Source organism: Dyella silvae (genome assembly GCF_026421305.1).
Classification (GTDB): Bacteria; Pseudomonadota; Gammaproteobacteria; order Xanthomonadales; family Rhodanobacteraceae; genus Dyella; species Dyella silvae.
The window spans coordinates 1-57671 of record NZ_JAPJBQ010000005.1 but is presented as its reverse complement, the minus strand read 5'-3'; the positions used below and the strand labels follow the sequence as shown (position 1 = coordinate 57671).

Genomic DNA, 57671 nt, shown 5'->3' with positions numbered 1-57671 from the left:
CCGCAAACCTGTTCGGTGGCGCATGCCGAGATGATGGCGTACATGAGCGCGCAGCAGCGCCTTGCATCGTTCCGTCTCAATGCCGATGGCGGTCACTACACGCTCGCCACCAGCGCGCAGCCGTGCTGCCAGTGCTATGGCGCAACGGTATGGGCGGGCGTGGATGCGCTGCTGATCGGCGCGCGTGCCGAGGATGTGGAAGAACTCACCGAGTTCGACGAAGGCCCCCTGCCCAGCGACTGGGCAGGCGAACTTGAACGCCGTGGCATCACCGTGCGTCGCGATATTCTGCGCGAGCAGGCACGCAGCGTACTGACGACCTACGGCCAGAGCGGGCAGCACTATTGAGCCGCCTGCGCGCCGCCCTCCCACTGATCCTGCTGGTGCTGGCCGGCATCATCCTGTTCAGTTCAGGCGCGCTTGACCGCCTGCATCCCGAGCAGCTGGTGCGGCACCAGGCCCAACTGCATGAGCAGATCAACGATGCGCCGTGGCTGAGCCGGCTCGCCTTCATTGGCCTGCTCACCCTCGCCATGTCCACGGGTATTCCGGGCACGGTGGTCATCATCATGGCCGGCGGTTTCGCCTTCGGTGCGCTGGAAGGCAGCATCTATTCGTCCATCGGGCTCACGCTGGGTACGCTGATTCTGTTCCTGGCCAGCCGCTATGCCTTTGGCGACGGCAGCAAGCACCCGCCGCCGATCGTGGACAAGCTGCACCACGGCTTCGAGCGTCACCCGGTGGCGTACACCATGTTTCTGCGCTTTGTGCCGGTGGCGCCCTTTGGGCTGATTACCGTGGGGCTGGCGTGGTTGCGTTGCCCGCTGTGGCTCTTCCTGGGCGCGAGCTGGCTGGGCGGCACGGTATCGCTGATTTTCGAGACATCGATCGGGGCTGGCCTGGGCGAGGCCCTGGCCCAGAGCAACGGTCACTTCGGCGTAGGACTGCTGATGCAACGGTCGGTGTGGTTGCCGCTCAGCGCCATCGCCGCGCTGGCCCTGCTGCCGCTGCTGGTCGAGCGCCTGACCCGCCGGCGGCGGCAGGCCGCGGCGCTCAAGCCGAGTCAGCCTGACCTCTAGGGAAGCTCGTCGTTCCCGCGCGGCGCACTGCAGGGGCTGAAGGCGGGTCAGACGCGGGTGACACGCAAACGTGCAGTTATGCGGTTTCCTTCATGACCTAACCAAAGGACTAGCTGCCCTGTTGGGCAAATCGCGCTAGGCTCCTTCGTGCGGCGCTGGGAGCGTCGAAAGGGGCGAGGCCAATGGTGGGTGCAGGGGCGAACTCCCGCACAGTGCGGTGGTGGCGGCGCACGTCGCTGATGCAGCGACTGGCCATGGTCGCTATCGTGCCTACGCTGGTGACCGCCACGTTACTGGTCGTCATCCTCACCCAGCATCAATTGACCAGCCTGCGCGACATGGCGCAGAACACGGCCGACGCCATCGCCACTCAGGCTGCGTCGGTGTCCACGGTGCCACTGCGCGACATGCAGCGGCGCGAACTGGTGCGCATCGCCGAATCCATCGGGGAGCTTCCGCATGTCGCCCGTGTGCAGATCCGCGCCGCCGACGGCGAAATTCTCGCGGACAACCTCGGCCGCAGCGGCGCCACCGGCAATGAAACACTCACAGTAGTTCGCGACGTGGTGGATCCCGACCTGCCCGGACATCCGCTGCTCGGCTCGGTGATGGTGGACGTGAGTCTCAACGACGCCATCAACGCGCAACACGCCAGCCTGCGTAACGCACTGGCGGCGCTGGCCATGAGCCTGCTGGTGGCCGCCATTATCGGCTGGCAGTCCGCGCGCTGGATCAGCGCACCGCTGCGACGACTGGTAGCCGCCGTGCATCAGCTGGGCCGCGGCGATCGCCATGTCGAGGTGGAGGTCACCGATCAGACCGAAATCGGTGAACTGCAACGCGGCTTCAACAGCGCCGCCATGGCGCTGTTCGACGTACAACGCAGCATGGAAAAGGAGATCGAGCAGGCTACCGTGGAGCTGGCCCGCAAGAATGCCGCGCTGGAAGCGGCCAGCGTCGCCAAGGCGCGCTTTCTGGCTGCCGCCTCACACGATCTGCGGCAACCACTGTACGCGCTGACGCTCTTCTCCTCCTCGCTGGCCGAGGACGAACGCGACCCGGTACGACTGGATCGCATTGCGCATATTCAGGAATGCGTGGAAGCGCTCGATCACCTGTTCAGCGAACTGCTCGACCTGTCGCGCCTGGAAACCGGCGCCATGCAGATTGAGATCACCGAGTTCCCGCTCGACCAGATCTTCCAGGAAGTCAGCCGCAACTTCCGCATGATCGCCGAGCAGCACGGGCTGCGCCTGATCATGCGTGCCACCCATCTATGGGTGCGCAGTGACCGCACCATGCTGGCACGCATCCTCAACAACCTCGTCAGCAACGCACTGCGCTACACCCATCGCGGCGGCGTACTGGTGGTGGCACGACACCGCACTGACGGTACCGTGCGCGTGGACGTGTGGGATACCGGCACCGGCATCGCCCCCGAGCATCAGGCGCGCGTCTTCGACGAGTTCTATCGCGTGGAATGCCACGGCACGAACGAGCACGACACCGGCCGGCGCCGGGGGCTCGGCCTGGGATTGGCCACGGTGCAGCGACTGGCCGAGTTGCTCGATACGCAGGTGCAACTGAAGTCCACCCCCGGACGTGGCAGCGTGTTCAGCTTCTACCTGCCCGAAGTGCCGCCGCAACCGGTGTTCAACGCATCGGCCGACGAGGTATCTCCCGACGTATCGGGTATGCGCGTGCTGGTGATCGACGACGAACCGGCGATTCTCTCGGGGATCCGCTACCTGCTGCGCAGCTGGGGCTGCGAGGTGGCCGTGGCGGAAGACCGCGCGCAAGCGCTGCAGGCTGCCGAAGAATGGGCGACGCCACCCGATATCGTGATTTCCGACCTGCGGCTGCGTGACGGCGAAAGCGGCCTGGACGTGCTGGCTGCGCTGGATCTTCACTACCAGAACGACGGCAGCGCCCCCTTCCCTCGCCTGCTCATCACTGGCGAAACACGCAGCGACCGCCTCCGCGAAATCATGGCCGCGCGTATCCCTGTGCTCTACAAGCCGGTATCACCGGAGCAACTGCGCGAAGCGATGATGGCCGCGTGGAGCACGACGCGCACCACGCTGGTTTGAGCTAGGGCCTGTTCACACTATCCGTGTGGCCCGCGCCGGGAGCTTTTTGCCCGCCAGACAAGGAAGAGTGAGGAAGTGTATGTCGATACACGCCCGAGCGATGACGCAGGATGGCGGGCAAAAAGACCCGGCCCTACGGGTTGCTTGTGCGTGGCCATCATGCGGCAGCGCGCGGCTTGACCTGGCAGCCAGCCAGGCCTGCGCCACGCACTACCACCTGACGGCCACGCACAAGCAACGCGGGCTACACGGATAGCGTGAACAGGCCCTAGTTATTCCTCCGGCGCAATACGCCGCGCCAGCCAGCGATCAGCAGGCAGGAAGCGATTGAACAGGTCGTCAACAAAATCGCCGCCCGGTGCTTCCGGGCGCGAGCCGCCCGTCACGTACATCCCGCACCAGCGAAGCCGGCGTCCACCGCCATTCTCATTGGCCAATAACCGGTAGAGAAACGCCTGCATGCCACGCTGCAGATCGGGCAGCGACTGCACAAATGCAAACAACTCGCGGCGGCCGCGCGGGTCGCGCTGCATGGCCAATGCCGCCATGCCTGCTGCTTGCAGCCGACTGGATACGGCATCGCTTCGGACGTCCAGACGTCCACGCAGATGCTGGTTGTTCCCCGACAACATCGACCGGCGCCAGCCCAATACGCGACGGAACACAGCCGGCGGCAGCGTTGCACGGAATGCGCCATGCCCGGGCATGACCTCTATCCCGGTCACCACGATGTACAGCGGCAATTGCAGCTCTAGGCGGCGCGCGGCATCGTCAGCCAATCGGTAAAGCCGATCGGCGTGGGCCATGATGGCGGCGTCTGAACCTCGCAGGCTTTGCGCGGAAATGCAGAGGGCGACGCCATCCAAGGGCAGTTTGCGGCGCTCCCGTGCCAGCAGCGACAGGGCCTGCGACCAGGATGACTCCACACCGCCAGCCGTGGCATCGGGATGAATGAGGCGTGCTCCCGGCTCAACGGCTACCAGCGAGCGGAACACCCACCAGTGCCAGGGCCGCGAGTTATCGCTGCTCACCTGCTCGCGCGCATGCGGGGCATGTGCCGCGGCCTGCAGCAGACTACGCACATCAGCGGCGCTGTCGCCCAGAAACAGTAACCAGGGATGTCGTGAAAGACGCCGCCATTCACCGCGGCGACGGAACGGATGCAGCACGGCGCCGCGCACGCGGCGGGCCGCATCGGTAATGGCAGACCACAGATTACCCACGCCGTAGGCGGCCTCCGTGCTGTCAACCACACGGGTATGCGCGCGCATCACTACCAGCGTCTGCCAGGCCATCGTCAGCGACCATCCGAGCAAACCCGCCAGGGCGACCACGATGCCAGCAACGAACCAGGCTTGTTCAGGTACCGCGCGGCTGTAAACGGGTGCCACGAACGACACCAGCACCAGCACCACCAGCGTCGCCGCGACCCACTGCATGGTGCGCCGTCCGGTGGTGGGCCCCGGTAATCGCAGCACTGGCGAACCCTGGGTGTGATAAGGCTGCGGCGTAATCCCATCGCGTTGCAGCGACTGCAGCAACGACGGCGCACCCGCCCAGGCATGGCTGTATAGCGCCTTGATCCGCCCCAGCTCTCCGCTGTCGCCGTGCTCGTAGTAATACTGCCCGGTGAAGCCAAGCAGCAGTGCCATGCCGAAAACCTCGCGCACTTCCTCCGCGTCACTGGACAAGCCGCCCAGGTGGTCGAAGAACTCGCTGGCCGCGTTGCCGGTATGGAATAGCAGCAGTTGCAGCGGGCTGCCCTGGTTCCGCCAGCCGCCATGGCGGGCCACCACTTCGTCGAACCAGGCGACCACCGCGAAACCCGCCAGTTCCACTTCGGCCAGGGGGCGCCCTTCGGCCAGCGCGGTCATGCGTGCTTGCTCAACCAGGGCGCGGGCGCGCGACTGCACAGCCCCCAGTTCGCCGTCAGGGATGCCCTGCTTGCCTGCGTGCTCGTCGAGCTGCAAGCCGTACGCGAACAATGGCGCGAAACATTCCAGCAACCGCATGGGATTCAGGGTCGCACAGAACGAGTGAAACGGCGCAATGCGCTCATGGTGTCCCCCGGGCGGCCTGGGTGCAGGATCACTAACGGATCCATGAGTCGCACTCGCCATGCTGCCGCCCCTTGTGAAGCGCGATGCCCATGAACGACTCCCCTGTGGTGTCGCGATTGTCCGGGGCACACGCCGGGGCAGCCATATCACCTAGTGACTATGCCGTTCGGACGCGCCTTACGGTTGCCGTAAGCACAGGCAGGGGCTATGTTGCGCAAGCGGATGTACGGCGATGGGAGAGCCGTAGGCGCCTTGGGGAACGACATGCGCATACTGATTGCGGACGACCATCGGCTGATCGTCGAGGGTGTCAAGCTCAAGCTGGGTGAGCTTGGGCCCGGTACCGAGTTTGTCATAGCCATGGATGTGGCTGAACTGCGCGAGGCGATCCATTCGCCGGAGGCGTCGTCTCTGTCGCTCGCGCTGATCGATCTGGCGATGCCCGGCGTGCGCGGCAACGAACACCTCACGGAGGTGATCGAACACCTGCCTCACGTACCTGTGATCGTGCTTTCCGGCTCGGAAGATCCCGCGCTGATGAAAAGCCTGCTGGCCATGGGCATCCAGGGCTTCATTCCCAAGGCGTATTCGCCCGACGTGATGCTGTCGGCGGTACGTCTGGTGTTATCCGGCGGCGTTTACGTACCGCCACTGCTGCTGCAGGAGCGCCCCGACGGTGCGGCGTCTGCCACGCTGACCACCAACGCCACGCAGCCCGCGCAGGCGTCGTCCGATTCGCTGGAAGAACGCCTGCGCAAGTTGCTCACCGAACGCCAGATCGACGTGCTGCGCCTGCTGTCGCAAGGCAAACCCAACAAGCTGATTGCCCGTGATCTCGGCATCAGCGAGGGCACCGTGAAGATCCACCTTGCCGCCATTTTCCGTGCACTCAATGTGCGCAACCGGGTCGAGGCCGTGGTGGCTTCGCGCCGTATCAGCGGGCTATAGGAAATCCGGCCCGCACGACAACGAGGCCCAACCTATGCAGCGAGTACCGGGTGACCAGGATCCGGCTCTTGCGTCCAAGCATGTCAGGCAGTCTCCACCAGTCACCCGTCGTGAGGGCTACGCGCTTCGCTGCAAGCGCTCATTGACCGTCACCGTCGTGGCCTGCGTGCTGCTGACTGGCTTACTTGGGGCGAATCTGCTGAATGCTCAGCACGCGCACGCCGCCACGCCCGCGCGAAGCGGCGCTCACATCAACGCGCTTACCTTTGGCATTCTGCCCATTGGCGGCCCATCAGAATCCTTGGCGGCATGGCGGCCCATGCTGGCCGACCTCAGCCGCACCCTGCATCTGCCCATACGAAGTCTTTCGGTGAGTACCTACGAAGGTCTGGCCCAGGCCATGGCCGAGGAACGCGTCGACTTCGCTTTCGTCTCGGGCCGGCTGGCGCTGGATGCTGTCACGCGCGATCGTATGCAGGTGATTGCCCAGCTCACCCGTACCAATGGCGCGCGCGGTTATTACTCAGTGCTGCTGGTCGCCAAAGATTCGCCGCTGCACAGCCTTGACGACATGTTCCGCCGCCCCGGACGCCTGCGATATGCGCGTGGCGAGGTGCTTTCCGTATCGGGTTACCTGGTGCCGGAGACTCAGGTATTCGCCAATCGCCGGCTGGACTCGGACACCTTCTTCGCCAGCGTCAGCGTGGACAACCACCAGAACAACGCACTGGCCGTCGCCAATAACGAAGTCGATGTAGCGACCAACAACACGGCGGATCTGGAGCGTTTCGCCGAGCGTTTCCCCGACCAATATGCGCGGTTGCGCGTGCTTTGGCAGTCAAGCCTGATCCCGCATGCGGTCGTGGTCATCCGCACCGATCTGCCGTCGGAGCTTCGCGAGCGGGTCACCGCGGCCCTGACCGCCTACGGCAAGGGCAAGAACGGGCCAGCCGAACTGGCCAAACTGCAGTTCATCCACGATATCAATGGGTTCACGCCCGCCGGCAACGAGGCGCTGGTGCCGTTTGCCGATATCGAGTTCAACCTTGATCGACGCCGCGCCTACAGCGCCCAGTGGGTGAGCGATGCCGCCATGCAAGCGCGCCTGCGCAAGATCGACGTCGAACACGAGACGCTGGTGCGCCAGTTGATGGCGCCCAGCCGTCCACCGTAAAGCGCACTCAGTGCTGGGGAAGGTCCTTGAGGTTCATGGTCTGCCCGTTCGGCATCACCATGTCACCCGGCTTCTGACCTGCCGGGCACTCACCCAGCCAGCGGCCTGAGCTGGTCATGGCCATCTCGCTACGCCCCATCACGGCCGGCTGATACTTCATGGTGCCCTTGGTGCTGTACGAGGTGTCGCCACTGAACGTGGTTTCGCTGTGGCTGGTCATCGTGACCGCGCCACTGGGCATATCCAGCTTGCACTCTGCATCGGACACCACGGTGCTGCCCTGCACGCCGATGTTGAACTTGCTGCACATATGGCCGCTCATCTGCGTGCCCATCTTGTACATCGCCTTGTCGGTATCGGCATCGAGGCAAAGCTTCATCGTCTGCGACTGCCCACCCATGCCCGCGGATTGCATCTCCCACAGGCCCGGCTTGCGCTTGGGCATGTTGGCGGGGAGATCCTGCGCAAGCGCTGCGCCAGTGAGGCCAAGCAGGGAGACAGCAAGCAACAGACGGCAACGTGCGGACATGGAGCTCTCCAATCGACCGAGGGTGGGTATGAGGATGTGCAAGGTAGCGCCAAACGGTTGCGGCGTCATGCGCCCCCATTCAGGGAATACGGCGCCTGCGATTTCTGCGTCGCAGCATGGCCGTGCCGCCTGAACACGGTTTAGATAGACCGTTAGCACTATGGCGCGTCGCGCTAGGTCGAAGTGCGTATCGAAGGAACATGTCCGATTCTTTAAAGTGACACATGGGGCGTAGCGGGTCAGCCGCACGCCTGCCAGGGCCGCATTCATCGCTTACCTGCCGCGGGTTCACCACCATGCAGCCGACTGTTGTCACGCTCTGCCCAAGGATACACAGGCGACTCGACGGCGTGCCGGGTTCGCACGGCGGAATCAGGGAGGTCTGACGCATGGAGCCGCGTCCGCATCTGCTCACCCGTTTGTTCATCGATGTGGTCCTGCCCAGCACCATCGCCGCACTGGCACTGATCCTGGCCCTGTGCGTGCAGCAGGCGCACAACCTCGGCGAACGGGTCGACAGCGCCATCGCACTACGCATGGCGCACCTTGCCGGCGAACTGACCGGTGACGAAGGCGGCTCGCCGCAGGCAGCCCTCGACCGGGCCCTGCTGCTGGACAAGGAGGCCCCCGTGCTTAAGGTGGAACTCCATCGCCCCGATGGCAGCCTGTGGAGCAGCGGTGCCGCACCGGCCCAGGCGGGCACTACTTATCGCAGCGAACTCGGTGGCCATGGCGGCTCATCGTGGCTGAGCATGCAGATCGATACCCGTCCTCTGCGCCATGCTCAGGGCATGGTCTGGTTGCTGGGCACCCTGTGTGCAGCCGGCATCCTGGTGCTGGCGTGGCTGGCGCGAGTGTCGCTGCGCCACCGCGTGCTGGAACCCCTGTCCCATGTGCAGCACGCTGTGCACGAGTTGGTGAACGCACGCCCGCCGCAGATCGACGTGTCGCCGGTGAGTGCGGAATTCGAAGATATCCAGCAAGCGCTGCAACGATTGTCCGAGCTGCAGGAGGCGCAGCGGAGAGACTGGAGCGCGATGCAGCACGACAACGCCGTCGAAGCACTGGATCGCCTGCGGCAGAGCCAGGCAGCGACGCGCAGCAAATCACAATTCATTGCCCTGGTCAGCCACCACTTCCGCCAACCGCTGCAGGCGCTGGAACTGTTTGCGGCAGGCCTCGACCAGGGCGTCACCGACGAACAGCAGTCGTTGTTCCAACAGATGCGCACCAGCATCGGCGCCATGACGCGCCTGCTCGATGCGCTATTGGAAATATCGCGGCTCGACGCCGGCGTCATCGCCGTGAAGCCCGTGGGTTTCACCGCCGCCGAATTGTTCATGCGTGATCGCACGTCACTCAATCATGAAGCCGCGCGGCATCAGGTGACGCTGCTTTGGCGCGGCAGTCATCACCAGCTGCACGGTGATGCCGATGTCGCAGCCAGCCTGTTGTACCAGCTGGCCAGCAACGCCATTGCCAACGCACCACAAGGGCGCGTCCTTATCGCAGCGCGGCGTCGCGGCCAGTGCGTACGCATTGAAGTACGCGACAACGGCCCAGGCATCGCCGTGATCCATCAGCAGCGGATCTTCGAAGAATTTGTGCAGTTGCAGACCAGTGAGAGCGATCGCCGCGGTGGCTACGGTCTTGGCCTCGCTATTGCCGAACGGCTGGCCCGGTTGCTTGGGACGCGTATCGGGCTTCGCTCGGAACCCGGGCGCGGCAGCACGTTCTGGTTTGACCTGCCGCGCATGCCGGTCATGGAGCGCCACACCAATCCGCACAAACACCCCGCGCCCGCGTGGCGGCAGGCGGGCTGAGAGCGGGCACGCTTCGGCCACAAAAAAAGACCTGCGTTTCCGCAGGCCTTTGAGTGCTTTGGTGGGTCGTCCGGGACTCGAACCCGGGACCAATAGATTAAAAGTCTACTGCTCTACCAACTGAGCTAACGACCCATGCCACGAAAGCAAGCCCGACATTTTATGGGCTAGACGCCCAAGGCACAAGCCAAGGCGTTCAGACGTAGCGCGTCGGATCGGGCAGCCCGGCGGCGATAAACCCTTGAGCGCGCAGACGGCAGGCGTCGCAATGGCCACAGGCGCGCCCCTGCGCGTCAGCCTGATAACAGCTGACCGTTTCAGAGAAATCCACGCTGAGACGCTGCCCTTCACGGGCGATATCGGCCTTGCTCATGCGCATCAGGGGCGCATGAATGCGGATGCCCGCACCCTCCACGCCCGCCTTGGTCGCCACGTTGGCCAGCTGCTCGAAGGCCTCGATGAACGCCGGACGGCAATCAGGATAACCCGAGTAATCCACCGCGTTGACGCCGCACCAGATATCGGTTGAACCGAGCACTTCGGCCCAGCCAAGGGCGATGGACAGCATGATCGTGTTGCGCGCCGGCACGTAGGTCACCGGGATGCCCTGCTCGCCCGTCTGGTCCAGTGGCACATCGATGTCGGCGGTGAGTGCCGAACCACCGATCGTGCGCAGATCCACGTGAACGGTCTTGTGCTCGACGGCGCCAAGGATGCGCGACACGCGCTCGGAGGCTTCAAGCTCGGCGCTGTGACGCTGCCCGTAGGCAACGCTCAGCGCATGCACCTGATAGCCCTGCTCACGGGCGATGGCAATGGTGACGGCCGAATCCATGCCGCCAGAGACGAGCACAACAGCCTTGCGTGGGATAGGTTGTGACATGAGTTGCATCCACTCCTGGGTTCAGGCCGGTGATCCGGCCGATAAGCGCCACCGGCAACACAGGCCGACGCGCGAAAGGCGAGAAGTGAGTGAAGAGGAGTGAGAAGTGAGAGTGGCGCATCGCGGCTCTTCTCTCATTGCCCCCTTCTCGTCTCTCACTCCCGATATCCATGTCCTTAAACGAGAGGTGAGTGAAGAGGAGCGAGAAGTGAGAGTGCCGCATCGCGGCTCTTCTCTGATTTCTCACTCCTCTTCACTCACTCCTGTCTTAATGTCCTGGTTCGTCGTTCCACAGCAGCTTGTGCAGCTGCAGCTGGAAGCGCACGTCCAGCTTGTCGGCGATGATCCACTCGGCCAGCTCGCGCGGCTGGATCGCGCCATGCACCGGCGAGAACAGCACCATGCATCGCGTGTTGAGCGCGTGTTCGACCACCACCTCGCGCGCCCATTCGTAGTCAGCGCGGCTGGCAATGACGATCTTCACCTGATCGTGCGGCAACAAATGTTCGAGGTTCGACCACAGGTTTCGCTTGGATTCGCCGGAGTCCGGCGCCTTCAGATCCATCACCTTGCGCACGCGCGGATCCACCAGCGACACATCGAGCGCACCCGATGTCTCCAGCGACACGTCGTGACCGGCATCGCATAGTCGCTTCAGCAAAATCAGGCAGCGCTTCTGCGCCAGCGGCTCGCCGCCCGTCACGCAGACGTGCTTTGCGCCATGGGAGGCCACCTCGGCCACGATGTCGTCAATGGCGCGCCAGTCACCGCCGTAGAACGAATATTCGGTATCGCACCACACGCAGCGCAACGGGCAGCCCGTCAAACGCACGAACACGGTGCGCCAGCCGATAGCATCGGCCTCGCCCTGAATCGAGTGGAAGATCTCGGTGATGCGCAGGCGCTCGGCCGGGATCTGGGCTCGCGTGGTGGGTTCCACGCTAGCGTTACTACCGTTCACAACTGCAACCTCAATTGGCCGGCTGCGATTGCAGACGGCGCAAGCGCTCCTGGGCCAGGCTGGCAGCCTTGGAACCCGGATACTTGGTGGAAACTGTCTTCAGGGTCGCCTTGCCGGCGTCGACCTGCTTGAGCTCGATCTGGCTGTAACCCAGCTTGAGCATGGCGTCTGGCGCCTTTTCACTCTGCGGGAACTGGCTGAGCAGGATCTGGAACGTCTGCAGCGCCACCGGATAATTCATGGTGACGTAGTACGACTCGCCCAGCCAGTAGTACGCATTGGGAAGCAGCGGACTGTCCGGGTACTGCTGGATGAAACCGCGAAAACCGCGCGAAGCCTGCACGTAGTCGCCGCCGCGCAGCGACTTGAAGGCTTCGTCGTAGGCAGCCTGCGCACCGGCGGCATTGGCTGGCGCCGCAGCGCCCTTGCCCGCCGCGGGCTTGGCGCCCTTGCCTGCCTCAGCTGCAGGCGCGGGTGCCGCCGCCGGTGCAGGATTGGCGGCGGGTGCCGTATTGGGTGCGTTGCCTGCGGATGCGTTGCCTGCATTAGCTGCAGCTGCGCCAGCTCCGCCTTCAAGGCGGCCCAGGCGCGAATCGAAATCGGTCGCCTGTGCTTTGTTCTTGTCGTTGGCTTCCTGCAGCTGGTGCTGCAGTTCCTCGATCTGGCCCTGCATCTGCTGCACTTGCGATTGCAGCGCCTGCACCTGATTGACCAGCGTGGTGCCACCCTGATTCTGGTTCTGCGCCTGCTGCTCGAGTCGCGATACGCGGTCTGCGAGGCTCAGACGAGAATCCTGTGCGAATGCCGGAACAACAAAAAGCATGGCGGACGCAATTGCGCCCGCCATGCCCATCCTGGCTGTGAAGCTGTTAGCCAGTCGCTTCTTCATTACTTCGCCGTGTAGACGATCTCGACGCGACGGTTCTTGCTCCAGCAGTCTTCGTTGTGCTCACGGCACACCGGCTTTTCCTTGCCATACGAGATCACGTTGATCTGGCTGGCCGAGCCGCCGTTCGACTGCAGGGCGCTGGACACGGCGTTGCCGCGGCGCTCGCCGAGGCCGAGGTTGTACTCGCGGGTGCCGCGCTCGTCAGCGTTGCCTTCCAGGCGGATCTGCGCCATCGGGCGATCCTGCAGGTACTTGGCGTGGCAAGCCATGATCTGCTGGAACTCCGGCTTGATTTCGTCCTTGTCGAAATCAAAGTACACGACGCGCTGACGCAGGCAAGCGTCGGTGTCGAGGTCAGCCGGGGTGTACTTGGCCGGGCCGGTGGCCGGAGCCGTCACAGGAGCCTGCTCCGGGGCCGGCTGGGGCTTGACTTCCTGCTTCTTCGAGCATGCGGCCGCGCCAACGCAGAGCAGGGCGACCAGGGCGACGCGAACGGTCTTATTCATGGTGGACGTTCCTTCAAACAGGTTTGAGTTCCGACAGTCAGTAACGATTGCGGTTTCGGGACAGTTTTCGCCGGTGAACCGGCTGTTATTTTGACATTTTGCTGCCGGCAGTGCGCTGTCTCGCAGCCGCCTGGCCCGCCAACCGCGGCGTATTGCCGCGACCGACAAGCTGATTGATCCGGGGTGTCGTTTGCGACTTCACACCCGGATCACATGGCCATGACGCTTACGCGTCACGACATGAACTGATTAACGCTGACGATAAGGACCCCATGCCGGTTCGCGGACGTCGCCATCTGCGAGCACGAGGCGCTGCCGGACCAGACCATCGGCGGACACGGCATAAAGAACACCGCGCCGACCTTCGGAGGCGGCATACAGCAGCATGCTTGCATTGGGCGCGAAACTCGGAGTTTCATCGATCGGACCCGGCGAGATGAAGCGCACCTGCCCACCCAGACTGCGATCCATAATAGCAATACGATACACGTTCCCGTTGCCCTGCACCATGGCGATCTGCTTGCCGTCGTAGCTGATCGAGGCGTTGGCGTTGAACTGGCCCTGGAAGGTGATGCGCTCAGCACCGCCACCACCGGCCGACATCTGGTAGAGCTGCGGCTTACCGCCACGGTCCGAGGTGAAGATGATGCTCTGGCCATCCGCCGTCCAACGCGGCTCGGTATCGATGGCCAGATTGTTGGTCAGACGGGTCTCGGAGCGCGAACCCAGATCCATGACGTAGATCTCGGGGTTGCCCTGATAGGACAGGGCCAGCGCCAGCCTGGAGCCATCCGGCGAGAATGACGGAGCACCGTTGATGCCCTTCGCGCGGGCGGAAATCAGCTGACGCGAACCGGTAGTGATGTCCTGCACGTAGATGGCCGAGTTGCCGCTCTCGAACGACACGTAGGCAATCTTGCGGCCGTCCGGCGACCACGACGGCGACAGCAGCGACTCGCGCGAACGCGCAACAACCTGCGGGTTATAGCCATCCGAATCGGCCACGATCAGCGAGTAGGTCGTGTTGTTACCCAGGCCCACGGCCGTGATGTAGGCGATGCGGGTCCAGAACGCGCCACGCACGCCGGTGATCTTTTCATAGATGGCGTCGGCGATCTGGTGAGCCACACCGCGCAGGTCACCCGCCGGGGCGGTGTACGCCTGGGCAAGCAGGCTTTGCTGACGATTGACGTCCCACAGCTCGTATTCGACGCGCAGCATGCCGCCGCCCGCATCGCTGATGCGGCCAACGGTGATGTAGTCCTGCTTGAGCAGACGCCACGTGGCGAAGTTGATGTCCGAACCCTTCGACGGCGTTTCCACGATTTCGCTCTTGGCGAGCGAACGGAATTTGCCGGAACGGTTGAAGTCGTTGCGCATGACATCGGCGATGTCGGTGGGCAACGGGGCACCGCCCGCCTGCGCAAACGGCACGACCACGATCGGCGTAGCCGATTTGGTCACACCCTCTACCGTGCCGGTGAGCGTGGAGGTCTGCGCGGAGGCCAGGCCCGCGAAAAGCAGGCCAAGGATTCCAAGCAATAGGACCAGATAGCGGGAAGTCTTTTTCATCAGGTCATCACCTATGGCTTGAAGTACATGTCAACATTGCGGCTAAAGACACTTTCAAATCCTTTGAAGGGTAGCTGGTTGGCCCTCATGGCCGCGTCTTCGACGGACTTCCGGCCTGCGTCATCGAACGGGCACGTCGAGTCGACCTTGGCACTGACGACCTGACCACCCGGCAACTGGACGATGTGCAGCAGGCACTGCTGGTTGGCCGGCATGTTATCCGGCCCGACCCAGTTCTGTTTGAGCGTATTCTGAATCGCCGCCAGGTACTGGGCCCGCAAACCGGCATCCGGGCCGTTGGCGCCGGTCTGCTTTTCCTTCGCGTACGGCACATTCTCGACGCCGTTTTCCTGGGCGTTCTTCAGGTCTTCCATCTGTTGCTGGGCCTGCTTGACCTTGCTCTGCGCCACCTTGGTCGATTTGTCGGCCGCGTCCATCTTGGCAAACAGCTCATCGATCTTCTTCTGCTGCTCTTCCTTGTGCTTGGCCGCCTGGGCGTCCAATTCGGCGGCACGCTGGCGCTGCTTCTCTTCCTGTTCCTTCTTGGCGTCCTCAGCCTTTTGCAGACCCTCGGCCGCCACCTTTTCCTGATCCACGGTATCGGGATGCTCAGGCGGGGGCGGCAGGGTTTTGATCTTCGGTGTTTCTTCCGAAGGCGGCGGCGGCACGCTGGGCGGCGGCGGCACCGTGTTGGGTATCGGCTTGGCCTGCGTATGCTTCGGCGGCGGCGCACCGGTGATGCCTACCAGTTCCGCTTCGATGATCTCGCCTTGCAGGGACACCGGCTTGGTACAGGTAATCGGGTTCCAGTCCGCCGGCAGGTGGAGCGTTTCGAACAATTGCTCGTAGAACGAGCACGGCACCACCGCGAGGGCCAGGAAGCCCACGATGCCTAGATGGAGAATGGCGGAAAGGACAACCGCCTTGGACGTGCCCTTGGGGGAGTCGGCCCTCATTTCTTGTTGCCCGACTCCGGCGCGCTCATCAGACCGACCTTGGCCACACCGGCCTGCTGCAACTGGGCCAGCACCTGATACACGCCGTCGTACTTGCCATCACGGTCGCCAGCCACAAGCACGCTGACCTCCGGATTCACTTTCACGAACGCACCGACCTTGGCCTGCATGGTGGCAACGTCGACGGGCTGACGCTTATCGGTACCCAGCGTCAGGTAGAGCTTGCCGTCCTGATCGACCACGACGATCACCGGCTCCTTCTTGTCCTGCATCGACTTGGCATTAGCCTGCGGCAGGTTCACGTCGACGTTTTTGTTGATCATCGGTGCCGTGACCATAAAGATGATCAGCAACACCAGCATCACGTCGATGTAGGGAACGACGTTGATTTCCGATTTCAGCTTGAGGCGCTTGTGGCGCGCAGAGCTACGCATGGCTGAAGCTCCTCCGCTCAGGCCGCTTCGTCAGTCTGGATCTGACGCTGCAGCACCGAAGAGAACTCCTCCTGGAACACTTCGTAGCGGGAGGCGACGCGCTCGACCTTGTTGGCGAAGCGGTTGTACGCCCACACCGCCGGAATCGCAGCGAACAGACCCATCGCCGTGGCAATCAAGGCTTCGGAGATGTGCGGGGCGACCACCGCAATGGTCACATCCTTCATTTCGCCCAGGCCCTGGAACGCGCCCATGATGCCGATGACGGTGCCGAACAGGCCGACGTAAGGACTGATCGAGCCGACGTTCGCGAGGAATTCCAGGTTGCGCTCCAGACGGCCGATTTCACGGGTGCCTGCCACGCGCATGGCGCGCTCGGAACCTTCGATGACGACACGCATGTCATGCACGCGGCGCTGGCGCTGACGCACAAACTCGCGGAAGCCGGACTCGAACACGTTCTCCATGCCGCCATTCCCGGCGCCGCGGTTACTCACTTCGCGGAACAGCTGGGCGAGGTCGGCGCCGGACCAGAAGCGCTCCTCGAAGTTCTCGGCCTCTTCCATCGCCGCCTTCAACTGCCCGACCTTGCGGATGATGATGACCCACGAGAGGAAGGAGAGCACCAGCAGCGCCAGCATGACGAACTGGACCAGGATGCTCGCTTCCGCGACCAGTTTGAAAATATTGACTCCACCGTTCATTGCTCGAAGGTCCTCCAGCACACGTACTTTTATTAAGGGGAAAGGCCGGGAATGAAATCGGCCGGAATCTGCACCGGACGCATGCGCTGGACATCAACACATGCCACTCGCACTTTGGCGCGGATCAGTTCCGTGCCATCCGCCCGGCGGATTGTCTGGGCGAAAAGGATACTGGCTGCGCGCCGTTCTTTGACTTCGACGCTCACCGACAGTTCATCATCCAGCAGGGCCGCCCGGAGAAAGTCGATCTGCATCTCACGGACCAGAAAGGCCAGGCCGGTCGTTTCTTTGTAGGTGGACTGGCTGATACCCATGGCACGCAACCACTCGCTGCGGGCGCGCTCCATGAAGCGCAGATAGCTGGCGTGGTAAACCACCCCGCCGGCATCGGTATCTTCCCAGTAGACCCGGATGGGCCAGGTGAATGGGGGGGCGGTGGTCGTCACGGGGGGCCTAGGGAGCGATGGGAGCAGGAGTGAGTGCAGAGGAGTGAAAAGTGAGAGGGGACTGGCTCAGAGGTCGGAAGCGTCTGAGGGGGCCCCTCTCGCTTCTCACTCTTCTGCGCCCGCTTCTTAAACATCGCCACTGCCCGTGAACAGGTCCGCGGCTACCTGCTGGCGCGGTGGCGGGGTCAGTCCCAGGTGGCGCCAGGCCTTGGCACTGGCCATGCGGCCGCGCGCGGTGCGCACCAGAAAGCCCTGCTGGATCAGATAAGGTTCGACCACGTCCTCGAGCGTGCCACGGTCTTCGCTGAGCGCAGCGGCCAGCGACTCGACGCCCACCGGGCCGCCATCAAAGCTGTTGATGATGATGGACAGCAGGCGACGATCCAGCTCATCAAAGCCTTCGGCATCCACCTTGAGCATGTCAGTGGCCGCGCGTGCCGCGGCGAGTGTGATCTCTCCGCCAGCGCGTACTTCGGCGTAGTCACGCACTCGCCGCAGCAGACGATTGGCTATGCGCGGCGTGCCACGCGAACGCCGCGCGATTTCCTGCGCACCTTCCAGTTCGCAGGGAATGCCCATGATGCGCGCCGAGCGGCGCACGATCGCCGTCAACTCGTCGGGCGTATAGAACTCCAAACGCTGCACGATGCCGAAGCGGTCACGCAGCGGCGCGGTAAGCAGGCCGGCACGCGTGGTGGCTCCAATCAGCGTAAACGGCGGCAGATCCAGCTTGATCGAGCGAGCGGCCGGGCCTTCGCCGATCATGATGTCGATCTGGAAATCTTCCATCGCCGGGTACAGCACTTCCTCCACGACGGGAGAGAGACGATGGATCTCGTCCACGAACAGCACGTCGTGCGGTTCCAGATTGGTAAGCAAGGCGGCCAGGTCGCCTGCCCGCTCCAGCACCGGGCCGGAGGTGGAGCGCACATGGACCCCCAGCTCGTTGGCGATGACATGGCTCAGCGTGGTCTTGCCCAGGCCCGGGGGTCCGAAGATCAGCACGTGATCCAGCGCACCGCCGCGCTTCTTGGCCGCTTCGATATAGATCGAGAGCTGCTCGCGCACCGCTTGCTGGCCCAGATATTCGGACAGCCGCTTCGGGCGGATGGAGGCTTCCAGGGCCTCATCATCCATTTGGGCGGCGGCGGTAACGATGCGGTGTTCGGTCATGGGGCGAAATTATGGCAGAGCAGGATGACGCAGGCTTGAAAAAAAGCCTGCCAAGTCATGCCCTACAAAGAAAAAGGGCGCCCCGAGGCGCCCTTTTCATCAGATTTCGACCTGGGCACCCAGTTCGATCAGGCGGTTACCCGGAATCTGGAAGAAGGCCGTGGCCGGCAACGCGTTGCGTGCCATGAAGGCAAACAGCTTGTCGCGCCAGAGCGCCATGCCCGGCCGCTTGGCGTCGGCGATGATGGTTTCGCGCGACAGGAAGAACGTGGTGTCCATCATGTCGAATGGCAGACCGACCTTGGAACACTTGGACAAGGTCAGTGGAATGTTCGGGTCCTCGGCGAAACCGAAACGCAGCGCCAGCCCATAGAAATTGCCGCCCAGTTCGGTGATCGCGATGCGCTCTTCCCGCTCGGCCGTGGGCGTTTCCAGCATTTCCACCGTCAAAAGCACGTTGCGCTCGTGCAGCACCTTGTTGTGCTTGAGGTTATGCAGCAGCGCATGGGGTACGGCGTGCTGATTGGCGGTGAGGAACACGGCCGTCCCCGGAACACGCAGCGGCGGGTGCTCGGCAATGTTCTCGATGAACGGCTGCAGGGCCAGGCCTGATTGCTTGATCTCGCGCACCACCAGTTCGCGGCCGCGGCGCCAGGTGGTCATCACGATGAACACACCCACGCCAAGCACCAGCGGGAACCAGCCGCCGTACTCGATCTTGATGAGGTTAGCGCCCAGGAACGAGACATCGATGGCCAGCAGAAAGATGCCTGCCACGATCACGGTGAACAGGTTCCACTTCCACTGACGGTGCGCAACGATCAGCGCGAGGATGGTGGTGATGGTCATGGTACCCGTCACCGCAATACCGTAGGCCGCGCTGAGGTTGTCCGAACTGCGGAAGCCGAGCACGGCGAGCAGCACCATGATCAGCAGGAAGTTGTTCACCCACGGCACGAAGATCTGGCCAGACATTTCGCGCGAGGTGTGGACCACCGGCATGCGCATGGAGTAGCCCAGCGACATCGCTTCGCGCGTCATCGAGAACGCGCCGGAGATCACCGCCTGCGAGGCAATCACCGTCGCAATAGTGGCCAGGCCGATCATCGGATACAGCAGCGGCGCAGGCGTCAGCTTGAAGAACGGACTGTCGATGGCTTCCGGATGACTGAGCAGCAGCGCGCCCTGGCCAAAATAATTGAGTACCAGCGCCGGCAGCACAAAGCTGAACCAGGCGAGGCGAATGGGACGCTTGCCGAAGTGCCCCATGTCCGCATACAGCGCCTCGGCACCCGTAAGCGCGAGCACCACGCCACCCAGCGCGATGAACGCCTGCAAGCCGTGGGTAAAGAAGAACTTCACGCCATAGTAGGGATTCACCGCCCACAGCACGTGCGGGTTGGTCAGAATCATGTTGGCGCCAAGCAACGCGATAACGATGAACCACACCACCATGACCGGGCCGAACAGCTTGCCCACACGTTCCGTACCGTGACGCTGCAGCGCGAACAAAAAGAACAGGATGACTGCCGTGACCGGCACCACCCAGCGTTCCAGACTTGGCGCCGCGACCTTGACGCCTTCCACCGCGGACAACACCGAAATGGCTGGCGTGATGACGCCGTCGCCATAGAACAGCGAGGCGCCGAAGATACCGATGATGGCCAACAGCCAACGCTGCCTCGGCTGGCTACCGACGCTGCGCAGAGCCAACGCCAGCAACGCCATGATGCCGCCCTCGCCCTTGTTGTCGGCACGCATGATGAACACGACGTACTTGAGCGACACCACGAGGATCTGCGCCCAGAAGATGAGCGACAGCACGCCGTAAATGCTCTCCGGCGTGGGCTTCATACCGTCATGGCTGAGCGTGGTCTGCAGCGTGTACAGCGGGCTCGTTCCGATGTCGCCGTACACCACACCGATGGCGCCCAGCGCGAGGGCGGCAAGGCGTCGTTTGGCGTCGGCTTCCGACAGGCCGTGGCTGGAATCCGGGGTCACGTATCAGTTTCCTAGTGCGGCGCGCAGCGCCTTGCGGATGATCGATTCGGCAGTGTCGCCCTCTGCGGCAACCTTCTGCACCAGGCGGGTCACTTCAGCGGGCTTGTAGCCGAGTTGCTGCAAAGCCACGGTGGCTTCGCCGGCGGGGTCGAGCGGCGCACCATGCGCCTGTGCGCCCGTACCGGGCAACGTGACGGCCAGGCCGTCCACCCGGTCGCGCAGTTCGACGACGATGCGTTCGGCCGTCTTTTTGCCGATACCGGGGATTTTGGTCAGCGCTACCACATCACCCGCCTGCACCAGGCGTGCGAAATCGCTGGTTGAAACGCCAGACAGCACGGCCAGCGAAATCTTCGCGCCGATGCCGCTGACCTTCTGCAAATTGCGGAACAACGCGCGCTCGGCTTCCTGCAGAAAACCGTACAGCGCCACGCTGTCTTCCTTCACCGCGTAATGGGTGAGCAGGGTGACTTCCTTGCCGGTGGCCGGCAGGTCGTAGATGGTGGACATGGGAGCTTCCAGCTCATAGCCCACGCCGCCTACTTCCACCATCAGCCACGGGGGCTGCTTGGAAACCAGGATGCCGCGCAAACGACCAATCATCAGCGACGCCTCCAGGCGGTGCGCGGAATACCCACGCGCGCCAGACTGGCGCGGGTGTGCGCATGCGTCACCGCAATGGCGAGCGCGTCCGCAGCATCGGCCTGCAACGGCCCTTTCAGTCCGAGCAGGACGCCAATCATGTGTTGCACCTGGGTCTTATCGCCACGGCCGGTACCTACCACGGCCTGCTTTACTTCTGTCGCTGCGTACTCGTGCACCGCGATCCCCTGACTGACGACCGCGCAGATCGCGGCTCCCCTCGCCTGCCCCAGCTTCAGCGCCGAGTCCGCGTTGCGCGCCATGAACACGCGCTCCACACCGCACTCGTCAGGCCGATGCGCGGCGATGATGACACACAGCTCGTCAAAGATGCGTTTCAGGCGCAGCGGAAAAGTGGCCTCGCCAGCCACTGCCAGCGCGCCATGAAAAACGTGGGACAGCTTGCCGCTGGCGTCGACATCGATGACGCCTACACCGGTACGCTGGCTGCCCGGGTCGATGCCGATGATGCGGGTCATGGGCGAAGTTTCACCGGGCCTGGACGGCTCGGCGAATTAACCGGCAGCCTCTGCCGGAAGCAATGCGTTGTGCGAGACATCGCTGACGTCGTCGAGCGCGTCGAGCTTTTCCAGCAGATCGAGCAGCGGCTCCAGCGCTTCTTCCGGCACCGGCACGCGGTTACTCGGACGCATGCCCACGCCAGCGTGCTGCGCATTCAGGCCGGCCGCGGCCAACGCCTGTTGCACCGACTCGAAGTTTTCCGGCGCACACAGCACGGTGCTCTCGCCGTTTTCGTTCACCACGTCGTCGGCGCCCGCGTCGAGCGCGGCTTCCAGCACCTTCTCTTCGGCCGCTTCGTCGCCGCCGGTGGCGAACACCAGCTCACCCACGCGAGAGAACTGGAACGCCACCGAACCGGAGGTACCCAGGTTGCCGCCGTGCTTGGTCAGCGCGTGACGCACGTCCGCCACGGTACGCGTCGGGTTATCGGTGAAGCAGTCGATGATCAGCGCGATACCGCCCGGGCCGTAACCCTCGTAGCGCAATTCTTCCATCGCCGCGCCACCATCGGCACCCGAGCCGCGCTTGATGGCGCGCTCAATGGTGTCCTTGGGCATATTGGCCGACAGTGCCTTGTCCACTGCCGAACGCAGGCGCGGATTGAGCGACGGGTCGGGCACACCGGCACGTGTCGCGACGGTGATTTCGCGGATCAGCTTGGTGAACACCTTGGCGCGCTTGGCGTCTTCGGCGTTCTTGCGACCCTCGATGGACGGACCTCTACCCATGGCACTACCTGCAGATCTGGTGGACGGACAAGCGGCGAATTCTATCGCTTCGGCACGGCGCGCAGGCAAGCGGCCAGATCAAACACCCTTGCGATACGGTCGCATCAGGCGCCCGGGGAGTGGTCGAAACGGCCCTGATGCAGGAATTGAGTGACCTGTCGCGCCGCCTCCTGCGAAAACAGCAGGCCCGTATGGTTGGTTTCGATCACGCAATGATCGGCGATGCCCGGCAAACAGGTTTCGTCGACCGCCACGGTCCCGTCGTTATCGCCCCCGAACTGGCCCAACACCGCCCCCAGCCCCAAAGGCAGGCGCCCGGCGACCACACCCACCTCCCGCGGGCCGCCCCAGCGCTCGAAACCGTACTCGAGCAGTTCGCGATTGTGCCCAAGCAACACTTCGCCCCCGCGCCCCATCCCGGCGAAACGGCGGGCGGCGGCACTGCCCTTCAGGGGTGAGCCGAGGCAGACGACACGGCCAGCCGGCAGCCCGAGATCATCGGCGCATGCCTGCAGCGCCAGCAGGCCGCCCAGACTATGGCCAACGAGATGCACCTTGTCGGCTTCCTGCGCGAGTTCGTGAACGCGTGTCTCCAGCCGCCCCAGGATGCGTTCCTGCGTGGCGGCCACACTCATGTAATCGAAGCGATGGACTCGAAACCCCGCCTCCATCATGCGCCTATGCAGCATCAGCAGCGCGAATCCGCGCATCCACAGGCCGTGCAGCAAGATGACATGATCAGTCATTCGGAAGCCGAGCAGGAAAATCGAAAGCCGGAGATAACGAAAGCAGCCTCGTTACCCCCTGGCTCGCCACGATAGGCGGGTTCGCCTGAGCGAAGCAAACCCACCCATCACAGATTCGCCGATCCATCCCTGGCTCGAAAATCTCAGTAATGCTGCTTGTCGGCCGCAGCGATTCGCACATGCAGCTCCTTGAGCTGCGGTTCCGACACCATCGACGGCGCATCGGTCATCAGATCCTGCGCGCTGGTGGTCTTGGGGAAGGCAATCACGTCGCGGATCGACTCGGTGCCCGCCATCAGCGCGGCAATACGATCGATGCCGAATGCCAGGCCACCGTGCGGCGGCGCGCCGAACTTCAGTGCCTTGAGCAAGAAGCCGAACTTCAGCTCGGCCTCTTCCGGGCTGATGCCCAGCAGGTCGAACACCGTGCTCTGCATCTCGGGGCGATGAATACGAATCGAGCCGCCACCGATCTCGGCGCCGTTGAGCACCATGTCGTAGCCGCGGCTCACCGCGTTGGCGGCGTTGGCGCGCAGGTCGGCGATGTCGTCCACCTTGGGCGCGGTGAATGGGTGATGCAGGGCGACGAAGCGTTTTTCTTCCTCGTCGTATTCGAACATCGGGAAGTCGGTGACCCACAGCGGCTTCCAGGTGTTTTCCACCATGCCGCGATCCTTGCCAACCTTCAGGCGCAACGCGCCCATGAAGTCGGTAACCGCCTTCCAGCTGCCCGCGCCAAAGAACACCATGTCGCCGCTCTCGGCGCCGGTGCGCTTGAGCACGCCTTCCAGCGCTGCGTCGTCGAGGAACTTCGCCACCGGCGAGTTGATGCCGTCGCGGCCCTTGGAGAGATCATCCACGCGCAGCCACGCCAGACCCTTCGCACCGTATTTGGCGACGTATTCGGTGAGCTGGTCGATTTCCTTGCGGGTGAAGGTGGCGCCACCGGGCACGCGCAACGCGGCCACACGGCCATTGGCGTCATTGGCCGGTTCGGCGAACACCTTGAATTCCACGTGCTTTACCGCGTCAGCGATGTCCACCAGTTCCAGCGGAATGCGCAGATCCGGCTTGTCCGAGCCAAAGCGGCGCATGGCTTCGGCCCAGGTCATGCGCGGGAAGGTGGCGTCGAGTTCCACGCACTGCACTTCCTTGAACACGTGGCGGATCAGTTCCTCCACGAAGTCCTGCACATCCTTCTCTTCGACGAAGGCGAACTCGAGGTCGAGCTGAGTGAATTCCGGCTGGCGGTCGGCACGCAGGTCTTCGTCGCGGAAGCAGCGGGCGATCTGATAGTAACGGTCGAAACCGGCCATCATCAGGATCTGCTTGAACAGCTGCGGCGACTGCGGCAGCGCGTAGAACTGACCCGGATGCACACGGCTGGGCACCAGATAGTCGCGTGCGCCTTCCGGCGTGGCCTTGGTGAGAATGGGCGTTTCGATGTCCTGGAAGCCGCGCGCATCGAGGTAGCGGCGCAGTGCCTGCACCAGCTTGATGCGGGTGCGCATCATGCGCTGCATCTCGGGACGGCGCAGGTCGAGGTAGCGGTAGGTCATCCGCATGTCCTCGTTGGGGTTCTCGTGCAGCGCGAACGGCAGATCCTTCGCGGCATTGAGAATCTCGACCTTGTCGGCCAGCAGCTCCACCGTGCCGGTGCGCAGCTTGTCGTTCACCGACAGGCGCTTGCGGATGGTGCCGGTGACGCGCAGGCAGTATTCATTGCCGACTTCGCCGGCCACGGCGAACGCGCCGGCGTTCTCGCGCTCCACCACCACCTGGGCGAGGCCCTCATGGTCGCGCAGGTCGACGAAAGCCACATGGCTCTGCAGGCGAATGGTGTTGACCCAGCCACACAGGGTGACGGTCTGGCCGACCAGTGCCTCGTCGATGAGGCCGCAATAGTGCGTGCGCATGCGCTTGGAACTCCGGGCCGCGAGGCGGCGTGATGCGTGGAAAAGACCGCGAATGTTAACACCGGCGCGCGCCATGGCGGACGATGGCTACTTCCATAGCCATCGCCGGCGCGCGCCGCTCACCAGCGTCGATCCACCGAGAAGAGGCCACGGCAGCCCCGGGATACCCATACGCCGGCCCGGTTCCAACCCCAGCTGTAACCCTCCTCGCAGGCGCTGCCGGACAATTGGCGCACCAGCCGGGCGCGCCCGCGATTGCCGACGTCGACCATGCAGAACTGATAGCGCCGGTCGTTGCTCTCGCATTGCAGGCGGATCTCGCGGTCCCAGTCCGGACCCGGGCGCCAGCCGCCACCGCCTTGCCAGCGGTCGTCTTGCCGGTCGTCATCGCCCCGCCAACCGCCGCCATCACGCCAGCCGCCGCCCCGCCCCATTTCGACGAACTGCCCGCGGCAGCCCCGGTCGACCCACAGACCGTAGCGATCCATGCCCCAGGTATCGCCGCGGGTGCAGGGACTATTCGATTCCTGCCGGATGATTTCGGCGTCGCGCCAGGGCACCCCGCAGCGGGCAAAGCGGCCGTCCGTGCTGCCGCAGCGGATTACATCGCGGCCTTGCGCCTGGGCAACAGGGGTGGCTACCGACAAAAAGCCGGCCAAAAGGCCGGCAAACATTCCCATCAAACCCGCTTGCGTGCGAAACACCGGCGCCCACTCCTTCTTATGACGTGGGCGTCACGCTAGCGGGCGCTGGCTCAACCGAGATTGAATATCTTGCGATGAACTCGCAAAAAACTACGAGCCAGCCATGCGGCGTTCACACGCCGCGAGGCCTTAGCTGTCGCTGCTGGAACTGGGGGCCGGAGCCGGGGCCGGAGCCGCCGCAGGCGCGCTGCTGTCGCCAGCGAGGTTGCGCTTCTTGTCGCCGTCTTTCTTGAAGTCGGTTTCGTACCAGCCGCTGCCAGCCAGACGGAAGCCCGGTGCGCTCAGGCGGCGCTTCACTTCAGCGACGTCACAGGCCGGGCAGACCGACGGATCGGGGTCGGACATCTTTTGCAGGCGGTCGAAACGATGACCGCAACTGGCGCATTCGAATTCATAAATAGGCATGGAAACTCCGGATATCAGCTACCGCTCGATCGGCCCCTTGGCCGACAAGCTTCTAGTGGCAGCTCTCCATTATCGAGCCGAACGGGGCGAATTCAACGATCTGGCGCGACCGGAGCCGGCTTTCACGCATCCAGCGCCAGTGCAACCAGCACAGCCGCTTCCATCAGCTCGGTCAGTGCGCCACAGGTATCGCCGGTCATACCGCCGAGGCGGCGCATGCCGATCCATCGCCAGCCTGCAAACATCACCAGACCCACCATCAGCGCGAGCAGGCCATGCCAACCGGCGGCCACCGTCACGACCAGGGCGAACAACAGCCCGGCGACGCAGGCCGCTGGCGGCGCCGTCACCAGCGCACTGCCCATGCCACCGCTTCGTACATACGGCGTGGTCATAAAGGCCCCGGTCAACGCGGCACGTCCCAGCAGGGGCGCCAGCCACAGCGCGGCATTCGGATGGGGCAGGCTGGCCAGCGCGGCAAACTTCAACAGCAACACCAGCACGACCGCAGCGACACCCATAGGGCCGCTGCGCGGATCTTTCATGATGGCCAGTGTGCGCTCGCGATCACCCAGACCGCCCACCCAGGCGTCTGCGCTATCGGCCAGGCCATCCAGATGCAGGCCGCCGGTCAACGCCACCCAGCCGACCAGCAGCAGAGCAGAACCAAGCACCGGCGTTACGCCGTGCAACAGCCACGCCAGCACCCACAGCAGGCCACCGATCAGCAGCCCCACCACCGGGTACCAGGCAAGCTGCGCCGAACGCGTATCCGTACCCTCGAACACGCTCGCCGGCAACGGCAGACGGGTGAGAAAACCGATGGCGGCGAGCAGCGCTCGCATTACGCGCTGACCTGCCCCGCCGTCGGCGGCGCCCAGTCAAGCGCATGCAGCGAGGCATGCGGCACCTCGATGTTGGCCATCTCGCCAAAGTCGCGCCCTTCCGCTTCGCAACGCAGGAGGCGAATGACGCCGCCGTGTGTCACCACGAGTACGCGCTGGGATGCTGCCTCGACGGCCACATCGTTCAACGCGGCGCACAGCCGATCACGGAACCCCGCAAAGGTCTCCGCACCCGGCGGCGGGTTCGCCACCGGATCGGCCCAGAAGCGGGTCAGCGCATCGCCCTGCTCCTGCGCCAGTGTTTCGATAGGCACGCCCTGCCAGTCGCCAAAGTGATACTCGGCCAGCCGCTCGTCCACGCGCACTGGCGCGCGCCGCGCCGTCGCCAGATCGTGCGCGAACTCCGCGCAGCGACGCAGCGGCGAAGTCACGATGGCGTCCCAGCTGCGGCCAAAAATGGCCGCGCGCAATTGCGTCCAGCCCAGTGAACTGAGGCTGTCATCCAATTGACCGCGATAACTGCGCTGACCGGTGTCCCCATGACGCAACAAATCGATACCGACGCGCCTTCCCGTCATGTGCCGCTCACCCCAGCCTGAGCAAAGGTGGCCATACGCGAATGCAATTCGCAGGCGAACCGCATCAACGGCACCGCAGTCGCCGCACCACTGCCCTCGCCGAGGCGCAAGCCGAGATCGATCAGCGGATCGGCCTGCAAGGCGGCGAGCAGTTGCGCGTGACCGCGTTCGCGCGAGCGATGCGCGAAGAACATCCAATCGCGGCATCCCGGATTGATGCGCACGGCGGCCAGCGCCGCTGCCGTGGTGATAAAGCCATCGATCAACACCGGAATGCCACGCTGCGCGGCAGCGATATAGGCACCGGTGAGCGCAGCGATTTCGAAGCCGCCCACGCGGCCAAGCCATGCCAGTGCATCGTTATCGGCGGGATACAACGCCAGGCCACGCTCGATCACCGCCGCCTTGCGCTGAATACCGGCCGTGTCCAGGCCGGTGCCAGCGCCCGCCAGCGCTTCCGGCGATTCACGCAGCAACGCACACGCGAGCGCAGCGGCAGCGGTGGTGTTGGCGATACCCATTTCGCCGCCGATAAACACGTGAGCGCCCGCCACATGGGCGGCAGCTGCACTGTCGGCGCCGGCACGCAATGCCAATTCCAGCTGCACGGCGCTCATGGCCGGGCGCTCGCAGAAATTATGGGTTTGCGGGGCGATGATCGCGCGCCGCACATTAGGCAATTCTCCGGGATCGTTGACCGTGCCCAGATTCACCACTTCCAGCAGGGCGCCGAGTGAGCGCGCCAGCACACTGATGGCAGCGCCACCATGCGCGAAGTTGCGCACCATTTCGCCGGTCACCGCCTGCGGGAAGGCCGATACGCCTTCCGCCGCCACGCCGTGGTCGCCCGCAAAAATGCTGATCCACACGCGTTGCGCCGACGGCATCACGGTGTGCTGCAAACCGGCCAGACGCACGGCCATCGCTTCCAGCGTGCCTAGCGAGCCGGGCGGCTTGGTCAATTGCGCCTGATGCTCCAGCGCGCTCTGTCTGCTTTCCTCGTCAATGGTGAAACAGGGTTCTGCTAGCCAGTCATGGCTCATGCAAGGCTTCCTTTGAGTACCAGCGGCATGCCCGCGGCGACAAACAACACACGTTCACAATGGGCGGCGAGCGCCTGATGCAAGCGACCCGCCTCGTCGACGAAGCGACGCGTCAGCTCGCCCATAGGCACCACTCCAAGCCCTACTTCATTGCTCACCAGCAGTATCTGGCCGGGAAGCGATGGCAACAGATCGAGCAGCGCAGCGCGTTCGCGCGCCAGCCGTTCCGCATCGTCTGCTCCAAGCAAATTGCTGAGCCACAGCGTGAGGCAATCCACCAATACGCAGCGCCCGGGACGGGCGTTGGCCTTCAGCGCATCGGCGAGCGCCAGCGGCTCTTCCACACTCACCCATTGCTCCGGACGGTTGGCGCGATGGTGCGCAATCCGTGCCGCCATCTCCGCATCGTGCGCCTGCCCGGTGGCGATATAGGCCACACCGTGCCCAGACTCCACCGCCAGACGCTCGGCCAGCGCGCTTTTGCCGGAACGTGCGCCGCCGAGGATCAGGGTGCGCATGCCATGTCTCCGGCATCGCCCTGCAACAGGCGCCGCAACGCGTGGGTATCCAGGTGACGCTCGATCGCATCGGCCAGCCGTTCGATGCTGGCTTCGCGCAACGCTGCCATGTCGATCGAGGACGCGTCGCGGAGGCCCGCCCAGGCAAGCAACGCCGACAGCGCCTGCGGTTCGTCGAACAAACCGTGCACGTAGCTGCCCATCACCTGCCCATCCGGCGACAGCGCACCGTCAGGTACGCCGCCATCGAGCAGGCTCGACGGCTGATTCAAGGCAGCACCGCGACTGACGCCGCAGTGGATTTCATAGCCGCTCACCCTCGCTTCTCCCAGGACCAGTTTCCCACCCACGCGACGCAATTGCTTGCGCCTTTCCAGCGTGGTCTCCATCTCCAACCAACCCAGTCCTTCGCTCGAGCCCGGCTCACCCTCGACTCCTTGCGGATCATGCACGAAGCACCCCAGCATCTGGAAGCCACCGCATATCCCCATAACTTTGCCGCCGTAACGTAGATGCCGCGTGATGGACTGCGTCCAGCCATGCTCGCGCAACCACGCCAGATCGGCCCGCGTGGACTTGGTACCCGGCAACACGATGAGATCGCACGCAGGAGGCGCTTCGTCAGGGCCTACGAAGCGCAAGTCGACCTGCGGATGCGCGCGCAGCACATCGAAGTCCGTGTGATTACTGATGCGCGGCAATGCCGGCACAACGACGCGCAACCGGATGTCGTTTTTGTGCGGTGTATCACGAGGCAAGGCGTCTTCTGCTTCCAGCTGCAAGCCATGCAGATAAGGCAACACGCCAAGCACGGGTTTGCCGGTTTCCTGTATCAGCCAGTCCAGCCCCGGCTGCAGCAGCGCGATATCACCGCGAAACCGGTTGATGACGAAACCCGCCACGCGGCGTCGCTCGCTTTCGGACAGCAGCGCCAGCGTACCCACCAGATGAGCAAACACGCCGCCGCGATCGATATCGGCAATCAGCACCACCGGGCAATCCACCGCCTCCGCGTAGCCCATGTTCGCGATATCGCGATCACGCAGATTGATCTCGGCCGGGCTGCCCGCGCCCTCGACGATGACCGCCTCGTACTGCGACGTCAGGCGGTGATGCGACGCAAGCACGGCCTCCATCGCGATGCGCTTGTAGTCGTGATAGTGCTGCGCCTCCATGTTGCCGATGGCATGCCCATGCACGATCACCTGTGCACCGGTGTCACTGTTGGGTTTGAGTAGCACGGGATTGAAATCGGTGTGCGGCGGCACGCCGGCGGCCTGCGCCTGCACTGCCTGCGCGCGGCCGATTTCGCCGCCATCGACGGTCACCGCCGAGTTCAACGCCATGTTCTGCGGCTTGAAGGGCGCCACGGCCACACCGCGCCGGTGCAACCAGCGGCACAAGCCCGCCACCAGCGTGCTCTTACCCGCATCGGAGGTGCAGCCCTGCACCATCAGTACACCAGCCTTCATGGATCCACCCTCTCCACATCAAGGCGCTGCAATGCCTGCTCGAGTGTTTGAAACGCCGCGTCATCGCCGGGCAGGCCAAAGCGAAGGCTGCGCGGCTCATCAAACAGGCGGGTGAGAATGCCCTGCCGGGCCAGCGTGCGATGCACGCTTTCAGCGCGGTCATCGCGCCACCATTGAAAGAAGGCGCAGCCCGCCGTCGGCGTCAAACCGTGCCGGACCAGCGTATGCGCAAGGCGATCGCTGCAGCCATGCAACCATGCACGCGCCTGCACATGCCAGCCATCATCGCTCAGCGCTCGCTGCACCACATGGCGTGTCGGTCCGCTCAGCGTCCATGGCCCCAGCTGTTCTCGCAAGGCGTCAAGCAAGCGGGTGTGCGCCGCAACGAAGCCAGCCCGAGCCCCGGCCAATCCGAAAAACTTGCCGGTGGAACGCAACACGATCAATCCATCGCGCCACGTCTCCGCGCACAAACTATCGTCCGGCGTGGCATCCATGAAGGCCTCGTCCACTACGAGCCAGCCACCGCGATTCGCCAGCTGCGCATGCGCATCGAGCAACAGCGCCCGATCGAACCGGTCACCACCTGGATTATTGGGGTGAATCAATACGATCACATCGAAACGATCCCATTGCTTCAGCAGCACAGACGCTGGAGCGCACGTCACATCATGTCCGGCCCGGCGCCATGCCTGTACATGCTCGGCGTACCCGGGCGCTATCACGCCCACGCGCGACGAAGGTCGCAGCCACGGCAAGGCCTGAATCGCTGCCTGCGAACCCGCCACCGGAAGCATGCAAGGCGCGCCGTAATAGCGGCATGCGGCATCGGCCAGACCGTCGTCGTCCTCTGGCAAACGCATCCACGCAGATGTTGGCACGGGTGGCACGGGCCACGCCCACGGACTGATGCCGGTGGACAGATCCAGCCAGTCGGCAGGTGCTATGCCATAGGTGCGCGCTGCACGCAGAAGACGGCCGCCATGCTCAAGCACGATGACCTCCTGCCCAAAGCACGGCCAGCAACATCGCGATGACCAGCCACGCCACGACGCCACGCTGCACCAGCCGCAAGGCATTCCGGATGGTTGAGGCGCCCGGCGGTTCGCCATCACCCAACGATGGACGCGGTTCCCACACACCGTCGTACGGCGCCGGCCCACCCAGCCTCACACCGAGCGCGCCCGCGCCCGCTGCCATCACCGGACCTGCATTCGGGCTGTCCCACTGGGCCGCCTGCGTGCGCCAGCAACGCCACGCGTTCCTTGCATCGCCAAACAGCAGATAGCTGAAGGCGGTGAGCCGGGCGGGCAACAGATTCAGCCCGTCATCGATGCGTGCCGCAGCCCAGCCAAATCGTTCATAGCGTGCCGTGCGATATCCCCACATGGCATCGAGCGTATTCGCCAGCCGATACAACACGGCGCCCGGGGCGCCCAACACGGCAAACCAGAACAATGCGCCGAACACGGCATCGTTGCCGTTCTCCAGTACCGATTCGCTGGCAGCAGCGGCAACGCGCTGCGCATCCAGGTCCTGGGTATCACGACTGACCATACGCCCTACGGCATGACGCGCCGTGGCGATGTCACCAAGTTCAAGTGCCCGTGCCACCGGCAACGCGTGTTCACCCAGACTGCGAAGACCGACGGTGAGATAGAGCACGGCCACTTCGATTGCGAACGCGAGCCATGGCAACGCCTTGCCTGAAACCGCGACCGTCAACCATGTGATGCCAACCGCCGGCACCACGGCAAGGCACCATGACCCTATACCGGCCATCCGCCGATCACCGTAGAAGCGCGATTCGATGAAGCTTGCCAGACGTCCAAACCACACCAGCGGGTGATGCCGCCTGGGCTCCCCGAGCAACGCATCGAGCAGCACTGCCAGCACCATGGCGAGAGCCGTTTTCATGCCAAGAACAGATCGACAGCGGCTTCCGGGTTGGAAGGAAAATAGGTGTGCATGAAACTCGCCGTCATGCGTCTTCGGCGATACACCCCCTCGCGGCTGGGGCCCCCATCAGGGTTGGCAGCCAGGACGAGCGGCACCTCATCGATATCGGCATGGGCGTAGTGGAACGTATGCCCACGCATTTCGCCCTCAGGCAACACCACCGATTGCATGCCCAGCCCCCCCAGGCGGGTCTGCATGGCTGCCTTGCCGCGAAGCAAGCCGGCCATGGCATGCGATGCGCCCTCGCGATCGGTCAACGACTCGAGTGCGTAAAGCATGCCGCCACACTCGGCGAGTAACGGACGACCCGCGTCGACATGCGCATGCAAGGCCTCGCGCAATCCGGCGTTGGCGGACAGCGCTGCCGCGTGAAGCTCTGGGTAACCACCAGGCAACCACACCGCGTCGCAATCCGGCAGTGCATCACCGGCCACAGGCGAGAAAAAGCGCAATTCGGCACCGGCTTGTTGCAGCACATCGAGATTGGCCGGGTAAAGGAAGCAAAATGCCGCATCGCGGGCAACGGCGATGCGGCAATCGCGAAGACGTGCCGGCACTGTAGCCATTGGCGCGGCGGGAAAACTCACCGGGGGCGGCAATGCGGCTGACGCGTGCGTGGCCCATGCATCCGCCAGGGCATCCAGTCGCGCGTCGATATCGTGCAGTTCGCTCGCAGCGACAAGGCCAAGATGGCGCTCTGGCAGCGCCAGCGCAGCGTCGCGCGGCAACGCGCCGAGCCAGTGCAGATCGGGCGGCAGACTCTCCGCCAGCAACTGCGCGTGATACGCGCTGCCTACGCGATTGGCAGCAACGCCATAGACGCTCAGGCCTTCGCGATAGCGGGCCAGACCCAGCGCAAGCGCACCAAAGGTCTGCGCCATGGCCGAGCCATCGATGACCGCCAGCACCGGCAGGCCAAAGCGCTGCGCAAGGTCTGCGCTGGACAAGCCGCCATCAAACAAGCCCATGACGCCTTCGATCAGAATCAGATCCGCCTCGAGCGCCGCCTGATAGAGGCGGGCGCGAACATCCGCCTCGCCATTCATCCACAGATCGAGCTGATAGACCGGTGCGCCACTGGCCCGTTCAAGCACCATCGGATCGAGAAAATCCGGCCCGGTCTTGAATACCCGCACGCGTCTGCCCGCGCGCGCATGCCAGCGGGCCAGTGCGGCCGTTACCGAGGTCTTGCCCTGCCCCGAGGCAGGCGCCGAAATGAGTAACGCCGGACATTGCGCGTGGGTCGACATGGCCTTCTCCGCTTACAGCTCGATACCTTTCTGGGCGCGAATCCCTGCCTGAAACGCATGTTTCACCACACGCATCTCGGTGACCGTATCCGCCAGTTCTACCAACGCATCCGGTGCACCGCGTCCGGTGATCACCACATGTTGGGCTGGAGGTCGGCTGCGCAGCGCGTCGCACACCTCGGCCACATCCACATAGCCCTTCACCAACGCGATGTTGAGTTCATCCAGCAGCACGAGATCGTAATGTGCCTCTGAAAGCATGCCAGCCGCCACCTTCCACGCAGCCTGCGCGGCGAGGATGTCGCGCTCACGATCCTGCGTTTCCCAGGTATAGCCCTCGCCCATCACGTGATAGTCCACGTCATCGGGAAAGCGGCGAAAAAACGCTTCCTCACCGGTGGAAAAACTGCCTTTGATGAATTGCACCACGCCGCAATGGAAGCCATGCCCCAGGGATCGGGCCAGCATGCCAAACCCGGAAGAGCTCTTGCCCTTGCCGTTGCCGGTATTCACCACAAGCACGCCGCGTTCGATGGTGGCGCGGGCGATCTTGCGGTCCACCAACTCCTTCTTGCGCTGCATGCGCTCGCGGTGACGCTCCTCCGGACTCAGCGTCGGACGTTCCGGCGAATCACTCATGTTCAGGCCTCCTTATGAGGGGCTGCAAAGGAAAGTGCCGCCACACGAAGGCATAGTGCGTGCGCGACCAACGCCACGGCGACATAGCCCATCGTGGTGCGCACGAACAACGGCCCCCACTGCCACAACCGCATCAGGTACTCGGCCATATGCGGCTGCGCGTAACGGCCACCCAGCCAGTAGAACGAGCCGTTGGAGATGGCAAACGACACCATGGCGGCCAGCAACGCCACGCCAAACGCCCCGAGCTGGGAGACCGCGTGCGGCGTCATGCGCGGCGCATACCAGCGCCCGGCGTACCACAGCACGGCATAGGCGAGCGGAAGAAAGGCATAGGCGGCCGTCACACAGAAGTCGCTCACACCGGCATACCGAATGGATACCCAGTCCATGGCCACGGCCAACAGCACCATCACCACAAACGCCACATGCCTGCGCACATAGAGGCCGCCAAGGAAGAACACCGCCATCGAGGCGTCAGGCAGATGCAACATGTCGCCAAAGTGTTTGAAGCGCGTGGCGACCATCACCAGCGCAAGCACCAGCCACATCAGAGCAAAACGGGGACCAGACAGTGTTTTCACGATACGACTCCTGTGTTTCTGCGTACACATGACAGCGGCGGACCGGCACAGCCGGTCCGTCGCCCTCGTTCATTGCGCCGGCTGGTAACGCAGCGTCAGCATGTAGTTGCGGCCGGGCTGGTTGTAGTACCAGGCCGTTTCGTAGTTCTTGCCGAAGGCGTTATTGAGCGCCAGCTGCACCTTCAGGTCACGCGTGAGCGCATAGGCCACACGCAGGTCGGTGATGGCATAGCCGCCCAACGGATGGCGGTTGGCGAGGTCGTCATAGCGGCGGCCCGACACAAACCAGCTGCCGCCCACGCTGAAGTCGCCGAACGTGCGGTCCACGTCCACACGCGCCATCTCTCGCGCGCGTCGCGGCAACAGGTTGCCGTGATAGACATCCGACTCATCGCGCGGGTCCAGCCAGGTCGCCGTACCCGTCACCAACCAGCTCGCCACGTGCCCGCTCACCACCGCCTCTGCGCCACGGATGCGCGCGTCTTCGACGTTACCCGGCGCACCGATGGCGGCGTCGTAAGTGATCAGGTTGGTCACCTTGTTGCGGAACGCATTGAGCGACCAGTAACCCCAGCCATACGAGCCACGCAGCCCCAGTTCGAGGTTCTGTGACTTTTCCGGCTGCAGGTTGGGATTGCCGTAGTACGGGTAGTACAGCTCGTTGAAGGTCGGCGCTTTGAACGCGGTGCCATAGCTCGCCGTCAAGCGCAGGCTCTGGGTGAAATCCCAGCCCCACAGCAAGCTGCCGGTGTTCTTGCCGCCGAACTGGCTGTTGTCGTCGCGGCGTGCACTCGCCTGCAGCGACTGGCGGCCGAAGGTCTGTTGCCACTGCACGAACAGGCCGCGATTGATGCGGCTGTCCACGGCATAGGCCGTCGTGCTGTCCACGTCGTCGCGCATCCAGTCGAAGCCGGTGCTGAGCAGGCCGCCGCCGAGGCCGATATCCGCCTGCAGCGAGCCCACATCGCGGTGCGTGTCAAAGCGGTCCTTGTACACGCCCTGCAGATAGTCCTTGCTGAAATCACCGCTGCTACCCAGGCTCAGGGTGAAGGTGAGGTCTTTGCTCGGACGGTAATGCAAGCGGCCACCCACGACCTGCGTCGCGTTCTGTGCGGAGTCGGAATAATTGCCGTCGTACCAGTTATGACTCTCACTGCGGAACGCGCGCGCATCCGCATCCCACTGCTCGCTGAAGCGATAGCCACCCTGCAAGGTCAGTGCGGTGTTGCGGTAGCCATCCTTGTCGGGCTGATCGGCGAAGCATGCCGCGCCAACTTCCTCCGCGCCTACGCGGCAGGCATTGATGCCATGCGTCTGATCATGCGATGCCTCCAGCGAATACCAGCCGTCACCCATCTTCCCGGCCAGGCCCGCCGAGCCGGCAAGGTCGCGGTAACTGCCCACACCCAGGCTAAAACTGGGCACGAAAGCGCCTTCGGGACGCCGGGTGAAGATCTGAATCACGCCGCCAATCGCTTCCGATCCATAAAGACTCGAGAACGGGCCGCGCACGATCTCGATACGCTCGATCTGCTCGACCGGAATATCCTGCAACGACGCCTGGCCAAGTGTGGCCGAACCGATCTTGATGCCGTCGATCAACACCAGCACGTGATCGGCTTCCGTACCGCGCAAGAACGCGCTGGTCGCCTTGCCCGGGCCGCCATTGTTGGCAATAGCCATGCCGGGCGTACCACGCAACAAATCGGCCAGCGAGGCTGGCTGCAGCCGCTCGATATCGGCGCGATCAATCACGGTGACGGCGGAAAGTGTCTGGTCCTGCGTCTGCGCCGTACGCGTGGCGGTGACTACCACGCTGTCCAGGTCGGTAGCGCCATCGGCGAATGCCGGAGAGAACACAGAGAACAACGCCGTCGCCAACACGGAACGACGGACCAAGGAATTACTAATGGCCAAAGCAATGCTCCTCAACCGCGCCTGCCCGCGCGGATTGCATGGGTAAAAGGCAGGCGGAAGGAGACGTGGCGGCCGCACGGGAGGCACGGCATCCATGACATGGCCCACCGCCTGTCTGGTCGTACCTCGAGGCCGGTCTCCGGGCTCGCGAACCAGAACGTCATGTTCTGCGGAACAACGCCTTCCCATGCACGTGGCACAGTGGCTTGATGTCGTTCCGGCGATCAGGGGATCGCGGTTCGCCTACCGTTGCGGGGGCAGCTCCGGAATAAGCGCAGGCGCGCCGCACCGGATTCCCGTTTCAACCACCGGCACGAGCCGGCGGTCACCTCAGGCGGGGGCATGGTAACAGACGGGGTGGTGGCGGAAGTGACTTGGGGCAAGCAGGATGCGTTTGGTGCGAATGAGGTGATGCCGACTGACTTCAACCCTGCACCTCACCACAGCCAGCTCCCGGAGGCGAGAGGGAGAAAAAAGCATGCAGCGCTCCAGGCCAGAAGCAAAGAGCGAAGGCACTGGATGACCAGCCTTCGGCTGTTGTGAAGCGCTTCCTGCCTTCGCAGGGATGACGGTGAGGGAAATAAACGCTACCGCGAGCACCCGCCCCTCACCCCAACCCTCTCCCCGGAGGGGAGAGGGAGCCAAAAGCGAAAGCGCTGCGTAGCAAGCGTCAGCACACATCAAAAGAAAACGCCCGCCCTGCGATAGCAGAACGGGCGCCTCTCCCAACTAATCAAACTTCAGCGTCGCGGCGTCACTGCTTGTGAAACGTCAGATGCCCCTGCGCCGCATCCACCACAATGGTGGCTCCCGCCTGGAACTTCCCTTCCAGAATTTCCCTCGCCAACGGATTCTCCAGCTGCTGCTGGATCGCCCGCTTGAGCGGCCGCGCGCCGTACACCGGATCGAAACCCACGTTACCTAGCAGATCCAGCGCCTTATCGCTGATCTCCATACGCAACTCTCGCTCCGCCAGACGCTTCTCCAGATATGTCAGCTGGATCAATGCAATCTTGCGGATCTGCTTCTTCTCCAGCGGACGGAACACCACCAGCTCGTCCAGGCGGTTGATGAATTCCGGACGGAAATGAGCTTGCACTACGCCAAGCACGGCAGCCTTCATCTGCATGTAATCGGCTTCGCTGTCGCCCGCATGCTCCTGGATCATCTGCGAGCCAAGGTTCGAGGTCATCACGATGACGGTGTTGCGGAAATCCACCGTGCGGCCCTGACCGTCAGTGAGGCGGCCGTCATCCAGCACCTGCAGCAGGATGTTGAACACATCCGGGTGCGCCTTTTCCACTTCGTCCAGCAGAATCACGCTGTACGGACGGCGACGCACCGCCTCAGTGAGGTAACCACCTTCTTCGTAACCCACGTAGCCCGGAGGCGCGCCGATCAGGCGGCTCACGGAATGCTTCTCCATGAACTCACTCATGTCGATACGCACCATCGCGTCCTGGGTATCGAACATGAATTCGGCGAGCGCCTTGCACAGTTCCGTCTTGCCCACGCCGGTCGGGCCAAGGAACAGGAATGAGCCATTGGGGCGATTGGGATCGGACAGGCCTGCACGCGCGCGACGAATCGCGTCGGATACCGCACGCACCGCTTCGTCCTGACCGACCACGCGCTTGTGCAGCGCATCTTCCATGTGAAGCAGCTTGTCGCGCTCGCCTTCCAGCATCTTGTTGACGGGAATGCCCGTCCAACGCGACACCACCTCGGCGATTTCCTCCTCGGTCACGCGATCCTGCACCAGCTTGAAGTCCTGCTTTTCGGCGGCCTGCGCCGCGGCGAGCTGTTTCTCCAGTTCCGGCAGCTTGCCGTACTGGATCTCGCTCATCTTGGCGTAGTCCTGGTGCCGCTGTGCGGTTTCCAGTTCCACACGGGCCGCCTCGATCTGCTCCTTTACCTTGGTCGCGCCTTGCAGCGCGGCCTTTTCGGACTTCCAGATCTCGTTGAGATCGGAGAACTCACGCTCCAGCTTCTGGATGTCCGCATCGATATCGGCCAGGCGTTTTTTGGACGCCTCGTCAGTCTCCTTCTTCAGCATTTCGCGCTGGATTTTCAGCTGGATCAGACGGCGTTCCAGGCGATCGAGCTCTTCCGGCTTGGAGTCGATCTCCATGCGAATGCGCGAAGCGGCTTCATCCATCAGATCGATCGCCTTGTCCGGCAACTGGCGATCCGGGATGTAGCGATTGGACAGCGTGGCCGCGGCCACAATGGCCGGGTCGGTGATTTCCACGCCGTGATGCACCGCGTAGCGCTCCTTGAGCCCGCGCAGGATCGCAATGGTGTCCTCCACACTGGGTTCACCCACGTAGACCTTCTGGAAACGGCGCTCCAGCGCAGCATCCTTTTCGATGTACTTGCGGTACTCGTCCAGCGTGGTGGCACCGATGCAATGCAGTTCGCCGCGCGCCAGCGCGGGCTTGAGCATGTTGCCGGCATCCATGGCGCCGTCGGCTTTGCCGGCGCCAACCATGGTGTGCAGCTCGTCGATAAACAGGATGATCTGGCCTTCGTTCTTGGACAGATCGTTGAGCACCGCCTTCAGGCGCTCTTCGAATTCGCCACGGAACTTCGCACCGGCAATCAGCGCACCCATGTCCAGCGCGAGCACACGGCGGTCGCGCAGGCCTTCCGGCACCTCGCCCTTGATGATGCGTTGGGCCAGACCTTCGACGATGGCCGTCTTGCCAACGCCAGGCTCGCCGATCAGCACGGGGTTGTTTTTGGTACGACGCTGCAGCACCTGGATGGTGCGGCGAATTTCTTCGTCGCGGCCAATCACTGGGTCAAGCTTGCCGCTCTCGGCCCGTGCGGTCAGGTCAATGCAGTACTTCTCCAACGCCTGCCGCTGGTCTTCGGCGTTCTCGCTTTGCACCTTCTCGCCGCCACGCAATTTGTCGATAGCCGCTTCGAGATGGGCCTTGGTGGCACCGGCCGCTTTCAGTGCTGCGCCCAGCTCACCCTTGTCTTCCAGCGCCGCCAGCACGAACAGTTCGCTGGCGATGAACTGGTCGCCGCGCTGCTGCGCGAGCTTGTCGGTAAGGTTGAGCAGACGCGTCAGCTCGTTGCCGGCGTGCACGTTGCCTTCCTGCCCGCTGACGCGCGGCAGGCGCTCGAGTTGTTCGTTCACGCGCTGACGCAGCGCGGGCACGTTGACTTGTGCCTGGGTCAGCAAAGGCGCTGTCGAGCCACCCTGCTGGTCAAGTAGTGCCGCCATGACGTGCACAGGTTCAAGCATGTTGTTGTCGCGTCCGACCGCGAGCGATTGCGCATCGGCCAGCGCTTGCTGGAAGCGCGACGTGAGTTTGTCCATCCGCATGGGCATGTCCCCTCAATCAATAGGATTTGGCGGCCGCGCCGCCACTGTGCACGGAGATGCGGCTCACCCCCGGATGATTCAAGCGCCGTCAACGCGAGGTGTATATCTGACCTTCAGCCATAGCGATGTCGTCCATAGCTTGTCTTCACATTCGACTTGCTAGGCTCGGTGTCGTGACTGCCCCGTCCGCCCCCGCCGCCATGTCTGCGCCATTGTCCCTTCCGGCTCCGCCCCTGCCGGGCGTGGATGACCATTGGGCCATGTTTCTCGACGTGGACGGCACGCTGCTGGATTTCGCCAATCGCCCTGACGAAGTCTGCGTGGAGTCGCGCCTGCGCGAGTTGATCGAAGACCTCTATGGCACGCTCGACGGCGCGCTCGCCCTGGTGAGCGGGCGCAGCCTGGATGACCTCGACGACCTGTTTGGCCATCCGCCCTGGGCGATGGCCGGCCTGCACGGACTGGAAGTGCGGGATGCGGATGGCCGTTATCGCGGCGTGCATATTGGTACGGCACGCCGCTCACTGGTTCGCGACATCGCCAGCAATATCGCTGCCAGCTTGCCCGGCGTGCTGGTGGAAGATAAGGGCATGGCGGTGGCCCTGCACTGCCGCACCTCGCCGCAGCAATGTGAAATGTTGCGCAAGCGCGTCGAGGCTGTGCTGCCATCGCTGGCCGGTTACGAGATGCAGGCCGGCAACATGGTGGTTGAGCTGAAGCCGGAGGGCATGGACAAAGGCCGAGCGGTAGCAAGCCTGCTCGAGCGCTTTCCGTTTCATGGACGCCTGCCTGTTTATGTCGGTGACGATCTCACCGACGAGCACGGTTTCGCCACAGTGAATCTGGAATGCGGATTGAGCGTGCGTGTCGGTAACCGCGAGCCCAGCCTCGCCCACTATTCGCTGCCGGAGCCCGCTGCCGCGCGCGCCTGGCTATACCGCGTACTGCACGCGCTCAAGCATGGAGCCCTCTCTCATGCCCACTCCTCCGGAGGAAACGCTTAGGGATGCTGTAGTCCCTTCCCCTCCTTGCAACCTTGCGCTGGGTGTTATCGGCAATGGCAGCATTGCCGCACTGATCGACGAACGCGGCCGCATCGTGTGGTGCTGCCTGCCACGCTTTGATGGCGACGCGACCTTTTGCACGCTGCTGTCGCCGCGGCGAGAGGGTGGCGACTGGGCCATTCACCTCGAAGATTTCGAGCGCGCCGAACAGCATTACCTGCCCAACACGGCCGTACTGGTCACCCGCCTTTACGATGTGCATGGCGGCGGCGTTGAGCTGGTGGACTACATACCCCGCTTCCAGGCCAATGGGCGCTTCTACCACCCCGTGTTGATCGCCCGCCGCGTGCGCCCGCTTGGCGGATCTCCACGCATTCGCGTGTTGCTGAGGCCACTGTGCAACTACGGCCATGAGAAGCCGCAGACGACCTCGGGCAGCAACCACATTCGCTTTCTGCTGGATGGTCTGGTGCAACGACTGACCAGCGATGTCGCCCTGCCGATGATTGAACGTGGCTTGCCATTTATCCTGGAGCGGCCGGCACATTTCGTGTTTGGCCCTGATGAAACACTCTCGCAAAGCCCGGCCGACTTTATCCACCACACGTTGGAACGCACGCTGGAGTACTGGCGCGCGTGGGTGCGTAATCTGTCAGTGCCCTACGAATGGCAGGACGCCGTCATCCGCGCCGCGATCACGCTCAAGCTATGCCAGTACGAATCAACCGGGGCCATCGTGGCGGCGCTGACCACCTCCATCCCCGAAGCACCAGGCAGCACACGCAACTGGGACTACCGCTACTGCTGGCTTCGTGACGCCGCATTCACCGTGCGGGCACTCAATCGCCTCGGTGCCACGCGCAGCATGGAGGAATACATCCGCTACGTGTTCAACCTGGTGGCGGCGGACGGTGAACACGAGATCGGTCCGGTATTCGGCATCACCTTCGAGCACGAGCTCACTGAGACGCAAGTGGAAAGCCTCACCGGCTATCGCGGCATGGGGCCAGTGCGAGTGGGCAACGACGCATGGCGCCAGCGGCAGAACGATGTCTATGGCTCGGTGGTGCTTGCCTCGGCGCAGCTGTTCTTCGATCGTCGCCTGGAACACCCCGGTGACGACCTCACCTTCCGCCGGCTGGAACGCATGGGCGAGATGGCCCTGCGGATGGCCGAGCAACCCGACGCAGGCCTCTGGGAATTTCGCGGGCGCGCCTCCGTGCACACCTACTCTGCCGCCATGTGCTGGGCCGCCTGCAACCGCCTCGCCCATATCGCCACGGAGCTTGGTCTGGATGAGCGGGCGCGCCATTGGCACGACGAGGCCACCGCCTTGCATGCGCGCATCGAGGCGCGTGCATGGAACGAGAAACTCGGTACCTTCGTCGACGCCTACGATGGCGAGCATCTGGATGCCAGCCTGCTGCTGCTCGCCGACGTTGGTTTCGTTGCTGCGTCCGATCCGCGCTTCATCGCTACCGTGGACGCCATCGGTGCCATGCTGCGTCGTGGCGATTACTTGTTCCGCTATGCCGCGCCGGATGATTTCGGTGCGCCAGAGACCAGCTTCAACATCTGCACGTTCTGGTACATCGAAGCGCTGGCCGCCACCGGGCGCAAGGAAGAAGCGCGCACAATGTTCGAGCACATGCTGGCCCAACGTAACCCGCTCGGCCTGCTCTCCGAGGACATCGCGCCGGCCACCGGCGAGCATTGGGGCAATTTCCCGCAGACCTATTCGATGGTGGGCCTGATCCAGGCCGCGATGCGCCTGTCGCGGCGTTGGGAGGACGCACTGTGACCATGCCTGGACGCCCCGACATGGGGGGGCGGCTGGTGGTGGTTTCCAACCGGGTGGCATTGCCAGACCAGACCGCCACGGGCGGATTGGCTTCGGCCATGCGCGCCGCACTGCAGGAACGCGGTGGATTGTGGTTCGGCTGGAGCGGCAAGGTGGCGCGACTCAGCGGCGAGGTGCATCGCCTCAGGGACGGGATGGTCGAGTACGCCACCATGGATCTCTCACGCAGCGATCACGACGAATTTTACGACGGCTTTGCCAATCGCACCCTGTGGCCGTTGCTGCACTACCGCCCCGACCTGGTGGATTACAACCGCAAGCACCTGGCCGGCTACCTGCGCGTCAACCAATTGTTTGCCGACCACCTGATGTCGCTGATCTCATCGGGCGACATTATCTGGATCAACGATTACCACCTCATCCCGCTGGCTGCGATGTTGAGGGAGCGTGGTGTACGCAACCGCATCGGCTTCTTCCTTCACACGCCCTTGCCCGCTGCCGGACTGCTGATCGCACTGCCTCTTCACAACGAACTGCTGGAAACACTGGCACGTTATGACCTGGTCGGCCTGCACACGCCACGCGACCGCCGTGCGCTGGAGGAATACTTTCTGCACGAACTCGGCGCCACGATGCGTCGCGACGGTCACATCCGCACGCCTGATGGACACAGTTTCCGCGCTGAAGTGTTTCCCATCGGCATTGACACGGCCGAGGTTGCGCAATCGGCCAGCCATGCGGATGAGCATGAAGAAATCCACGATCTCAAGCAGAGTCTGGAAGGCCGGGCGCTCATCATCGGCGTCGACCGCCTGGACTATTCCAAAGGGCTGCCCGAGCGCTTCCTTGCCTACGCACGCCTGCTCGAACGCTCGCCGCAGCTGCACCGCATGGTGAGTTTCCTGCAGATTGCACCGCCGTCACGCGGTGGCGTTCCGGAGTACCGCCAGATACGGCGCGAGCTGGAACGCAGTGCCGGTCACATCAACGGCATGTATGCAGCGCCGGACTGGGTGCCCATTCGCTACGTCAACAGCTCGTTTCCGCACAGCGTACTCAGCGGCTACTACCGTGCGGCTCGCGTAGGACTGGTGACGCCGTTGCGCGACGGCATGAATCTTGTTGCGAAGGAGTATGTGGCGAGCCAGAACCCAGAGGACCCAGGCGTACTGGTGCTGTCGCGATTCGCTGGCGCTGCGCAGGAGCTGGGCGATGCGCTGTTGGTGAATCCAGCCGATACCGAAGAGGTGGCGGAGGCGCTCGAGCGTGCGCTGGCCATGCCGCTGGAGGAGCGGTTGGTGCGTTGGCGGCGGATGATGGATGTGTTGGAGAGGCAGGATGTGACGGCGTGGCGGAATGCGTTTTTCAGGCGGTTGGTGGAGTGAGGTTATCGCGGCGCTTACGCTCTTAACTCCCTCTCCCCTCCGGGGAGAGGGTTGGGGTGAGGGGTGGGTGCTCGCGGTAACGTTTCTTTGTTTCGGCTCCGCGTTTTTGCTCTTTTGTGACTTCTCCGCGATCGGGCTCGCCTGCGGCGGGCTTCCGACCTCCTGCCGGAGGCCGGGTCACTTCTCTTTGCTTGCCCAAAGAGAAGTAACCAAGAGAAAAGGCACCCCGCTTGGCGCTTGCCGGGCTGGAAGCCCGGCAAGTCCGTGAGGGTCGGCCGGGCTTTTCGACAGGGCTTCCTGCCCTGACGAAAAGTGCCTGGCATCCATGCCAGGCACCCCTACGGGGCCTGATCGTCCAACCCTCACCGCCGCACAGGGGCCCCTCAGATCAAAAGCACACGGCTCGTGCCGCTGTCGCGGCACATCGCATTGCAGTTCGTCTGGCGGATTTTTTGTAGGAGCGCACTTGTGCGCGACCAGCGACGGAGCGGCAACGACGGGACGCGGCGGTCGCGCACATGTGCGCTCCTACAGGGAAACCATGGGCACGGAGAAACCACGGGCGCTGCTTCTGGCGCGCGTCGCGCGCCGCTCTGGCTCTGGCTCTCGCTCTTGACCTCCGGGCCCCTATGACGCGGCGGGCGGGTGGAGGAATAGCCCGCAGGGTGGCCGGCATGGATGCCGGCCAGTTTTTCGTCAGGGCAGGATGCCCTGTCGAAAAACCCCGCAACCCGCCCGCGTACCTTCCGGGCTGCAAGCCCGGAAGGCGCGCCATCGGGGTGGCCTTTCTCTTGGTTACTTCTCTTTGGCCACGCAAAGAGAAGTGACCCGCTGTCCGGCAGGACAGCGGAAGCCCGCCGCAGGCGAGCCAGGTCGCGGGAACGTCAATAAGAGCCAAAGAACAAAGGTGAGGGATAGAAACGTCATCGCGAGCACCCGCCCCTCACCCCAACCCTCTCCCCGGAGGGGAGAGGGAGTTAAAAGCTTGCACGCCGTTGCGAACCGGTATCCACACGTCCAGCATCCGCTGGAGCAACAGCGAGAACGCCCTACCCTTCCAACCAAATCAAACTGGCAAACCGCCCACTCTGCGCCCCATCCCTCCGATAGGAATAAAACCTCCCATCGGTGCGCGTATCAAATCCACCGCCATACACGCCCGCCACACCGGCCGCCTGCAGGCGCCGACGCGCAAGCCCAGCCAGATCGCACAGCCAATGGCCCGGACGGGTGGCCTGAAAACACGCGCCAGCACCGGGGTCGCTGGCAAGAAAAGCCTCATGCACTTCCTCGCCCACTTCGTAACTCGCCATGCCGATACACGGCCCCAGCCAGGCCAATACCTGGGATGGCAACGAGGACAGCGACGCCAGCGTCGCCTCCAGCACGCCAGCCTGGAGTCCGCGCCAGCCCGCATGCGCTGCGGCCACCGTCGCACCGTCTGTGGTGCAGAACAGCACCGGCAGGCAGTCGGCGGTGAGAATCGCCAGCGGTTCACCGGCACGGCGGGTCACCGACGCATCGGCCCGGGGCTCATCGCCCTGAACGCTGTGATCGATGTCGGCGACGTCAACGCCATGCACTTGCTGCAGCCAATGTGGCGGCCGGTCCAGCCCCAGCACCGCCTGCGCGGCGGCGCGGTTGGCCGCCACCGCCTCAGGCGCGTCGCCAGACCGTGCGCCCAGATTGAGCTGGCCATAGGCTCCCACCGAGACCCCGGGGCCCTGACGGGTGCTCACCGCTGCGCGCACTCGCGAAGGCGCCGGCCAGTCGGGGATAACCCAAGCCGAGGGGGTCACTGCCAGTCGGCCGGGTCAGCCTGCGCCGTATCCGCCCGCAAGGCGTCAATCAGGGCCTGCTGATCCGCCGGGCGCTCGACACTGAACGACATCGGCTCGTGGGTGACCGGATGCTCGAAGGCCAGCCGCTCGGCATGGAGGGCCTGCCGGCGGAATCCGCGCAGCGCAGCCACCAGCTCCGGGCTGGCGCCCTTGGGAAGCTTGAGGCCGCCGCCGTACAGCGGATCGCCCACCAGAGGATGGTTGATATGGGCCAGATGCACGCGAATCTGATGCGTGCGGCCGGTTTCCAGGCTGCACTGGATCAGGCTGTGGGCGCGGAAGCGTTCCCGCAACCGGTAATGGGTGACAGCACGCTTGCCGTCCTCCTCATCCCGCACGGCCTGACGCAGGCGGTCGCCCATATGGCGGCCAATCGGCGCGTCAACGGTGCCGCCAGCCACCAGCGTGCCCACCACCACGGCTTCGTACTGCCGCTCCACATCGTGGCGGGACAACATATCGACCAGCGCGGTATGGGCCGGCAGGGTCTTGGCCACCACCATCAGGCCCGAGGTTTCCTTGTCCAGCCGGTGCACGATGCCGCCGCGCGGCAGTTGGGCCAGGGCCGGATCGTGGTGCAGCAAGGCGTTCAGCACAGTCCCGGCGCTATTTCCTGCGCCCGGATGCACCACCAGCCCGGCCGGCTTGTTCATCACCAGCACGTGGTCGTCTTCATAGACGATATCCAGCGCAATCGCCTCCGGCTCCAGCTCCACCTCAGTCTCGAGCTCGGCCTCCAGCTGGACCTTTTCCCCGCCGCGCAACAGCTGGCGAGGTGCCGCCGTAACCCCGTTCAGGGTCACGGCGCCGGCCTTGATCCAGCCTGTCAGGCGAGATCGGGAGTAGTCCGGGAACATCTCGGCCAAGGCCTGGTCGAACCTCCGACCCGCGGCAGACAGGGGCACTGTGGCCTCATGACGTATGGTCGTCATGGCCGGCCGCCCGGCAAACCGATGGTTTCGGCTATCATCCCTTTTCGCTCAAACATCTGAACCCTTTCTCATGCGCGTAACCAAGCTGCCGGCTTTCAAAGTTTTTGTCGTGCTCGCCATCGCCGTATCGATGAGTGCCTGCTCGATGTTTGGCCACAAGAAGGACACCAACGACACCCTGCCGGTAGACAAGCTTTACGCCAAGGCACACGACTCGATGGAGCACGCCGACTATTCGGCAGCTGCAAAAGCGTACCAGCGTCTGATCGCGCGCTTCCCGTCCGGTGACTACAACGAGCAGGCCCAGCTTGATCTGGCCTACTCCCAGTACAAGGACAACCAGTCGGATGACGCGTATTCCACCGTCAACCGCTTCATCAAGACGTACCCGACCCACAAACATGTGGATTATGCCTATTACCTGCGCGGTTTGATCAATTTCGACCGTACCGGCGGCGCCATGGAGCGTTTGCTGCAGCCCGGCGATCCGCAGACCCGCCGCGATCAGGGCTTCAACCTGAAGTCGTTCGATGACTTCTCCGAGCTGTCGCGCCGCTTCCCGGACAGCGCGTACACCGCCGACGCCCGCCAGCGCATGATTTACCTGCGCAACCTGCTGGCCCAGTTCGAAATCAACGTGGCCGAGTACTACCTGCGCAACAAGGCCTATGTGGCCTCGGCCAACCGCGCCCAGTACGTGATCGAGCATTACCAGCAGGCGCCGCAGACCGGCGATGCACTGGCCATTCTCTCCCGCAGCTACCTGGGCATGGAGCAGAAGGCGCTGGCCGACCAGACCCGCCAGGTGCTGGCCCTGAACTACCCGGATCATCCGTACCTGAACGATCCAAAGTGGCCGCACTCGCCGTCGCTGCTGCGCAAGGCGATTCCGTTCTCGGGTCACCATTGATCGGATAACCCGGCGTTGCTGGGTTAACAAAAGGCCGGCGAGCGCGAGCTCACCGGCCTTTTTGTTTAGAAGTGAGTGAAGAGGAGTGAGAAGTGAGAGAGAGCAGGCCTTGCAGCGTGAGGTCCTTCTCTCACTTCTCACTCCTCTTCACTCACTCCTGTGCCTACTCACTCCTGCGCGATCTCATTTCCAGCCTGACGTAATCGGATAGCGCCGCTCGCGCCCAAACGCACGCGTGGTTACACGTGGCCCCGGTGCCGACTGACGGCGCTTGAATTCATTGAGCAGCACCAGCCGCACAACGCGACGCACGGTATCGGCGTGAAAACCCTGCGCCGCAATCTCGGCCTGCGACTGCTCGCCCTCGATGAAGCGGGCGAGGATGGCGTCCAGCTCGTCGTAGGGCGGCAGTGAATCCTGGTCGGTCTGGTTGTCGCGCAGTTCGGCCGAAGGCGGGCGATCAATCACGGCGGAAGGAATGGCCTCGGGCTCGCCCAGCTGTGCTGCATACGCATTGCGCCAGCGCGACAGGCGGTAGACCACGGTTTTGTAGACATCCTTCAGCGGCGCATAGGCGCCACACATGTCGCCATAAAGCGTGGCGTAACCCACCGCCATCTCGCTCTTGTTGCCGGTCGCCAGCAGTAGCCGGCCATGCTTGTTGGACAACGCCATCAAGGTCACGCCGCGCGTACGCGACTGCAGATTTTCTTCGGTGGTGTCGGCCGGCTTGCCGGCGAAGGCAGGCGTGAGCGCGCCGATAAACGCATCGACCATAGGTTCAATGTTGATGATGTGGTACTCAACGCCCAGCTGCTCCGCCTGCGCACGGGCGCCATCCAGCGACAGCTGCGAGGTGTAGCGTGTGGGCATCATCACCGCGGTGACGCGCTGTGCACCCAGCGCATCCACGGCCAGCGCCAATGTCAGCGCCGAATCGATGCCGCCAGAGAGGCCCAGCAGCACGCCGGGGAAACCATTCTTTTCGATGTAATCGCGAATGCCGCGCACCAGAGCCGCATACAGCGTGGCTTCGGACGACGCGTCCGGCACGCTAGGCCAACTTTCTGCGCGCAGCGTGCGCGTTTCGCTATCGAACTCTGCCCACAGCATCGCGTCGACAAAGTTGGGGGCGCGTGCGGCGATAGAACCGTCACCGTTCACCAGCACGGAGCCACCGTCGTAAACCACTTCGTCCTGACCGCCGATCAGGTTGAGGTAAACGATGGCGCAGCCGGTTTCCTGAGCGCGTGCCATCAGCACCTCTTCGCGAGAGGTTTGCTTGGCGTCGTCCCATGGCGAGGCATTGATGACGACGATCAGTTCCGCGCCTGCCGCTGCGGCCTTGGCCGAGGGCTCAGGCTCCCACACGTCTTCGCAGATGATCATGCCCACGCACACGCCGTCGATCATAGCCACGGCGCTGTCAGAACCCGGGCGGAAGTAGCGCTTGTCGTCGAACACACCGTAATTGGGTAGCGCCTGCTTATGCGTCGTCAGCTCAATGCGGCCGCCTCGCAGCAGGCTGGCCGCGTTATAGACCTCGCCTTCGCTATGCGGATGACCGACCAGCGCCGCCACACCGTTGGTGGCGCCAGCGAGGGCGTTGAGTTCACATTGGCAGGCAGCGAGGAAGCTGGGGCGCAGCAACAGGTCTTCCGGCGGATAACCGCTCAGCGTCAGCTCGGGAAACACCACCAGCGACGCGCCGCCTTCGCGCGCCTGCGCCATCAGATCTCCCACCTTGGCGGCGTTGGCCGCTACGGCGCCAACCGGAAAATCGAACTGAGCAAGGGCGAGGCGTAGGGAGGGCATGCCACTGAATCCGTGTTCGGGGGCTTCCTATGATACCCGAGACACCCCACCCTCCCTCTCAAGTCACCCTACCGGCTGCATCAGCAAAAGAGCTGCCAAGGTCAGCATGAAGGCGGCGACAGCCACATCGAATATGCGCCAGGCCACCGAACTGCGGAAGATCGGCAACAAGAACCGCGCGCCATAACCTAGCGACAGAAACCACAGCAGGCTGGCCGTCGCGGCACCGCCGGCAAAGATCCAGCGCCGCTCACCCTCGTAATGCGTAGACAGACTACCCAGCAGCACCACCGTATCGAGATACACGTGGGGATTGAGCAGCGTAAAGGCGAGGCAGGCAACCACCACGCGGCTACGGCTGCCCGCGCCATCGCCGGCAGGCTGCAGTCCGCTTTCACCCCGCCATGCGCGCCACAACGCGAGCAGGCCATAGGCGGTGAGAAACGCCGCGCCCGCGTAGCGCAGCCACTGCAACAGGCCAGGATGCTCCTGCACCATCAGCCCCATACCCGCGACGCCGAGCAGAATCAGGCTGATGTCGGCCAGGATGCACACCAGCACCACGGGACCCACATGAAGGCGCTGCAAGCCCTGCCGCAGCACGAAAGCATTTTGTGCGCCGATCGCGATGATTAGGCCGGCGCCCGCACCGAGACCGGCCAGGTAAGCCGAAGAAAACATTGGAAACCCCTCGAAAAGGCGGCCACTGTGCCGCATGCCCCAGCATCAGTAAAACTAAATATTCTTAGGCAAAATAAGTTTCTCTAATGTCGGAGCTAAGCCATGAGCCTGCTCAACCCCCAACTGGCCGCTTTCGCGGCCGTCCTCGATGAAGGCAGCTTCGATGGCGCCGCGCAACGCCTTTCGCTCACCCCCTCTGCCATTTCGCAACGAATCAAAACGCTGGAAGACCGCCTGGGTCAGGTGTTGATCCTTCGTCACACGCCATGTACCGCGACTACGGCGGGCAAACGCCTGCTGCGCAGCGTGCAGCAAATGCGGCTGCTGGAAGCCGAGACACTGGAGGCCTTTCACGTCGACCAACCGAACACTGGTACCACATCCGTTGCCATTGCAGTGAACGCGGACTCGCTTGCCACCTGGTTTCTGGGTGCACTTGCGCAGCTGCATGAGCAACATCAGTTGCTGTTCGACGTACGCGTCGAAGATCAGGACCACTCGACCGATCTGCTCCGTGATGGCTCGGTCATCGGCGCCATCACGGCCATCGCCCAACCCGTGCAGGGTTGCAGCGTCAAGAAGCTCGGCGTCATGCGTTATCTGCCGGTGGCCTCGCCGGATTTCGTGAAGAAGCACTTCGCGCGCGGTGTAGACGCCACATCGCTAAGCCAGGCGCCCATGCTGGTGTTCAACCGCAAGGATGCGTTGCAGTGGCGCTTCATCCACAGCGTCACGCGTGCGCGACTGGCGCCGCCCATGCATTACCTGCCCTCCTCCACCGCCTTCGTCGAAGGCGCTGCGCTGGGTCTGGGGTGGGCGATGGCACCGGAGTCGATGCTGGAAAAGCCATTCGCGGAAGGCACACTCAAACCCATCAACCCCAAGCGCTGGCTGGATGTGCCGCTCTACTGGCAACAGTGGTCGATACGCTCCGTCACACTTTCCACGGTCACTGAGACATTGCTGCACGCTGCACAACGGGGATTGCGGCAGCAACGCTGAAGACCCTTCCCCGGGCAAAGGGTCCATAGCACTGATGGAGCCAATGGCGGCACCGGGGGCGCGCATGGTGCGCTCCTACAGGGCTTAGCTGCGGCTCAATGCAAAGAAAAAGGGCCGCATCGCTGCGGCCCTTTTTTATCGGTCGTATTGACCCGATTACTTCTTCATCAGACCGGCGAGGGTCTTGCCGAGGTCGGCCGGGGACTTCACCGTGGTGACGCCCGCCTTCTCCAGCGCAGCGAACTTCGCAGCCGCCGTGCCCTTGCCGCCCGAGATGATGGCGCCAGCATGGCCCATGCGCTTGCCCGGAGGAGCCGAGGCGCCTGCGATGAACGACACGACCGGCTTGGTGACGTATTCACCGATGAACTCAGCGGCGTCTTCTTCAGCGCTGCCGCCGATTTCGCCGACCATGATGATGCCTTCGGTCTGCGGATCGTCCTGGAACATCTTCAGGCAGTCGATGAAGCTCAGACCGTTGATCGGGTCGCCGCCGATGCCGATGACCGTGGACTGGCCCAGGCCTTCGTTGGTGGTCTGGAACACCGATTCGTACGTCAGCGTGCCGGAGCGCGAGACGATGCCGACCTTGCCCGGCATGTGGATGTGACCCGGCATGATGCCGATCTTGCACTCGCCCGGGGTGATGATGCCGGGACAGTTCGGCCCGATCAGCACGGTTTCCGGATGCTGTGCCAGCACGTTCTTCACGCGCAGCATGTCCAGCACCGGGATGCCCTCGGTGATCGCCACGATGACCTTGATGCCAGCGTCGATGGCTTCGAGGATCGAGTCGGCCGCGAACGGCGGCGGCACGAAGATGACGGACGCATCGGCACCGGTTTCATCGACCGCTTCGGCAACCGAGTTGAAGACCGGCAGGCCGATATGCTCGGTGCCGCCCTTACCCGGGGTCACGCCACCAACAACCTTGGTGCCGTAGTCCAGCGCCTGCTGCGCGTGGAAGGTGCCCTGCTGGCCGGTGAAGCCCTGCACGAGGACCTTGGTGTTCTTATTGACGAGAACGCTCATGGTTCAGTTGCTCCTCAGGCCTTGGCCGCAGCCACGGCTTTCTGCGCCGCATCGTTGAGATCGTCGGCCGGCGTGATCGCCAGGCCGGAGTTGGCGAGCAGTTCGCGGCCCAGCTCCACGTTGGTGCCCTGCAGGCGAACCACAACGGGGATCTTCAGACCCACTTCCTTCACGGCCGCGATGATGCCTTCGGCGATCAGGTCGCAACGCACGATGCCGCCGAAGATGTTGACCAGGATGGCCTTCACCTTGTCGGAGGAGAGGATGAGCTTGAACGCCTCGGTGACGCGCTCCTTGGTGGCGCCGCCGCCGACGTCAAGGAAGTTGGCCGGCTCGCCGCCTGCCAGCTGGATCACGTCCATGGTGGCCATGGCCAGGCCTGCGCCGTTGACCATGCAGCCGATGGAGCCGTCCATCGTCACGTAGTTGAGGTTGTGCTGCACGGCAGCCGCTTCGGCCTGGTCTTCCTGGGTCAGGTCGCGCATGGCGGCCAGATCCGGGTGACGGAACTCGGCGTTGTCGTCGGAATTGACCTTGCCGTCGAGGGCGGCGAGGTTGCCGTCTTCGAGGATGGCGAGCGGGTTCAGCTCAACCAGGGACAGGTCCTTCTCATTGAACAGCTTGTACAGGCCCAACATGATCTTGGTCAGCTGGCCGACCTGCTTCGCATTGAGGTCCATGGCGAAGCCGAGCTGGCGGCACTGGTACGGCTGCAGGCCTTCCACGAAGTCCACCACGATGGTGTGGATGTCTTCCGGCGTGTCCTTGGCAACCTGCTCGATGTCCACGCCGCCGTGCTTGGAGGCGATGAACGAGATCGACTTGGAATCGCGATCCGTCAGGATCGACAGATACAGTTCCTTGGCGATGTTGGTGGCGTCCGTCACCAGCACCAGGTTCACCGGCAGCGCGCGGCCGGCGGACTGGTAGGTTTCCATGTTGGTGCCCAGCATGCCCTTGGCAGCTGCGCGCACGTCGTCGAGGCTCTTGCAGAACTTGACGCCGCCGGCCTTGCCGCGGCCGCCTGCGTGAATCTGTGCCTTGACCATCCACTGCGAACCACCAAGGTGCTTGGCGGCGTCGACAGCGGCATCGGGAGAGTTGGCGACCTTGCCCGGCGGCACGGCAATGCCGTACTTCGCGAACAATTCTTTGGCCTGGTACTCGTGGAAATTCATGGATACCTCGAGAGTACGGGGGAACGTGACGGCCGTAACGGGCTGTGGGAGGCCCATACGGTCAGGGGAACGACGGCGGTACAAGCGCTGCCGGATGCAGTGCGCCGCCGTCTGCCTGTCGACATGACGAAAAACCGCGCAATACGGCCGCCTATTTTCGCGGAACCGGCCCCCGATGGAAAGGGGCGAACCTTACGAAGCGCCCCATTAGGCCGTTCGGAGGAGGCCCCCTACCACCCGTGAAGACCACGTCTATACTGGGCCGGACGTCCCGTCGAGAGTGCCCAGCCAGGTGTCCAGCACCGTGCAGCAAGCGTACCCCGTCGCCCGCTCGGCCCCCGAGGCGGCGCGGCACGAACTCCTGTTTCTGAACAGCTTCCGCCTGGCCCAGGCCCTGGTTTACGTGGGTCTGGCGCTGAGCCCGAACGCCCTGGGCTGGCCAAAACTGGCCGATGCCGGGCTGGCCCGCGGTCTGGCGGTGCTTTTCCTGCTATTCGCGCTGGGCATGCTGTCGCTCACCCGGCGTTCCGCGCCGTGGATCCGCTGGGCCGTGTCGGGCTCGCTGGTGGTCGACATCATCGCGGCGGTGCTGGCCATCATCACCATGCACGATGCCCGTATAGGCATTGCCATGATGCTGGCGGTCAACCTGGCGGCGGGCGCGTTGATCCTGCCTTTGCGGCTGTCCTGCTTCTTTGCCTCGCTGGCCACGCTGGGCGTGCTGGGCCATTCGGTGTTTGAGATCCAGCATGGCGGCTCCGGCATGGATCGCGAGCTACTGGAATCGAGCCTGTTTGGCCTCGCCTATTTCGCCATTACGGTGCTGTGCTACGTGCTGAGCCGGCAGATTCGCGCCAGTGAGGCGCTGGCCGAGCAGCGCGGCGTCGACCTGGCCAACCTGGCGCAGGTCAACGAACTGATCATTCGCCGCATGAAAACCGGCGTGTTGCTGGTCGATGATGCCAACCGCATCCATCAGATCAACGAATCGGCGTGGATGCTGCTGGGCAACCCCTCCGCGGACCAGCGCGACCTGGGGCGCGTGGCGCCGGAATTATCGCGCCGGCTCTACCACTGGATGACCTCGGGCAAGCTGGATGAATCGGCCACTCAGCTCGCCGATGGTGTACCCGAAGTGGTGCCCCGCTTCAGCCGCCTGGCACCGAACGACGACTCGCACGTACTGATCTTTCTGGACGACACCTCGCTGGTGTCGCGCCGTGCGGAAGAGCTCACGCTCAGCTCGCTGGGCCGCCTGTCCGCCTCGATCGCGCACGAGATCCGCAACCCGCTGGCGGCCATTCGCTATTCCGCGCAGTTGCTGGCCGAATCCGAGGATCTGCCGCCGACCGACCAGCGCATGGTGGAGATCATCAACAACCATTGCGTGCGGTTGAACGAGATCATCGAGAACATCCTGCAGCTGTCCCGCCGCGAACGCTCCCGCCCGGAAACGCTGGATCTCGGCCACTGGGCCAACCAGTTCGTGGAGGAGTACCGGCAGGGCAACGACCTTGGCGAGGATTCGCTGCGCGTCATTCAGGCCAGCACGCCCGTAGCCGCCGTGGCCGACCCGCAGCAGCTGCAGCAAGTGGTATGGAATCTCGTGCAGAACGCGTTGCGCTATGGCCGCATGCCCGGCGAACCGGCCCGCGTGATGGTGGTGGCCCGTCACGGCGAACACGGCGTACCCATTCTGGAAGTGATCGACCGAGGCCCCGGCATCGCGCCGAAAGTGGCCGCGCAGATCTTCGAACCGTTCTACACCACCCACGAGTACGGCACCGGCCTGGGCTTGTACCTCGCCCGCCAGATGAGCGAGGCGAATCAGGCATCGCTGGAATATGTGCGCGTGGCCGGTGGTGGCAGCTGCTTCCGCCTGGTGCTGACACCGGCACGGATGGGCAAAGCCACGGGCGACACGGCGGCGGCGGGCTGATTCCCAGCGCCTCCGCCCCGCTTGCCGCCCGAGCAAGCGCTAACCACGTCACACTTTCCCGGCTTTCGTCCGATGGGGCAAACCGGGCCTCGCGCCGGACGGATCGGCAGCTTCCTTCGAACCGGGACGGCCCGAATCGCAGGCCACGCACGGGATATCCGCCAACTGCCTCGCCACCTGTCCGCCCATACGCAATCTCCGACGTATGGCCCAGGCTTTGCCCCCTTGAAAGGGGACGGTTATCCTACCCGGGACTACAGCCCAAACCGACGACATGAGCCAACAGACCGTTCTGGTCATCGACGACGAACGCGACATTCGCGAGCTTCTCACCATCACCCTCGGCCGCATGGACCTGCTGGTCGATGCAGTGGGTACCGTGACGGAAGCGCGACGCGCCCTCGCCGAGCGGCATTACGATCTGTGCTTCACGGACATGCGCCTGCCGGACGGCACCGGCCACGAAGTGGTCGAGCTGATCTCGGCGGAGCACCCCGACACGCCGGTCGCGATGATTACCGCCTACGGCAATGTCGACGCTGCGGTTAACGCGCTGAAGGCTGGCGCCTTCGACTTCGTCTCCAAGCCCGTCGACATCCAGATGCTGCGCCGTCTGGTGCGCACGGCGCTGCGTCTGGCCGAAGAGCGCCGCAGCGGCCACGCCGCCGCCAAACCCGATAGCAACGAGCGCCTGATCGGCGAATCGGTGGCCATGCAGCAGGTGCGCGTCACCATCACCAAGCTCGCGCGCAACCAGGCGCCGGTGTACATCGCCGGCGAATCGGGTGTGGGCAAGGAGCTGGTCGCCCGCCTCATCCACGAGCAGGGCCCCCGCGCCACCGGCCCCTTCGTGCCGGTGAACTGCGGCGCCATCCCTTCCGAATTGATGGAAAGCGAGTTCTTCGGCCACCGCAAAGGCAGCTTTACCGGTGCGGTCGGTGACAAGGAGGGCCTGTTCCAGGCCGCCCACGGTGGCACGCTGTTCCTCGACGAAGTAGCCGAGCTGCCGCTGCACATGCAGGTGAAACTGCTGCGCGCGATCCAGGAAAAGGCTGTGCGCCCCATTGGCGCCCGCGAGGAAGTGCCGGTCGACGTCCGCATTCTCTCCGCCACGCACAAGAACCTCGCCGCGCTGGTGGAGCAAGGACAGTTCCGCCAGGACTTGTTCTATCGCATCAACGTGATCGAACTGCGGGTGCCGCCCCTGCGCGAGCGCCGTGGCGACGTACCGCTGTTGGCGAACTTCGTGCTGCGCCAGCTCGCTACCAAGAGCGGTGGCGCGACCGGCCGCCTGCTGCCTCCTGCGCAACAAGCGTTGGAAGCCTACGATTTCCCCGGCAACGTGCGTGAGCTGGAAAACATTCTCGAGCGCGCCATGGCCATGTGCGACGGCGAGCAGATCGACGTCAGCGACCTGATGCTGCCCCAGCGTACGCCGCGCGCCCAGGAGCCCGCTCCCGCGATGGCGCCCGTGCCAGGCGCCGCCCCTGCTGCAGCGCCGATTCCGGCTGCGCCGCCTTCCGCCAATGGCGGTCTGGACGACTACATCAGCAACCTGGAGCGCACAGCGATCATCAAGGCGCTGGAAGAGTCGCGCTACAACAAGACGGCGGCGGCGAAGAAGCTGGGTATTACCTTCCGGGCGTTGCGATACAAGTTGAAAAAGTTGGGTATCGATTGATGCGATGAGGCCGAACAGATGTTCGGCCTTTTTGTTGGTGGGTTTGGTTGTGGCGTCCATATGCTCGCGCCTTTAGCTCTCTCTCCCCTCCGGGGAGAGGGTTGGGGTGAGGGGTGGGTGCTCGCGGTAACGTTTCTATCTGGCGGTTTTGTGTTTTGCCCTTTTGTGGCTACTCCGCACTCTGGCTCGCCTGCGGCGGGCTTCCGACCTCCTGCCGGAGGCCGGGTCACTTTTCTTTGCTTGCTCAAAGAAAAGTAACCAAAAGAAAGAGCACCCCGCTTGGCGCTGTCTGGGCTGCGCCCAGCCAGTTCGTGAGGGTCGGCCGGGCTTTTCGACAGGGCTTCCTGCCCTGACGAAAAGTGCCTGGCATCCATGCCAGGCACCCCTACGGGGCCTGATCGTCCAACCCTCACCGCCGCACAGGGGCCCCTCAGATC

The 57671-nt window shown here is 63.8% G+C and carries 51 protein-coding genes, 1 tRNA gene and 1 riboswitch (1 of these 53 running past the window's edge); of the genes, 13 read left to right on the top strand and 39 right to left on the bottom strand.

Going from position 1 to position 57671, the window contains the following annotated elements; translation table 11 throughout:
- The 3 genes from OQE56_RS12985 to OQE56_RS12975 form a co-directional block, all read left to right on the top strand.
- Positions 1-348: the 3' portion of a nucleoside deaminase gene (locus tag OQE56_RS12985; RefSeq protein ID WP_267224903.1), read on the top strand. The gene continues 210 nt to the left of window position 1, outside the view; 348 of the gene's 558 nt are visible here — the last part of the coding sequence; the start codon falls outside the window, past its left edge; it ends in the stop codon at positions 346-348.
- Positions 345-1079: a TVP38/TMEM64 family protein gene (locus OQE56_RS12980; protein ID WP_267224902.1), complete on the top strand. Its 735-nt coding sequence runs from the start codon at positions 345-347 to the stop codon at positions 1077-1079. Before OQE56_RS12985 ends, OQE56_RS12980 begins: the two co-directional genes overlap by 4 nt.
- Positions 1080-1318: 239 nt before the next feature.
- Positions 1319-3169, top strand: a complete 1851-nt coding sequence (locus OQE56_RS12975; RefSeq protein WP_267224900.1) for an ATP-binding response regulator — start codon at positions 1319-1321, stop codon at positions 3167-3169.
- A 272-nt stretch (positions 3170-3441) separates the two neighbouring features.
- Here the strand turns inward: OQE56_RS12975 and OQE56_RS12970 are convergent, their stop codons facing one another.
- Positions 3442-5181, bottom strand: coding sequence for a type VI secretion protein IcmF/TssM N-terminal domain-containing protein (locus OQE56_RS12970; RefSeq protein ID WP_267224898.1), 1740 nt, complete (start codon positions 5179-5181; stop codon positions 3442-3444).
- A 312-nt stretch (positions 5182-5493) separates the two neighbouring features.
- Here OQE56_RS12970 and OQE56_RS12965 point away from each other — a divergent pair, with 312 nt between their 5' ends.
- A complete protein-coding gene (locus OQE56_RS12965) occupies positions 5494-6177 on the top strand; it encodes a LuxR C-terminal-related transcriptional regulator (RefSeq protein WP_267224896.1) in 684 nt (227 codons plus the stop codon).
- A 142-nt stretch (positions 6178-6319) separates the two neighbouring features.
- Positions 6320-7351 carry a phosphate/phosphite/phosphonate ABC transporter substrate-binding protein gene (gene phnD / locus OQE56_RS12960; RefSeq protein WP_267224894.1) on the top strand — a complete coding sequence of 344 codons (1032 nt, stop codon included), beginning with the start codon at positions 6320-6322 and terminating at the stop codon, positions 7349-7351.
- Positions 7352-7358: 7 nt separating this feature from the next.
- Here phnD and OQE56_RS12955 read toward each other — a convergent pair whose 3' ends face one another.
- Positions 7359-7880: a DUF3617 domain-containing protein gene (locus OQE56_RS12955; RefSeq protein ID WP_267224892.1), complete on the bottom strand. Its 522-nt coding sequence runs from the start codon at positions 7878-7880 to the stop codon at positions 7359-7361.
- Between the two features lie 389 nt (positions 7881-8269).
- On the opposite strand from OQE56_RS12955, the gene OQE56_RS12950 reads away from it, so the two are divergent.
- Positions 8270-9703 carry a sensor histidine kinase gene (locus OQE56_RS12950; protein ID WP_267224889.1) on the top strand — a complete coding sequence of 478 codons (1434 nt, stop codon included), beginning with the start codon at positions 8270-8272 and terminating at the stop codon, positions 9701-9703.
- Between the two features lie 59 nt (positions 9704-9762).
- Here OQE56_RS12950 and OQE56_RS12945 read toward each other — a convergent pair.
- The 31 genes from OQE56_RS12945 to clpB all read right to left on the bottom strand — a co-directional run bounded on the left by OQE56_RS12945 (position 9763) and on the right by clpB (position 40033).
- Positions 9763-9838 (bottom strand) — tRNA-Lys (locus OQE56_RS12945).
- A gap of 61 nt (positions 9839-9899) precedes the next feature.
- Positions 9900-10586 (bottom strand): 7-cyano-7-deazaguanine synthase QueC, encoded by a 687-nt coding sequence (queC, locus tag OQE56_RS12940; protein ID WP_267224887.1) that lies wholly within the window; start codon positions 10584-10586, stop codon positions 9900-9902.
- A 268-nt stretch (positions 10587-10854) separates the two neighbouring features.
- Positions 10855-11547 carry a 7-carboxy-7-deazaguanine synthase QueE gene (queE, locus tag OQE56_RS12935; protein WP_267224885.1) on the bottom strand — a complete coding sequence of 231 codons (693 nt, stop codon included), beginning with the start codon at positions 11545-11547 and terminating at the stop codon, positions 10855-10857.
- A gap of 10 nt (positions 11548-11557) precedes the next feature.
- Positions 11558-12436, bottom strand: coding sequence for a tol-pal system protein YbgF (gene ybgF / locus OQE56_RS12930; protein ID WP_267224883.1), 879 nt, complete (start codon positions 12434-12436; stop codon positions 11558-11560).
- Entirely contained in the window at positions 12436-12942 is a 507-nt protein-coding gene (gene pal / locus OQE56_RS12925) for a peptidoglycan-associated lipoprotein Pal (protein ID WP_267224881.1), read from the bottom strand. The genes ybgF and pal overlap by 1 nt, the downstream gene beginning before the upstream one ends.
- Positions 12943-13191: 249 nt before the next feature.
- A complete protein-coding gene (tolB, locus tag OQE56_RS12920; protein WP_267224878.1) occupies positions 13192-14514 on the bottom strand; it encodes a Tol-Pal system beta propeller repeat protein TolB in 1323 nt (440 codons plus the stop codon).
- Between the two features lie 11 nt (positions 14515-14525).
- On the bottom strand, positions 14526-15470 hold the full coding sequence (locus OQE56_RS12915) for a cell envelope integrity TolA family protein (protein ID WP_267224877.1): 945 nt from the start codon (positions 15468-15470) through the stop codon (positions 14526-14528).
- A complete protein-coding gene (gene tolR / locus OQE56_RS12910) occupies positions 15467-15904 on the bottom strand; it encodes a protein TolR (RefSeq protein ID WP_267224875.1) in 438 nt (145 codons plus the stop codon). Before tolR ends, OQE56_RS12915 begins: the two co-directional genes overlap by 4 nt.
- 17 nt (positions 15905-15921) lie before the next feature.
- The gene (gene tolQ / locus OQE56_RS12905) at positions 15922-16608 is read right to left on the bottom strand and encodes a protein TolQ (RefSeq protein WP_267224873.1); all 687 of its coding nucleotides are present in this window, start codon (positions 16606-16608) and stop codon (positions 15922-15924) included.
- 32 nt (positions 16609-16640) lie between these two features.
- Entirely contained in the window at positions 16641-17054 is a 414-nt protein-coding gene (gene ybgC, locus OQE56_RS12900; RefSeq protein ID WP_267224871.1) for a tol-pal system-associated acyl-CoA thioesterase, read from the bottom strand.
- A 126-nt stretch (positions 17055-17180) separates the two neighbouring features.
- Positions 17181-18227: a Holliday junction branch migration DNA helicase RuvB gene (gene ruvB, locus OQE56_RS12895; RefSeq protein ID WP_267224870.1), complete on the bottom strand. Its 1047-nt coding sequence runs from the start codon at positions 18225-18227 to the stop codon at positions 17181-17183.
- 99 nt (positions 18228-18326) lie between these two features.
- Entirely contained in the window at positions 18327-20228 is a 1902-nt protein-coding gene (locus OQE56_RS12890; RefSeq protein WP_267224869.1) for a potassium transporter Kup, read from the bottom strand.
- Between the two features lie 3 nt (positions 20229-20231).
- A complete protein-coding gene (gene ruvA / locus OQE56_RS12885) occupies positions 20232-20831 on the bottom strand; it encodes a Holliday junction branch migration protein RuvA (protein ID WP_267224867.1) in 600 nt (199 codons plus the stop codon).
- Positions 20831-21349 (bottom strand): crossover junction endodeoxyribonuclease RuvC, encoded by a 519-nt coding sequence (ruvC, locus tag OQE56_RS12880; RefSeq protein ID WP_267224865.1) that lies wholly within the window; start codon positions 21347-21349, stop codon positions 20831-20833. The genes ruvA and ruvC overlap by 1 nt, the downstream gene beginning before the upstream one ends.
- A 36-nt stretch (positions 21350-21385) precedes the next feature.
- The gene (locus tag OQE56_RS12875; RefSeq protein WP_267224864.1) at positions 21386-22120 is read right to left on the bottom strand and encodes a YebC/PmpR family DNA-binding transcriptional regulator; all 735 of its coding nucleotides are present in this window, start codon (positions 22118-22120) and stop codon (positions 21386-21388) included.
- A 104-nt stretch (positions 22121-22224) separates the two neighbouring features.
- Positions 22225-22866 carry an esterase/lipase family protein gene (locus OQE56_RS12870; RefSeq protein WP_267224863.1) on the bottom strand — a complete coding sequence of 214 codons (642 nt, stop codon included), beginning with the start codon at positions 22864-22866 and terminating at the stop codon, positions 22225-22227.
- A 143-nt stretch (positions 22867-23009) separates the two neighbouring features.
- Positions 23010-24782 carry an aspartate--tRNA ligase gene (gene aspS, locus OQE56_RS12865; RefSeq protein ID WP_267224862.1) on the bottom strand — a complete coding sequence of 591 codons (1773 nt, stop codon included), beginning with the start codon at positions 24780-24782 and terminating at the stop codon, positions 23010-23012.
- 119 nt (positions 24783-24901) lie between these two features.
- Positions 24902-25486 carry a DUF3011 domain-containing protein gene (locus tag OQE56_RS12860; RefSeq protein WP_267224861.1) on the bottom strand — a complete coding sequence of 195 codons (585 nt, stop codon included), beginning with the start codon at positions 25484-25486 and terminating at the stop codon, positions 24902-24904.
- A gap of 129 nt (positions 25487-25615) precedes the next feature.
- Positions 25616-25891 carry an FmdB family zinc ribbon protein gene (locus OQE56_RS12855; RefSeq protein ID WP_267224860.1) on the bottom strand — a complete coding sequence of 92 codons (276 nt, stop codon included), beginning with the start codon at positions 25889-25891 and terminating at the stop codon, positions 25616-25618.
- A 122-nt stretch (positions 25892-26013) separates the two neighbouring features.
- The gene (locus tag OQE56_RS12850) at positions 26014-26736 is read right to left on the bottom strand and encodes an adenosylcobinamide-GDP ribazoletransferase (protein WP_267224858.1); all 723 of its coding nucleotides are present in this window, start codon (positions 26734-26736) and stop codon (positions 26014-26016) included.
- Positions 26736-27314 carry a histidine phosphatase family protein gene (locus tag OQE56_RS12845; protein WP_267224857.1) on the bottom strand — a complete coding sequence of 193 codons (579 nt, stop codon included), beginning with the start codon at positions 27312-27314 and terminating at the stop codon, positions 26736-26738. The genes OQE56_RS12850 and OQE56_RS12845 overlap by 1 nt, the downstream gene beginning before the upstream one ends.
- Entirely contained in the window at positions 27311-28357 is a 1047-nt protein-coding gene (cobT, locus tag OQE56_RS12840) for a nicotinate-nucleotide--dimethylbenzimidazole phosphoribosyltransferase (RefSeq protein WP_267224856.1), read from the bottom strand. Before cobT ends, OQE56_RS12845 begins: the two co-directional genes overlap by 4 nt.
- Entirely contained in the window at positions 28354-28875 is a 522-nt protein-coding gene (gene cobU, locus OQE56_RS12835; RefSeq protein WP_267224855.1) for a bifunctional adenosylcobinamide kinase/adenosylcobinamide-phosphate guanylyltransferase, read from the bottom strand. The genes cobT and cobU overlap by 4 nt, the downstream gene beginning before the upstream one ends.
- On the bottom strand, positions 28863-30347 hold the full coding sequence (locus OQE56_RS12830; RefSeq protein WP_267224853.1) for a cobyric acid synthase: 1485 nt from the start codon (positions 30345-30347) through the stop codon (positions 28863-28865). The genes cobU and OQE56_RS12830 overlap by 13 nt, the downstream gene beginning before the upstream one ends.
- Complete coding sequence (gene cobD, locus OQE56_RS12825) at positions 30344-31342, bottom strand: threonine-phosphate decarboxylase CobD (protein ID WP_267224851.1); 999 nt, start codon at positions 31340-31342, stop codon at positions 30344-30346. Before cobD ends, OQE56_RS12830 begins: the two co-directional genes overlap by 4 nt.
- Entirely contained in the window at positions 31335-32264 is a 930-nt protein-coding gene (gene cbiB / locus OQE56_RS12820) for an adenosylcobinamide-phosphate synthase CbiB (RefSeq protein ID WP_267224849.1), read from the bottom strand. Before cbiB ends, cobD begins: the two co-directional genes overlap by 8 nt.
- Positions 32261-33556 carry a cobyrinic acid a,c-diamide synthase CobB gene (locus OQE56_RS12815; protein ID WP_267224848.1) on the bottom strand — a complete coding sequence of 432 codons (1296 nt, stop codon included), beginning with the start codon at positions 33554-33556 and terminating at the stop codon, positions 32261-32263. The genes cbiB and OQE56_RS12815 overlap by 4 nt, the downstream gene beginning before the upstream one ends.
- Before the next feature lie 12 nt (positions 33557-33568).
- Entirely contained in the window at positions 33569-34195 is a 627-nt protein-coding gene (gene cobO, locus OQE56_RS12810; protein ID WP_267224846.1) for a cob(I)yrinic acid a,c-diamide adenosyltransferase, read from the bottom strand.
- Between the two features lie 2 nt (positions 34196-34197).
- On the bottom strand, positions 34198-34779 hold the full coding sequence (locus OQE56_RS12805) for a hypothetical protein (protein ID WP_425601626.1): 582 nt from the start codon (positions 34777-34779) through the stop codon (positions 34198-34200).
- 69 nt (positions 34780-34848) lie between these two features.
- A complete protein-coding gene (gene btuB / locus OQE56_RS12800) occupies positions 34849-36696 on the bottom strand; it encodes a TonB-dependent vitamin B12 receptor (protein ID WP_267224845.1) in 1848 nt (615 codons plus the stop codon).
- 113 nt (positions 36697-36809) lie between these two features.
- Positions 36810-37044: riboswitch (cobalamin riboswitch) on the bottom strand.
- A gap of 406 nt (positions 37045-37450) precedes the next feature.
- Positions 37451-40033, bottom strand: coding sequence for an ATP-dependent chaperone ClpB (gene clpB, locus OQE56_RS12795; protein WP_267224844.1), 2583 nt, complete (start codon positions 40031-40033; stop codon positions 37451-37453).
- A gap of 173 nt (positions 40034-40206) precedes the next feature.
- Here clpB and otsB point away from each other — a divergent pair, with 173 nt between their 5' ends.
- From otsB to otsA, 3 genes are read left to right on the top strand one after another with little or no spacing between them, the layout of a single operon-like run.
- A complete protein-coding gene (gene otsB / locus OQE56_RS12790) occupies positions 40207-41037 on the top strand; it encodes a trehalose-phosphatase (RefSeq protein WP_323748580.1) in 831 nt (276 codons plus the stop codon).
- Positions 41009-42838, top strand: coding sequence for a glycoside hydrolase family 15 protein (locus tag OQE56_RS12785; protein ID WP_267224843.1), 1830 nt, complete (start codon positions 41009-41011; stop codon positions 42836-42838). Before otsB ends, OQE56_RS12785 begins: the two co-directional genes overlap by 29 nt.
- 2 nt (positions 42839-42840) lie before the next feature.
- Positions 42841-44223: an alpha,alpha-trehalose-phosphate synthase (UDP-forming) gene (gene otsA, locus OQE56_RS12780; RefSeq protein WP_267224842.1), complete on the top strand. Its 1383-nt coding sequence runs from the start codon at positions 42841-42843 to the stop codon at positions 44221-44223.
- Between the two features lie 1049 nt (positions 44224-45272).
- Here the strand turns inward: otsA and pgeF are convergent.
- Together pgeF and rluD are read right to left on the bottom strand one after the other, a co-directional pair.
- Positions 45273-45962 carry a peptidoglycan editing factor PgeF gene (gene pgeF, locus OQE56_RS12775; protein ID WP_267224841.1) on the bottom strand — a complete coding sequence of 230 codons (690 nt, stop codon included), beginning with the start codon at positions 45960-45962 and terminating at the stop codon, positions 45273-45275.
- Positions 45963-46018: 56 nt separating this feature from the next.
- Entirely contained in the window at positions 46019-46996 is a 978-nt protein-coding gene (gene rluD, locus OQE56_RS12770) for a 23S rRNA pseudouridine(1911/1915/1917) synthase RluD (RefSeq protein WP_267224839.1), read from the bottom strand.
- A gap of 70 nt (positions 46997-47066) precedes the next feature.
- On the opposite strand from rluD, the gene OQE56_RS12765 reads away from it, so the two are divergent.
- On the top strand, positions 47067-47906 hold the full coding sequence (locus OQE56_RS12765; protein ID WP_267224836.1) for an outer membrane protein assembly factor BamD: 840 nt from the start codon (positions 47067-47069) through the stop codon (positions 47904-47906).
- 183 nt (positions 47907-48089) lie between these two features.
- Here OQE56_RS12765 and OQE56_RS12760 read toward each other — a convergent pair whose 3' ends face one another.
- Both OQE56_RS12760 and OQE56_RS12755 read right to left on the bottom strand, forming a co-directional pair.
- The gene (locus OQE56_RS12760) at positions 48090-49721 is read right to left on the bottom strand and encodes an NAD+ synthase (protein WP_267224834.1); all 1632 of its coding nucleotides are present in this window, start codon (positions 49719-49721) and stop codon (positions 48090-48092) included.
- A 63-nt stretch (positions 49722-49784) separates the two neighbouring features.
- On the bottom strand, positions 49785-50402 hold the full coding sequence (locus tag OQE56_RS12755) for a LysE/ArgO family amino acid transporter (RefSeq protein WP_267224832.1): 618 nt from the start codon (positions 50400-50402) through the stop codon (positions 49785-49787).
- Positions 50403-50504: 102 nt separating this feature from the next.
- Here OQE56_RS12755 and OQE56_RS12750 point away from each other — a divergent pair, with 102 nt between their 5' ends.
- Positions 50505-51404 carry a LysR family transcriptional regulator ArgP gene (locus OQE56_RS12750; RefSeq protein ID WP_267224830.1) on the top strand — a complete coding sequence of 300 codons (900 nt, stop codon included), beginning with the start codon at positions 50505-50507 and terminating at the stop codon, positions 51402-51404.
- Positions 51405-51560: 156 nt separating this feature from the next.
- Here OQE56_RS12750 and sucD read toward each other — a convergent pair whose 3' ends face one another.
- Positions 51561-52436 carry a succinate--CoA ligase subunit alpha gene (gene sucD / locus OQE56_RS12745; RefSeq protein ID WP_109124142.1) on the bottom strand — a complete coding sequence of 292 codons (876 nt, stop codon included), beginning with the start codon at positions 52434-52436 and terminating at the stop codon, positions 51561-51563.
- Between the two features lie 14 nt (positions 52437-52450).
- Positions 52451-53614 carry an ADP-forming succinate--CoA ligase subunit beta gene (gene sucC, locus OQE56_RS12740; protein ID WP_019464615.1) on the bottom strand — a complete coding sequence of 388 codons (1164 nt, stop codon included), beginning with the start codon at positions 53612-53614 and terminating at the stop codon, positions 52451-52453.
- A gap of 304 nt (positions 53615-53918) precedes the next feature.
- Between sucC and OQE56_RS12735 the strand changes: the two genes are divergently transcribed.
- Together OQE56_RS12735 and OQE56_RS12730 are read left to right on the top strand one after the other, a co-directional pair.
- The gene (locus OQE56_RS12735) at positions 53919-55553 is read left to right on the top strand and encodes a sensor histidine kinase (protein ID WP_267224824.1); all 1635 of its coding nucleotides are present in this window, start codon (positions 53919-53921) and stop codon (positions 55551-55553) included.
- A 274-nt stretch (positions 55554-55827) separates the two neighbouring features.
- Entirely contained in the window at positions 55828-57234 is a 1407-nt protein-coding gene (locus OQE56_RS12730) for a sigma-54-dependent transcriptional regulator (RefSeq protein WP_267224822.1), read from the top strand.
- Positions 57235-57671: the final 437 nt, after the last annotated feature.

What these genes read in the sequence shown, in the direction of transcription:
- OQE56_RS12975 (WP_267224900.1), top strand. Translation starts at nt 1,319, where the DNA reads ATGCAGCGACTGGCCATGGTCGCTATCGTGCCTACGCTGGTGACCGCC.
- OQE56_RS12970 (WP_267224898.1), bottom strand. Translation starts at nt 5,181, where the DNA reads ATGCGGTTGCTGGAATGTTTCGCGCCATTGTTCGCGTACGGCTTGCAG.
- OQE56_RS12965 (WP_267224896.1), top strand. Translation starts at nt 5,494, where the DNA reads ATGCGCATACTGATTGCGGACGACCATCGGCTGATCGTCGAGGGTGTC.
- OQE56_RS12955 (WP_267224892.1), bottom strand. Translation starts at nt 7,880, where the DNA reads ATGTCCGCACGTTGCCGTCTGTTGCTTGCTGTCTCCCTGCTTGGCCTC.
- OQE56_RS12950 (WP_267224889.1), top strand. Translation starts at nt 8,270, where the DNA reads ATGGAGCCGCGTCCGCATCTGCTCACCCGTTTGTTCATCGATGTGGTC.
- queC (WP_267224887.1), bottom strand. Translation starts at nt 10,586, where the DNA reads ATGTCACAACCTATCCCACGCAAGGCTGTTGTGCTCGTCTCTGGCGGC.
- ybgF (WP_267224883.1), bottom strand. Translation starts at nt 12,436, where the DNA reads ATGAAGAAGCGACTGGCTAACAGCTTCACAGCCAGGATGGGCATGGCG.
- pal (WP_267224881.1), bottom strand. Translation starts at nt 12,942, where the DNA reads ATGAATAAGACCGTTCGCGTCGCCCTGGTCGCCCTGCTCTGCGTTGGC.
- tolB (WP_267224878.1), bottom strand. Translation starts at nt 14,514, where the DNA reads ATGAAAAAGACTTCCCGCTATCTGGTCCTATTGCTTGGAATCCTTGGC.
- OQE56_RS12915 (WP_267224877.1), bottom strand. Translation starts at nt 15,470, where the DNA reads ATGAGGGCCGACTCCCCCAAGGGCACGTCCAAGGCGGTTGTCCTTTCC.
- tolR (WP_267224875.1), bottom strand. Translation starts at nt 15,904, where the DNA reads ATGCGTAGCTCTGCGCGCCACAAGCGCCTCAAGCTGAAATCGGAAATC.
- tolQ (WP_267224873.1), bottom strand. Translation starts at nt 16,608, where the DNA reads ATGAACGGTGGAGTCAATATTTTCAAACTGGTCGCGGAAGCGAGCATC.
- ruvB (WP_267224870.1), bottom strand. Translation starts at nt 18,227, where the DNA reads ATGACCGAACACCGCATCGTTACCGCCGCCGCCCAAATGGATGATGAG.
- ruvA (WP_267224867.1), bottom strand. Translation starts at nt 20,831, where the DNA reads ATGATTGGTCGTTTGCGCGGCATCCTGGTTTCCAAGCAGCCCCCGTGG.
- ruvC (WP_267224865.1), bottom strand. Translation starts at nt 21,349, where the DNA reads ATGACCCGCATCATCGGCATCGACCCGGGCAGCCAGCGTACCGGTGTA.
- OQE56_RS12875 (WP_267224864.1), bottom strand. Translation starts at nt 22,120, where the DNA reads ATGGGTAGAGGTCCGTCCATCGAGGGTCGCAAGAACGCCGAAGACGCC.
- OQE56_RS12870 (WP_267224863.1), bottom strand. Translation starts at nt 22,866, where the DNA reads ATGACTGATCATGTCATCTTGCTGCACGGCCTGTGGATGCGCGGATTC.
- aspS (WP_267224862.1), bottom strand. Translation starts at nt 24,782, where the DNA reads ATGCGCACGCACTATTGCGGCCTCATCGACGAGGCACTGGTCGGCCAG.
- OQE56_RS12855 (WP_267224860.1), bottom strand. Translation starts at nt 25,891, where the DNA reads ATGCCTATTTATGAATTCGAATGCGCCAGTTGCGGTCATCGTTTCGAC.
- OQE56_RS12850 (WP_267224858.1), bottom strand. Translation starts at nt 26,736, where the DNA reads ATGCGAGCGCTGCTCGCCGCCATCGGTTTTCTCACCCGTCTGCCGTTG.
- OQE56_RS12845 (WP_267224857.1), bottom strand. Translation starts at nt 27,314, where the DNA reads ATGACGGGAAGGCGCGTCGGTATCGATTTGTTGCGTCATGGGGACACC.
- cobT (WP_267224856.1), bottom strand. Translation starts at nt 28,357, where the DNA reads ATGAGCCATGACTGGCTAGCAGAACCCTGTTTCACCATTGACGAGGAA.
- cobU (WP_267224855.1), bottom strand. Translation starts at nt 28,875, where the DNA reads ATGCGCACCCTGATCCTCGGCGGCGCACGTTCCGGCAAAAGCGCGCTG.
- OQE56_RS12830 (WP_267224853.1), bottom strand. Translation starts at nt 30,347, where the DNA reads ATGAAGGCTGGTGTACTGATGGTGCAGGGCTGCACCTCCGATGCGGGT.
- cbiB (WP_267224849.1), bottom strand. Translation starts at nt 32,264, where the DNA reads ATGAAAACGGCTCTCGCCATGGTGCTGGCAGTGCTGCTCGATGCGTTG.
- OQE56_RS12815 (WP_267224848.1), bottom strand. Translation starts at nt 33,556, where the DNA reads ATGTCGACCCACGCGCAATGTCCGGCGTTACTCATTTCGGCGCCTGCC.
- cobO (WP_267224846.1), bottom strand. Translation starts at nt 34,195, where the DNA reads ATGAGTGATTCGCCGGAACGTCCGACGCTGAGTCCGGAGGAGCGTCAC.
- clpB (WP_267224844.1), bottom strand. Translation starts at nt 40,033, where the DNA reads ATGCGGATGGACAAACTCACGTCGCGCTTCCAGCAAGCGCTGGCCGAT.
- OQE56_RS12785 (WP_267224843.1), top strand. Translation starts at nt 41,009, where the DNA reads ATGCCCACTCCTCCGGAGGAAACGCTTAGGGATGCTGTAGTCCCTTCC.
- otsA (WP_267224842.1), top strand. Translation starts at nt 42,841, where the DNA reads ATGCCTGGACGCCCCGACATGGGGGGGCGGCTGGTGGTGGTTTCCAAC.
- rluD (WP_267224839.1), bottom strand. Translation starts at nt 46,996, where the DNA reads ATGACGACCATACGTCATGAGGCCACAGTGCCCCTGTCTGCCGCGGGT.
- OQE56_RS12765 (WP_267224836.1), top strand. Translation starts at nt 47,067, where the DNA reads ATGCGCGTAACCAAGCTGCCGGCTTTCAAAGTTTTTGTCGTGCTCGCC.
- OQE56_RS12760 (WP_267224834.1), bottom strand. Translation starts at nt 49,721, where the DNA reads ATGCCCTCCCTACGCCTCGCCCTTGCTCAGTTCGATTTTCCGGTTGGC.
- OQE56_RS12755 (WP_267224832.1), bottom strand. Translation starts at nt 50,402, where the DNA reads ATGTTTTCTTCGGCTTACCTGGCCGGTCTCGGTGCGGGCGCCGGCCTA.
- OQE56_RS12750 (WP_267224830.1), top strand. Translation starts at nt 50,505, where the DNA reads ATGAGCCTGCTCAACCCCCAACTGGCCGCTTTCGCGGCCGTCCTCGAT.
- sucD (WP_109124142.1), bottom strand. Translation starts at nt 52,436, where the DNA reads ATGAGCGTTCTCGTCAATAAGAACACCAAGGTCCTCGTGCAGGGCTTC.
- sucC (WP_019464615.1), bottom strand. Translation starts at nt 53,614, where the DNA reads ATGAATTTCCACGAGTACCAGGCCAAAGAATTGTTCGCGAAGTACGGC.
- OQE56_RS12730 (WP_267224822.1), top strand. Translation starts at nt 55,828, where the DNA reads ATGAGCCAACAGACCGTTCTGGTCATCGACGACGAACGCGACATTCGC.